Source organism: Sphingomonas sp. SDUR79 (assembly GCF_056821745.1).
Map to the genome: position 1 here is coordinate 2,519,427 of NZ_JBPDIN010000001.1, position 57,671 is coordinate 2,577,097.

45 protein-coding genes and 1 tRNA gene (2 of these 46 cut by a window edge) are annotated in these 57,671 nt (G+C 65.7%); 20 read left to right on the forward strand and 26 right to left on the reverse strand.

All coding sequences use genetic code 11. The features are described from left to right. The 3 genes in view from ACRYLO_RS12555 to ACRYLO_RS12565 are tightly spaced (at most 53 nt apart) and all read left to right on the forward strand, a layout consistent with a single transcriptional unit that may run on beyond the window. Positions 1 to 280, forward strand: partial view of a glycoside hydrolase family 3 N-terminal domain-containing protein gene (locus ACRYLO_RS12555; RefSeq protein ID WP_482660466.1) — the 3' end only. 2,123 nt of this gene lie to the left of the window's left edge; only the last 280 of its 2,403 coding nucleotides appear in the window; the start codon falls outside the window, past its left edge; it ends in the stop codon at positions 278 to 280. Then, positions 277 to 2,658 carry a glycoside hydrolase family 3 N-terminal domain-containing protein gene (locus tag ACRYLO_RS12560; RefSeq protein WP_482660467.1) on the forward strand — a complete coding sequence of 794 codons (2,382 nt, stop codon included), beginning with the start codon at positions 277 to 279 and terminating at the stop codon, positions 2,656 to 2,658. The genes ACRYLO_RS12555 and ACRYLO_RS12560 overlap by 4 nt, the downstream gene beginning before the upstream one ends. 53 nt (positions 2,659 to 2,711) lie before the next feature. Beyond that, the gene (locus ACRYLO_RS12565; RefSeq protein WP_482660468.1) at positions 2,712 to 3,857 is read left to right on the forward strand and encodes an endo-1,4-beta-xylanase; all 1,146 of its coding nucleotides are present in this window, start codon (positions 2,712 to 2,714) and stop codon (positions 3,855 to 3,857) included. Positions 3,858 to 4,019: 162 nt separating this feature from the next. Here ACRYLO_RS12565 and ACRYLO_RS12570 read toward each other — a convergent pair whose 3' ends face one another. After that, positions 4,020 to 7,367, reverse strand: a complete 3,348-nt coding sequence (locus ACRYLO_RS12570; RefSeq protein WP_482660469.1) for a TonB-dependent receptor — start codon at positions 7,365 to 7,367, stop codon at positions 4,020 to 4,022. A gap of 186 nt (positions 7,368 to 7,553) precedes the next feature. On the opposite strand from ACRYLO_RS12570, the gene ACRYLO_RS12575 reads away from it, so the two are divergent. Beyond that, the gene (locus tag ACRYLO_RS12575; protein WP_482660470.1) at positions 7,554 to 9,056 is read left to right on the forward strand and encodes a tryptophan halogenase family protein; all 1,503 of its coding nucleotides are present in this window, start codon (positions 7,554 to 7,556) and stop codon (positions 9,054 to 9,056) included. Between the two features lie 127 nt (positions 9,057 to 9,183). On the opposite strand, the gene ACRYLO_RS12580 is transcribed toward ACRYLO_RS12575, so the two are convergent. From ACRYLO_RS12580 to ACRYLO_RS12620, 9 genes are all read right to left on the reverse strand, one after another. Beyond that, entirely contained in the window at positions 9,184 to 10,599 is a 1,416-nt protein-coding gene (locus tag ACRYLO_RS12580) for a sugar porter family MFS transporter (protein ID WP_482660471.1), read from the reverse strand. 112 nt (positions 10,600 to 10,711) lie between these two features. Then, entirely contained in the window at positions 10,712 to 11,752 is a 1,041-nt protein-coding gene (locus tag ACRYLO_RS12585; protein WP_482660472.1) for a DUF2332 domain-containing protein, read from the reverse strand. Between the two features lie 67 nt (positions 11,753 to 11,819). Then, positions 11,820 to 13,613 carry a methyl-accepting chemotaxis protein gene (locus ACRYLO_RS12590; RefSeq protein WP_482660473.1) on the reverse strand — a complete coding sequence of 598 codons (1,794 nt, stop codon included), beginning with the start codon at positions 13,611 to 13,613 and terminating at the stop codon, positions 11,820 to 11,822. Positions 13,614 to 13,685: 72 nt separating this feature from the next. Continuing rightward, entirely contained in the window at positions 13,686 to 16,190 is a 2,505-nt protein-coding gene (locus ACRYLO_RS12595; RefSeq protein ID WP_482660474.1) for a TonB-dependent receptor domain-containing protein, read from the reverse strand. Positions 16,191 to 16,579: 389 nt separating this feature from the next. After that, entirely contained in the window at positions 16,580 to 18,499 is a 1,920-nt protein-coding gene (gene dxs / locus ACRYLO_RS12600; RefSeq protein WP_482660475.1) for a 1-deoxy-D-xylulose-5-phosphate synthase, read from the reverse strand. 110 nt (positions 18,500 to 18,609) lie between these two features. Further along, positions 18,610 to 19,593 carry an AAA family ATPase gene (locus ACRYLO_RS12605; RefSeq protein ID WP_482660476.1) on the reverse strand — a complete coding sequence of 328 codons (984 nt, stop codon included), beginning with the start codon at positions 19,591 to 19,593 and terminating at the stop codon, positions 18,610 to 18,612. Next, positions 19,590 to 20,153, reverse strand: coding sequence for a nicotinamide riboside transporter PnuC (pnuC, locus tag ACRYLO_RS12610; protein WP_482660477.1), 564 nt, complete (start codon positions 20,151 to 20,153; stop codon positions 19,590 to 19,592). The genes ACRYLO_RS12605 and pnuC overlap by 4 nt, the downstream gene beginning before the upstream one ends. A 10-nt stretch (positions 20,154 to 20,163) precedes the next feature. After that, a complete protein-coding gene (locus ACRYLO_RS12615; protein WP_300495715.1) occupies positions 20,164 to 20,637 on the reverse strand; it encodes a Fur family transcriptional regulator in 474 nt (157 codons plus the stop codon). Between the two features lie 43 nt (positions 20,638 to 20,680). After that, positions 20,681 to 21,064, reverse strand: coding sequence for a MerC domain-containing protein (locus tag ACRYLO_RS12620; protein WP_422055670.1), 384 nt, complete (start codon positions 21,062 to 21,064; stop codon positions 20,681 to 20,683). A gap of 91 nt (positions 21,065 to 21,155) precedes the next feature. On the opposite strand from ACRYLO_RS12620, the gene ACRYLO_RS12625 reads away from it, so the two are divergent. The 8 genes from ACRYLO_RS12625 (at position 21,156) to ACRYLO_RS12660 (ending at position 31,240) form a co-directional block, all read left to right on the forward strand. After that, positions 21,156 to 22,196: a COX15/CtaA family protein gene (locus ACRYLO_RS12625; RefSeq protein ID WP_482660478.1), complete on the forward strand. Its 1,041-nt coding sequence runs from the start codon at positions 21,156 to 21,158 to the stop codon at positions 22,194 to 22,196. After that, on the forward strand, positions 22,193 to 22,507 hold the full coding sequence (cutA, locus tag ACRYLO_RS12630; protein ID WP_482660479.1) for a divalent-cation tolerance protein CutA: 315 nt from the start codon (positions 22,193 to 22,195) through the stop codon (positions 22,505 to 22,507). The genes ACRYLO_RS12625 and cutA overlap by 4 nt, the downstream gene beginning before the upstream one ends. Continuing rightward, a complete protein-coding gene (locus ACRYLO_RS12635) occupies positions 22,504 to 23,340 on the forward strand; it encodes a hypothetical protein (RefSeq protein WP_482660480.1) in 837 nt (278 codons plus the stop codon). The genes cutA and ACRYLO_RS12635 overlap by 4 nt, the downstream gene beginning before the upstream one ends. 46 nt (positions 23,341 to 23,386) lie before the next feature. After that, positions 23,387 to 24,292: a hypothetical protein gene (locus ACRYLO_RS12640; RefSeq protein WP_482660481.1), complete on the forward strand. Its 906-nt coding sequence runs from the start codon at positions 23,387 to 23,389 to the stop codon at positions 24,290 to 24,292. Positions 24,293 to 24,433: 141 nt separating this feature from the next. After that, positions 24,434 to 24,913, forward strand: a complete 480-nt coding sequence (gene rplM / locus ACRYLO_RS12645; RefSeq protein WP_482660482.1) for a 50S ribosomal protein L13 — start codon at positions 24,434 to 24,436, stop codon at positions 24,911 to 24,913. Then, on the forward strand, positions 24,913 to 25,434 hold the full coding sequence (rpsI, locus tag ACRYLO_RS12650) for a 30S ribosomal protein S9 (protein ID WP_482660483.1): 522 nt from the start codon (positions 24,913 to 24,915) through the stop codon (positions 25,432 to 25,434). The genes rplM and rpsI overlap by 1 nt, the downstream gene beginning before the upstream one ends. A gap of 207 nt (positions 25,435 to 25,641) precedes the next feature. Continuing rightward, positions 25,642 to 29,157: an autotransporter domain-containing protein gene (locus tag ACRYLO_RS12655; protein WP_482660484.1), complete on the forward strand. Its 3,516-nt coding sequence runs from the start codon at positions 25,642 to 25,644 to the stop codon at positions 29,155 to 29,157. Between the two features lie 82 nt (positions 29,158 to 29,239). Further along, positions 29,240 to 31,240, forward strand: a complete 2,001-nt coding sequence (locus ACRYLO_RS12660; protein ID WP_482660485.1) for a hypothetical protein — start codon at positions 29,240 to 29,242, stop codon at positions 31,238 to 31,240. Between the two features lie 6 nt (positions 31,241 to 31,246). On the opposite strand, the gene ACRYLO_RS12665 is transcribed toward ACRYLO_RS12660, so the two are convergent. The 5 genes from ACRYLO_RS12665 to cpdR all read right to left on the reverse strand — a co-directional run bounded on the left by ACRYLO_RS12665 (position 31,247) and on the right by cpdR (position 33,737). After that, entirely contained in the window at positions 31,247 to 31,984 is a 738-nt protein-coding gene (locus ACRYLO_RS12665; RefSeq protein WP_482660486.1) for a metallophosphoesterase family protein, read from the reverse strand. After that, entirely contained in the window at positions 31,981 to 32,829 is an 849-nt protein-coding gene (locus ACRYLO_RS12670) for a diacylglycerol/lipid kinase family protein (RefSeq protein ID WP_482660487.1), read from the reverse strand. Before ACRYLO_RS12670 ends, ACRYLO_RS12665 begins: the two co-directional genes overlap by 4 nt. Positions 32,830 to 32,906: 77 nt before the next feature. Next, a complete protein-coding gene (locus ACRYLO_RS12675; RefSeq protein ID WP_482660488.1) occupies positions 32,907 to 33,080 on the reverse strand; it encodes a hypothetical protein in 174 nt (57 codons plus the stop codon). Positions 33,081 to 33,215: 135 nt separating this feature from the next. Continuing rightward, a tRNA-Val gene (locus ACRYLO_RS12680) sits at positions 33,216 to 33,290 on the reverse strand. Positions 33,291 to 33,359: 69 nt separating this feature from the next. Beyond that, on the reverse strand, positions 33,360 to 33,737 hold the full coding sequence (cpdR, locus tag ACRYLO_RS12685; RefSeq protein ID WP_482660489.1) for a cell cycle two-component system response regulator CpdR: 378 nt from the start codon (positions 33,735 to 33,737) through the stop codon (positions 33,360 to 33,362). Positions 33,738 to 33,882: 145 nt separating this feature from the next. On the opposite strand from cpdR, the gene ACRYLO_RS12690 reads away from it, so the two are divergent. Next, on the forward strand, positions 33,883 to 34,722 hold the full coding sequence (locus ACRYLO_RS12690; protein WP_482660490.1) for an N-formylglutamate amidohydrolase: 840 nt from the start codon (positions 33,883 to 33,885) through the stop codon (positions 34,720 to 34,722). Positions 34,723 to 34,977: 255 nt separating this feature from the next. On the opposite strand, the gene ACRYLO_RS12695 is transcribed toward ACRYLO_RS12690, so the two are convergent. Both ACRYLO_RS12695 and ACRYLO_RS12700 read right to left on the reverse strand, forming a co-directional pair. Continuing rightward, positions 34,978 to 35,760, reverse strand: coding sequence for a SapC family protein (locus ACRYLO_RS12695; RefSeq protein WP_294018655.1), 783 nt, complete (start codon positions 35,758 to 35,760; stop codon positions 34,978 to 34,980). A 30-nt stretch (positions 35,761 to 35,790) separates the two neighbouring features. Further along, positions 35,791 to 37,254 (reverse strand): FAD-binding oxidoreductase, encoded by a 1,464-nt coding sequence (locus tag ACRYLO_RS12700; RefSeq protein ID WP_482660491.1) that lies wholly within the window; start codon positions 37,252 to 37,254, stop codon positions 35,791 to 35,793. A 102-nt stretch (positions 37,255 to 37,356) separates the two neighbouring features. Between ACRYLO_RS12700 and ACRYLO_RS12705 the strand changes: the two genes are divergently transcribed. The 6 genes from ACRYLO_RS12705 (at position 37,357) to ACRYLO_RS12730 (ending at position 44,577) form a co-directional block, all read left to right on the forward strand. Continuing rightward, positions 37,357 to 37,818, forward strand: a complete 462-nt coding sequence (locus tag ACRYLO_RS12705) for a hypothetical protein (protein WP_482660492.1) — start codon at positions 37,357 to 37,359, stop codon at positions 37,816 to 37,818. 88 nt (positions 37,819 to 37,906) lie between these two features. Continuing rightward, positions 37,907 to 39,337, forward strand: coding sequence for a DEAD/DEAH box helicase (locus tag ACRYLO_RS12710; RefSeq protein ID WP_482660493.1), 1,431 nt, complete (start codon positions 37,907 to 37,909; stop codon positions 39,335 to 39,337). An 8-nt stretch (positions 39,338 to 39,345) separates the two neighbouring features. Further along, positions 39,346 to 39,534 (forward strand): DUF1289 domain-containing protein, encoded by a 189-nt coding sequence (locus ACRYLO_RS12715; protein WP_482660494.1) that lies wholly within the window; start codon positions 39,346 to 39,348, stop codon positions 39,532 to 39,534. A gap of 60 nt (positions 39,535 to 39,594) precedes the next feature. Then, positions 39,595 to 41,397: a diguanylate cyclase gene (locus ACRYLO_RS12720; RefSeq protein ID WP_482660495.1), complete on the forward strand. Its 1,803-nt coding sequence runs from the start codon at positions 39,595 to 39,597 to the stop codon at positions 41,395 to 41,397. Between the two features lie 74 nt (positions 41,398 to 41,471). Beyond that, a complete protein-coding gene (locus ACRYLO_RS12725; protein ID WP_482660496.1) occupies positions 41,472 to 42,029 on the forward strand; it encodes a biliverdin-producing heme oxygenase in 558 nt (185 codons plus the stop codon). Next, positions 42,004 to 44,577, forward strand: a complete 2,574-nt coding sequence (locus ACRYLO_RS12730) for an HWE histidine kinase domain-containing protein (RefSeq protein WP_482660497.1) — start codon at positions 42,004 to 42,006, stop codon at positions 44,575 to 44,577. The genes ACRYLO_RS12725 and ACRYLO_RS12730 overlap by 26 nt, the downstream gene beginning before the upstream one ends. Before the next feature lie 148 nt (positions 44,578 to 44,725). Here ACRYLO_RS12730 and ACRYLO_RS12735 read toward each other — a convergent pair whose 3' ends face one another. Beyond that, positions 44,726 to 45,592: an S-methyl-5'-thioadenosine phosphorylase gene (locus tag ACRYLO_RS12735; protein ID WP_482660498.1), complete on the reverse strand. Its 867-nt coding sequence runs from the start codon at positions 45,590 to 45,592 to the stop codon at positions 44,726 to 44,728. Then, on the reverse strand, positions 45,589 to 47,013 hold the full coding sequence (locus ACRYLO_RS12740; protein ID WP_482660499.1) for an amino acid permease: 1,425 nt from the start codon (positions 47,011 to 47,013) through the stop codon (positions 45,589 to 45,591). Before ACRYLO_RS12740 ends, ACRYLO_RS12735 begins: the two co-directional genes overlap by 4 nt. A gap of 114 nt (positions 47,014 to 47,127) precedes the next feature. On the opposite strand from ACRYLO_RS12740, the gene ACRYLO_RS12745 reads away from it, so the two are divergent. After that, the gene (locus tag ACRYLO_RS12745; RefSeq protein ID WP_482660500.1) at positions 47,128 to 47,637 is read left to right on the forward strand and encodes a rhodanese-like domain-containing protein; all 510 of its coding nucleotides are present in this window, start codon (positions 47,128 to 47,130) and stop codon (positions 47,635 to 47,637) included. A gap of 165 nt (positions 47,638 to 47,802) precedes the next feature. On the opposite strand, the gene ACRYLO_RS12750 is transcribed toward ACRYLO_RS12745, so the two are convergent. The 7 genes from ACRYLO_RS12750 to ACRYLO_RS12780 form a co-directional block, all read right to left on the reverse strand. Beyond that, positions 47,803 to 48,429, reverse strand: a complete 627-nt coding sequence (locus ACRYLO_RS12750) for an Isoquinoline 1-oxidoreductase subunit (RefSeq protein ID WP_482660501.1) — start codon at positions 48,427 to 48,429, stop codon at positions 47,803 to 47,805. Beyond that, positions 48,426 to 50,570, reverse strand: a complete 2,145-nt coding sequence (locus ACRYLO_RS12755) for a xanthine dehydrogenase family protein molybdopterin-binding subunit (RefSeq protein ID WP_482660502.1) — start codon at positions 50,568 to 50,570, stop codon at positions 48,426 to 48,428. The genes ACRYLO_RS12750 and ACRYLO_RS12755 overlap by 4 nt, the downstream gene beginning before the upstream one ends. Beyond that, positions 50,567 to 51,034 (reverse strand): (2Fe-2S)-binding protein, encoded by a 468-nt coding sequence (locus tag ACRYLO_RS12760; protein WP_482660503.1) that lies wholly within the window; start codon positions 51,032 to 51,034, stop codon positions 50,567 to 50,569. The genes ACRYLO_RS12755 and ACRYLO_RS12760 overlap by 4 nt, the downstream gene beginning before the upstream one ends. 78 nt (positions 51,035 to 51,112) lie before the next feature. Continuing rightward, positions 51,113 to 53,179 (reverse strand): glycoside hydrolase family 97 protein, encoded by a 2,067-nt coding sequence (locus tag ACRYLO_RS12765; RefSeq protein WP_482660504.1) that lies wholly within the window; start codon positions 53,177 to 53,179, stop codon positions 51,113 to 51,115. 30 nt (positions 53,180 to 53,209) lie between these two features. Then, a complete protein-coding gene (locus ACRYLO_RS12770) occupies positions 53,210 to 54,835 on the reverse strand; it encodes an alpha-amylase family glycosyl hydrolase (RefSeq protein ID WP_482660505.1) in 1,626 nt (541 codons plus the stop codon). After that, a complete protein-coding gene (locus tag ACRYLO_RS12775; protein WP_482660506.1) occupies positions 54,832 to 56,649 on the reverse strand; it encodes an alpha-amylase family glycosyl hydrolase in 1,818 nt (605 codons plus the stop codon). The genes ACRYLO_RS12770 and ACRYLO_RS12775 overlap by 4 nt, the downstream gene beginning before the upstream one ends. Next, positions 56,646 to 57,671, reverse strand: the 3' portion of a protein-coding gene (locus ACRYLO_RS12780) for a tryptophan halogenase family protein (RefSeq protein WP_482660507.1). 504 nt of this gene lie beyond the right edge of the window; 1,026 of the gene's 1,530 nt are visible here — the last part of the coding sequence; its start codon lies off the right edge, out of view; its stop codon occupies positions 56,646 to 56,648. The genes ACRYLO_RS12775 and ACRYLO_RS12780 overlap by 4 nt, the downstream gene beginning before the upstream one ends.

The following is a 57,671-nucleotide window of genomic DNA, read 5'->3' on the forward strand; positions in this document are numbered from 1 at the left end:
TGTCACCAATGCCGGCGCGCGCGAAGGCGATGAGGTGGTGCAGGTCTATGTTCGCGACAAGGTCGCGTCGGTGACCCGCCCGATCAAGGAGCTGAAGGCGTTTCGCCGCGTGACGCTCAAGCCCGGCGAGACGCGGACGGTGAAGCTCACCCTAGGCCCCGACGCCTTCCATATGTGGAACATCGACATGAAGCGGGTGATCGAACCGGGTGAGTTCGACATCATGACCGGGGCCGATTCCGCGACGCTGCAGACCGTAACGCTGGCGGTGACGCCGTGAAGCGCCGCGCCGCGCTTCGCCTGCTCGCCGGCGCATCGGTTGCGGCTGGGGCGGTTGCGCTGGCACCCGCCGCGCACGCGCTCGCCGCGCCGCTCTACAAGGATGCGCGCGCGCCGATCCCGGCCCGTGTCGCCGATCTGCTCGGTCGCATGACGCTGGAGGAAAAGGTCGGCCAGATGATCGCGATCTGGGCGCGCAAGGAAGAGGTCATGGACGGCCTCGACTTCAACGCGAAGAAGGCGTCTGCGGCCTATCCTAATGGCGTCGGCCATGTCACCCGCCCGTCGGACAAGCGCGGCGTACCGGGGATTACCGGCGCGGCCGGCGGCACCGCTGCGCGCTGGCGCACCCCGCGTGAGACCGTCGACTTCATCAACGCGATGCAGCGCTGGGCGCTCAATGACACGCGGCTCGGCATCCCGGTGCTGTTTCATGAGGAATCGCTGCACGGCTATATGGCGACTGAGGCGACGATGTTCCCGCAGGCGATTGGCCTGGCCGGCGCGTTCGATCGCGATCTGATGCAGCGCGTGCAATCGGTGATTGCGCGAGAGACGCGGGCGCGCGGCGTTCCGTATGTGCTTTCACCGGTGGTCGATATCGTGCGCGATCCCCGTTGGGGGCGGATCGAGGAGACGTTCGGGGAATGCCCGTATCTCGTCGCCGAACTGGGCGTGGCTGCGGTCGAGGGGCTGCAGGGGCCGGGCAAGTTCGACCGCCTCGCCGATGGCAAGGTGTTCGCCACGCTCAAGCACATGACCGGGCATGGCCAGCCCGAGAGCGGCGTCAATGTGGGGCCAGCGCAATTGTCCGAGCGCGAGCTGCGCGAATATTTCTTCCCGCCGTTCCGCGAGATTGTGAAGCGCACCTCGATCGGATCGGTGATGCCGAGCTATAACGAGATCGATGGCGTGCCGAGCCATGCCAACACCTGGTTGCTGGGCGACATATTGCGCGGCGAATGGGGCTTCGATGGGCTGATTTCCAGCGACTATGGTGCGGTCAACGAACTGGACAGCATCCACCATGTCGCCGCCGACCTCGCCGAAACCGCGCGTCTGGCGCTGGCGGCGGGCGTGGACAGCGAGCTGCCCGACGGGATGGCCTATCGCACGCTGGTCGATCAGGTCCGCGCGGGCAAGGTCGAGGTTGCCGCGATCGACCGCGCGGTGGCGCGAATGCTCAGCCTCAAATTCCGCGCCGGACTGTTCGAAAACCCCTATGGCGACGCCGCGCTGGCCGAGCGCATCACCGGCAATGCGGAAGCGCGCGCGCTGGCGCTGGAGGCGGCGCGCAAGTCGCTGTGCCTGCTCACCAATGACGGGACGCTGCCCTTCAGCGAGGGCAAGGTTCGCAAGCTGGCGGTGATCGGCCCCAACCACGCGATCGCGCGGCTGGGCGGCTATTCGAGCGTGCCAAAGCAGACCGTCAGCCTGATCGAGGGGCTGCGCGCGCTGGTCGGCGACAGGGTCGAACTGCTGACCGCGCAGGGCGTGTTCATCACCCAGAGCGAAGACCGCTCGGCGAACGAAGTGCTGCTGGCAGACCCGGGGAAGAACCGCGACCTGATCGCGCAGGCGGTTGAGGTCGCGAAGGGCGCGGATGCGATCGTGCTGGCGATCGGCGATACCGAGCAGACCAGCCGCGAGGGCTTTGCAAAGAATCATCTCGGCGACCGCACCAGCGTCGATATCGTCGGCGAGCAGAATGAACTGGTCGCGGCGATGGCGGCGCTGGGCAAGCCATTGGTGATCGCGGCGATCAATGGCCGCCCACCCAGCTGGCCGAACGTGGTGAGCAAGGCGAACGCGGTGCTCGAATGCTGGTATCCGGGGCAGGAAGGCGGCACCGCGATGGCCGAGGCGCTGTTCGGCCGGATCAATCCGGGCGCAAAGCTGCCGGTCACGGTCATTCGCCATGCGGGGCAGGTTCCGTTCTTCTACAACCACAAGCCATCGGCACGCCGCGGCTACCTGTTCGCCGACAAGTCGCCCTTGTTCCCGTTCGGCCATGGGCTGAGCTACACCAGTTTCGAACTTGGGGAGCCGAAGCTGTCCGCCGCGACGATGCGGCGCGACGGCAGCGTCAGCGTGACGGTCGCGGTGCGCAACACCGGCAAGCGCGCGGGCGATGAGGTGGTGCAGCTTTATATCAGCCGCCGCACTGCTTCGGTGACCCAGCCGGTGTTGCAGCTCAAGGGCTTTGAGCGGGTGACGCTCCAGCCCGGCGAGGCGCGCACCGTCCGCTTCGACCTGCCGTCGGAGACCTTTGCGATCTGGGACGCGAACATGCGCGAGATCGTCGAAGCGGGGGAGGTCGAACTTCGCGTCGGCAACAGCTCCGCGTCGCTCAAATCCGCGCTGCTGACCATTGTCTGAGCCATGCCGACCCGGATGGCACGATGCATGACTGGTAAAACCAAGGAGTCCCGATGAACCCGACCCGTCGCCAGACGCTCGCTGGCATTGCCGCGCTTCCGCTCGTTGCTGCCAGCGCGGCCCGTGCGAACATTTCACCGCCCGGCATCGACGCAGTGGCGCAACGCAAGGGGCGGCGGTTCGGCACTGCGGTTGCCTGGGCACCGCCGGGCGCCGATGCGGCGTCGTTCAACTATCCCGCCTATGCCGAAATCGTCGAGCGCGAATGCGGCGTGATCGTCGCCGAGAACGAGATGAAGTGGCAGGCGCTGCGCCCCTCCCCCACCGAATATCGCTTCGAGCGATTCGACGCGATGGTCGCCTGGGCGCGCAGCAAGAAGCTCGACGTGCGCGGCCACACATTGCTGTGGGCGCGGCCGAAATGGTTTCCCAACTGGCTCAACGATTACGACTTCGGATCGTCGCCCAAAGTGGCGGCAGAGAAGATCCTGACCGATCACGTCCAGACCGTGATGCGCCGCTACAAGGATACGATCCGCAGCTGGGATGTCGTCAACGAAGCGGTCGATCCCGAGACCTCGGGTCTCGTCGAAACGTCGCTGTCCAAGGCGATGGGGGGTGTCGAGCCGGTGCTCGATCTTGCCTTCCACACCGCGCGCGCGGAGATGCCGAACGCAGAGCTGGTCTATAACGACTATATGAGCTGGGAGCCGGGCAACGAAAAGCATCGCGCCGGCGTGCTCAAGCTGCTCGAGGGCTTCCGCAAGCGCAACGTGCCGGTCGATGCACTGGGCATCCAGAGCCATATCGAGATGCTCACGCTTGACCCCGCCACCGGACTTGGCCCGCGGCAGGAGACCGAATGGCGCAAGTTCGTCGATGAAGCGGTGGCGATGGGCTATCGGCTCGTGATCACCGAACTGGACGTCAAGGACAACGCCCTGCCCGGCGATCCCGCCGTGCGCGATGCAGGGGTCGTGGCTTATCTTCGCGCTTATATGGAGTTGATGCTGTCCTACCCGCAGCTGCGCGATGTGCTCGCCTGGGGCATGGTCGACAAATATAGCTGGCTGCAGGGCTTTGCCCCGCGCAAGGACGGGCTGCCGCAGCGTTGCTGCCCCTATGACAGCAGCTTCCGCGCCAAGCCGATGCGGCACGAACTGGAGCGGCTGTTCGCCGAGGCCAAGCCGATCGCCTAAGCGGCAGCGCGGACCCCCCGCGCCCATCAACGAACGACTAAATAGCTGCGCAGCCCGATGCTGCGCAGCTATTTTTTTAGTCCAACGCCCAGTCTTCAGCAGACAAAAAATTGCCGCCGCCCCGGGGAGGGGCGACGGCGGGGAGGTTGGGAAGATCTATCGTTAGAAGCTGAAGCGGATCATGCCGGTGATGCGGCGATCGTTCACATACCAGCCGCGCGGGACGAGCCGGACATCGCCATTCTGGTCGGTCACCGCCGCACTTGTCTTGGTCACCGAGTTGGTCAGGTTCACGCCCTGGATGCCGAGTTTCAGCTGATCGGTGATCGAGATCGTGATCGACGCGTCGAGCTGACCGTAATCCTCCTGGAAGATCGGATCGAACGGCGTGATCACGTCGCGCAGCGTGAGCAGATACTGCGAACGCCAGCTGTACGATGCACGCGCCGACACCGGCCCGATATCGATGAAGGGCGTGATGTTGAACTGGTGTTCGGACAGCCCCTGGAGCGGGAAATTCGCGCCGGTGATCGTCGGCTGGCGACCCGCGGCCACATCCGGATCGGTCTCCGACAACGTGCTCTGCGGCACGCCCTCGCTCGCCACATAGGTGTAGTTGGCTTGCAGGCCGAGACCCTTGAGCGGTCCGGGCAGGAAGTCGAACACCTGCTGATAGGCGATTTCGAAGCCCTTGATCTTGCCCACCGCCTGCGAGTTCACCGGCGTGGTCACGACCGCCTCGAACGTCTGGCCATTGTTGGAGAAGGTCCGGCGCACAGTGTCGTTCGTCAACACGTTGCGCAGTTCCTTGTAGAACAGCGACGCCGTGAGCTGGCCGACCCGCGAGAAGTACCATTCCGCAGTGATGTCGAAACTGTCCGCCTCAGTTGGCAGCAATTCCGGGTTGCCGGCGTTGAACGAGCCCTGGATCAACACCTGACCCGGCGCGATATTGCCGTCGGATCCGAAGGCGCCCGTTCCGGGTGCGGTCGGGGTGACGACCACCGGGATCTGGTTGCCGCTGGCATCGACACGCGGGACTGCAGTGACGCCAACCGGGAAGTAGTTACGCACCAGACCCAGCGAAGGCGGCGAAACGCCCTTCGAATAGGCGGCGCGGAACTGAAGCCCGCCACCGACTTCCAGCTTCAGGTTGAGGCTGGGGAGCCAATACTCATAATCAAGGTCGAAATTGTTCGGCACAATCGCGCCGTTCAGATAAGCCCCGATCTGCGTCAGCTGCGTGGGCGTCAGCGCGCACAGCGTGTTCACCGATCCGCCCGCACCGGTCAGTGCGTTGTTGATCGAGTCCCGACACGTGTCGGTCGTCGGCAGGTTGGTAGCGAAGGGGAATTCGATAAAGCCTTCCGACTTGCGATTGGTCGTCGTGTACCGCACGCCGGCATTACCGCTCAACTTCATGCCGTTGCCGAACTCGCTTCCGAAGCGCAGCATAACGTACGCGGCTTTGTTGATCTCCTGCTGCGGGTTAATTTCACCCGGCGTAAACGGCGTGCCCGCAATCGCGTTGGGGCGATCCGCAAGCGAACGCCACCCGCCATTGATCTGACGTCCGCCGGCACCGGCCACAGTGGGTTCCCACTCGCGATTGATGCGGTTCGCATAGTCGATATAGGCAAGATAACCCGAAGGGGTCGTCGTGTTCGCGGAATAGAAGGGACGGCACTGGCCACCCAGCGGGTTATTGACCGAGCCGCCGAAGAAATTGTCGAAGCAGAACGGCTGAAGGCCCTGCAGCGGCGCACCACCGGTCCCGCCGGTGACATTGTCAACCGGATCGTCTGCCCAGATCGGGCCACCATTGCCCCATTGCTCGCTCAAACGACCCCAGTTGTAAGTCGAGAAGCGCGCCGTCTGATCGCGATCGGCGTACCGCCCACCGACACGGACCGATTCAAAGAAGCTGCCGTCCGGGAAGGACAGTTCAGCGTCGAGGCGGAACGAGTCGGAATTGCCGTCGCTCGCCTCGATATGGTCCATCGCCGAACGGTAGAAGCTGTTATACGGATCCGCGAAGGTCTGATGCGTGCCAGTATAGTAGGACGGGTAATTGGCAGAGCTCCCTGGCGCGCCCGTGCAGGGCAGGCTAGGACAGTTTTGCGGCGCCCGGAATTCGACCGTCGGGAAGTTGCTTCCGTTCAGCCGGATCGCTGCGTCCTGATAAGAGGACAACCACAGACCGTTGTCGATGATGTCGACGAACGAGTCGACATGCTGATAGTCGAAGCTGACGCTGAGATTGTCGGCGACCTGATAGCGGAAGTTGAACGAATAGTCGTCGGTCACCGCCCGCTCGTCATGGTCGCGGCGGATATTGTTGGACTGCAAGCCCAGCGCCGGAGTGCGGATGTCGCCGGCGGTATTCTGGTCGGCGCGCCAGCCGGTCGGGCCGGTGATGACGCCGCTTTCGAACAGGCCCGAAGAGTCAAACACGATCGACGTGCCGTCGCGCGCACGCGAGTCCCCGTTCGACGCAACGTTGTCGGTCGCGATTTCGATCGTGTGTTCGGTCCACGCCTGACGCGCATCGGAGCGCAGAAACTGGAACGTCGCCTCGGCGCGGCGGTCATTGCTGCGCCACTGGGCAGCGGCGGCATAGCCGAAGCGCCGACGCTCAAACTCCTGCGTGCCCATCACCGCACCACGCGGGAACAGGCCGCTGCCGCGCTGCGTCGCGGTGCCGAACGGAATCACGTCGGTGCGGGTGCCGTCCGAATAGATCGGGCGAACGCGGAAGCTCGACACCTGGAACCGGTCGGCGCGCGAGAACAGCTGCGAGTAGGACACGCTGCCAAGCAGGCCGATCTCGCCGATCCCGGTATCCCAGGTGTTGCTGACCACCAGCGCGGCCGTCGGCGATGCCTTTTCGACGAAGTCGGAATAGTTGAGCTCGAGCGAGCCCGCCATCACGAAGCCCTTCTTGTCGAAGGGCAGGCGCGTGCGCAGGTTGACCACGCCGGCGATGCCGCCTTCGATGCGGTCGGCCGACGGGCTCTTGAACACGTCGACGCCGCCGAGCAGTTCGGACGGCACATCGGCGAAGCTCAGCGCACGACCGTTATTCGCGGTGAACGCTTCGCGTCCGTTGAATTCGGAGCGGACATAGGTGAGGCCGCGCACGACGACGCCCGAACCTTCGACCGAGAAGTGGTCGGGATCGACGCCAGCCGCGAAGCGGTTGATCGAGATGCCCGGGATGCGCTGGAGCGTTTCGGTGACCGAGCGGTCAGGCAGCGCGCCGATATCCTCGGCCGTGACCGAGTCGACGATCGTGTCCGACGTCCGCTTGCGCTGCTGTGCGCTTTGCAGCGATTCCCGGAACCCAGTGACCACCACCGTATCCGGATCGGTCGCCTCTTCAGCCGCCGGCGTTTCCTGCGCCGATGCTGCGGTTGGAACTGCTAGCGCTGTCATCAGCGCGGCGGTCGATACTCCGAGACCCCATGCGGCGCGACCTTCAGCGCGCACACGCTTCCGCCAATTCGACATCCATCCCCTCCTCGTTCGAGAGCCTTGGCGGCTCTTCTGCCAGTTACGCCCCGCAAGGTAGCGCTAACATTTATTCGTCTTATGCCAATGCGCAGCTTTCGGCAAGAGATGTTGTGCGCTACCACAAAGAAAATGACGCGAATGTTGCGGCAATGCTGCACGGCGATTTTGGGGAGGGAAAGCAGCGTGGCGGAACGAATCCGGTCGATCGTGATCGTGGGCGGTGGCACTGCGGGGTGGATGACCGCAGCGGCGATGGCGCGCATTCTCGGCCCCGATTATGCGATGATCACATTGGTCGAGTCGGATGCGATCGGCACCGTCGGCGTCGGTGAGGCGACCATTCCCCAGATCGGCACGTTCAACCGCCTGCTCGGTATCGACGAGAATGACTTTGTTCGTCGCACCAAGGGCAGCTTCAAACTGGGGATCGAGTTCGTCGATTGGGGCGGGCTGGGCCGGCGCTATTTCCACCCGTTCGGCAAATATGGCATCGACATGGAGGGCGTGTCGTTCCACGCCTATTGGCAGCGACTGGCGGGTGAGCCGCAATTTTCGAGCGTCGACGCCTTCTCGCTGATGGCGAGCGCCGCGCGCGCCAACCGCTTCATGCCGCCAATCGACGCCGGCAACTCGCCGCTGTCGGGCATCGCCTATGCCTATCATTTCGATGCCGGCCTCTATGCGCTGTACCTGCGCGAACTGGCCGAGAAGATGGGCGTGAAGCGGGTCGAGGGCCGCATCGTCGAGGTCGAACGAAACGGCGAGAGCGGCCATATCGCCGCAGTCGCGCTCGAATCGGGCGAGAAGGTCGCGGGCGAGCTGTTCATCGATTGCTCGGGCTTTGGCGGGTTGCTGATCGGCAAGACTTTGGGCGTTCCCTATATCGACTGGTCCGCGCAACTGCCGTGCAATCGCGCGGTCGCGGTGCCGTGCGCATCGGTGCCGGGCGGGCTGACCCCGTTCACGCGATCGACGGCGCGCAAGGCCGGGTGGCAATGGCGCATCCCGCTGCAGCACCGCACCGGCAACGGCATGGTCTATTGCAGCGACTATATGAGCAATGACGAGGCGGCGGCGACCTTGCTCGCCAATCTGGATGGCGAGGCGCTGGCCGATCCGCGCTTCATCCGTTTCACCACCGGCCATCGCGCACGTTTCTGGGAAGGGAATTGCGTGTCGATCGGTCTGTCGGCGGGTTTCATGGAGCCGCTCGAGTCGACCAGCATCTGGATGATCCAGACGGGCATCGCGCGATTGCTGTCCAACTTCCCGGATTCGACCTTCGCGGAAGCCGAGCGCGCGCGCTACAACCGGCTGATGATCGAGGAGAGCGAACTGATCCGCGACTTCCTGATCCTCCATTATTGCGCGACCGACCGCACCGATTCGCCCTTCTGGGACTATTGCCGGACAATGCCGATCCCCGAGCGGCTGGCGGAAAAGATCCGCGTGTTCGAAAGCTCCGGCCGCTGCTTCCGCGAGCATGAGGAGCTGTTCAACGACACCAGCTGGTTCGCGGTGATGGTGGGCCAGGGGATGCGCTGGGGCCGCCACGATCCGGTCGCCGAGCTGCTGTCGCTGGCCGAGACGCGCGACCGGCTGGCGCATATCGCCGGGGCCGTGGCCAAGTCGGTCGACTATATGCCGGATCATGCCGAGTATATCCGGCAGAATTGCGCGGCGTAGGGCTCTGCGACATTCAACTCTAATCCTCCCCCGCAAGGGGGAGGATTCTTGGACGCCACCGCCAGCACCAAAAAAGAAGGGGCGGGAGTTGCCTCCCGCCCCTGCCCCCTTTTGATGGTCGGCGCGATCAGCCTTCCATGTCCTCAAGCTCGCGGCCCTTGGTCTCTTTCACGAAGCGCTGGACCAGGAAGAAGCTGATCACCGCGCAGACCGCGTAGAAGGTATAGGCACCCGCCAGGCTCCATGTTGCCATCGCCGGGAAGGTCTGGGCGATCAGATAGTTGGCGAACCACTGGAAGAAGCCCGCCACCGCCAGCGCCGATCCACGGATCTGGTTCGGGAACATCTCGCCCAGCATGACCCACATCACCGGGCCCCAGCTGACGTTGAAGAAGATCACGTAGAGATTGGCCGCGACCACCGCGATCATCCCCAGCTCCGACGACAGCGTCAGCTTGCCGGTCGCATCGAGCGAACCCTGGCTGAACGCGAAGACCATCACGAACAGCGTCACTGCCATACCGGCCGAACCGATCAGCAGCAGCGGCTTGCGCCCGATCTTGTCGATCACCGCGATGGTGATGAAGCACGCCGCGATCGAGACCACACCCGACACGATGTTGATCATCAGCGAATCCTGCTCGGTAAAGCCGGCCAGCTGCCACAAGGTCGCACCGTAATAGAAGATCACGTTGATGCCGACGAGCTGCTGGAACACCGCCAGCATGATGCCGACCCATACGATGCTGCGAATGCCGAGGAACCCGCCCTTGCCCTTCGACAATATGTCGCTGAGCCGGGGGTTGTGATCGGTCGAGAAGCTCGCCTTGATCTCACCCAGCTTGGCGGTGCCGGCTTCCGTGCCGAACAGGCTGGTGAGCACGGTCAGCGCCTCGGCATCGCGGCCCTTGGCGACGAGGTAGCGCGGGCTTTCCGGGATGAAGAACAGCGCGATCAGGAACACGGCGGCAGGCAGCGCCTGCATCAGATACATCCAGCGCCACGCCTCGATATCTGCCCAGAACAAGGCGAGCGACGAGCCGGCCGCCTGGGCGAGATAATAGTTCACCACGAACGCCGCGGTCAGGCCGGTGATGATCATCACCTGCTGCACCGTGGTCATCCGCCCGCGAATATTCGCCGGGGCGACTTCGGAGATATAGGCGGGCGACAGCACCGATGCCGCGCCCACGGCCATGCCGCCGACGATACGGGCGATGACAAAGATCGTCTGGTCGTGCGCAAAACCCTGCACCAGCGCGCCGACGAGGAACAGAACTGCCGCCAGCCGCATCACATTGCGGCGGCCCATCTTGTCCGCCAGCGTGCCGGCGAAGAACGCCCCGATGAAGCAACCGATCAGCAGCGAGCCGACGGTGAACCCCAAGGTTGTGTCGTTGAGCGTGAAGGCGGATTTGAGCCCGTCCTGCGTGCCGTTAACGGCACCGCTGTCGTAGCCGAATAGCAAACCCCCGATTGTCGCGACCGCGACAATCGCAAAGACGAGGCCGGTATTGGCCTGCGTGGACGATGAACCACTCAACGCGCTTCTCCCTCTCCCTGACGCGGTACGTCCGCGCTTATGTTAGCGCTACCTAAGCGGGAAACCGCGTCGGGCGCAAGAGCGGAGATGTTGCGCGGAATCGGGCCCGGATTCAGCCGTGCCAGTCGAACCATTCGCCATAGGGGTGACAGGTCGCGAGCACCCGCCGTGTGCCATCGGGCCAGCAGGTCAGCGCCAGCTCGACCCGCTCGCGCCCCGGCGTCCATTCCAGGCTCAGCCACGCCAGCGGACGTGCAGCACGCGCCCGCGCTCCCGCAGCATGGATCGCATCGATCACCGAATTGCGCGCCGCCGGACCAAGATATTGCAGCACCATCGAGTGAAACACGACCCGGCACACGCCATCGGCCTGGGGCTGGGCAAGCTGATCGGGCAGCCACGCCGTCGCGTCGCCGCGCGTCAGCTTCGGCGGGTGCGCCCGCGCGATCCGCAGGGCCGCCTTGAGCCGTTCGATCCGTCGGGGCTGGTCGGCCCAGACGAACGACAACAGGCGCTCACGCGATGCGCGATTTTGTGCGTCGAGCGGATTGAGATCGACGCCGCGGGCAGCGACCACGTCGATCGGTGCCATTACGGGGTTCATCCCGCGCCATTCCGGCGCGATCCGCACCGGGGAATCGAGGTCTCCTGCAACGATATCGCCCAGCTCATAGCAGTAGCGTGCCAAGTTGAGATTGAGGCCGCAGCTCGACCCGATTTCCAGCAGTTCCACCGGCATATCGATACGCACGCGCAGCGCCATCAGCGCCGCAGCAAAGCCGGCGGCGCGCGCCACTTCGTTGGTCTGGGTCGGGGCGTGCATCCAGCCGACGATGAACCGGTCATGCGTGGTGAGCGCGGTGCCGATCGCACGGTCGAACTCAGCATGATCGTGCTGGTAAAGCGCGCTCAGGTCGGCAACGTCGCCGCGCCGCGCGAGCGCATGCAGCGCCGCGTTGAACCGCATCGCCAGCGCCGCCGCCGACGGATCATCGGGCCACCCATCGATCAGCGCTGCGGTCTGCGGCGCGCGGTGCAACTGGCGGTCCCCCGCTTCCAGCACCGAAGCAACGAACTCGGAGCCGAGGGCGCGGATGAACCGAGACTGGCGGCGCAGCTCGCCTTGCGAGCCGACGCGCGTCATCATGTTCATTCGACTTCCCCTGCCCGCGCGACTGGCGGCTTACGCTGCACTGGAGCCGGACGACCGCCCCGTTCGATCATGCCGCCCACATGTCCGCCGACATCGACCGGGCGACCCGGTCCTGCATCGCATGGACCGGACTGCGCCCACCCTCGACGGTGAACTGCGCCGCCTGATCCGCCAGATGCGTCACTTCGTTCACCAGCTCGCGCGCAGCGCTCGAGCTCTGCTCGACCATCGTGCTGGTCTGACGGGTGGACTGGTCCATCGTCCCGATCGCCGAGCTGACCTCGGTAATCGCGAAGGACTGGGCGTTATTGTCCTGCGCAATCTTGTCGAGCAGCGAATGGACCTCGTTCACATCGGTGGAGATATCGACGAGCGCGCTATCGACTTTCTGCACCATTTCGACCGCAGCGACGATGTCGGTCTGGGTCGCGGTCAGCTGATCGCGCGCGCGCCCGGCCTCTTCCTCGGCGCGCATCGCCAATGCAGAGACGAGGTCCGCAACGACCGCAAAGCCACGGCCCGCTTCGCCCGCACGCCCCGCTTCGACCGCCGCATTCATCGCGAGGACGCGGGTCTGGAACGCGATCTTGTCGAGCCCCTCGATCACGCTGTCGATGCCCTTGGCGCTGTCGGCGACGCGGCCCATCGCTGCGACCGCGCCCTCGGCGACCGATCGGCCATTGGCGACGGTGCCGATCGCGCCGTTCGCGCGCTCGACGGTCTGGCCGGCGGCGGCAGCGGTCGTCTTGAGCCGCTGGTCCATCTGAACGATCGCGGCGGACGTCTCCTCCAGGCTCGCGGCATTGGCCTCGGTCCGGCGGGCAAGATCTTCCGATGCTTCGGCGATGCGCCCCGATCCGGAATGGATTGAGGCGGTAGCCTCCATCACCGATGCGATCAGCCCGCGCAGGCTGGTCACCGCGGCGTTGAAATTGGATTTTACCGCGGCGTAATCGGCGGGGAAATCGGCGTCGATCTGCGCGGTCAGATTGCCGCTGGCCAGTTCGGAGAGCTGCGACGAGACGATCTCGACCACCATCTTTTGCTCTGCCTCGGCCTTTGCCGCGGCGGCATCGGTCGCCTGCTTGGCGATCGCGGCATCGCGAAACACCAGCACCGCGCGCGCCATGTCGCCCAATTCGTCGCGACGATCTGCCCCGTCGACATCGACATCGTTGCGGCCTGACGCCAGCGTGCTCATCGTGTCGGTCAATGATGCGATCGGGGTCGCGATGGCGCGGCTCAACAGCCAGGCAAGGCCGATCGCAAGCGCGATCAGTGCGACGCCGCCGACGATCAGAACCGTCGTTGCGGTTTCCATCGCCGCTTCCTGCGTCGCCGTGCCCTGTTCGATCGTCGCCAGCTCGGCGTCACGCACGTCGCGCAACGGCAGCACCGCAGCGCTGACCAGCACCGCCTTGCCGGCGGCCTGAACTTCCGCCTGCGCTCCGGCGAGATCGCCGCCATCGACGCGCTTGATCAGCCGGTCGCCCCATTTGGCGCGCCAGTCGAGCGTTTCCTTGCGCGAAGTCTTTACGGCTTCGATCAGCTTGGGATCGGTCAGTTCCGCCTCAAGCTCCGCCGACGCCTCGTCATAATCGACCCGCCCTTCCTCATAGGATTTGAGGTAGGATTTGTCGCCGGTGACCAGATAGCCGCGCATCTGGCTGTTCTGGCGCAGCAGCGCGGTTTCGAGCGCCAGCGCCTTGGCATAGCGGCCCTGCGCCGCCGTGTTGGCGTCGGTCACCGACCGGATCATCGAAATGTTCGAAAAGAACACTGCCATCATCACCGCCGCCGAGGCGCAGATGATCAGGAAGGAAAGGCCCAGTTTGCGCGGGATCTTCAGGGATTTGAGCATGTTCATAGCTGTGTCCGAACTCCGGGAGCCAATGCCGTTTGGCCGGGGCGGTTATGCCCCGGCCAATTTCGGTCAGAAGTCGAACCGCAGCGACGTCGAAACGGTGCGGCCGTTGACCGCCCGTCCCCAGCCGATGCCGTTCGCCGGCACCGCGTCCTGCGCGATGTCGTAGAACCCGACCGTGTTGAACAGATTGTTCGCATTCACCATCAGTTGGACCCGTTCGATGGGACGGAACTGAAGGAAGGTGTTGACCACCGCGAAGCCCGGCATCTTCAGCCCGTTGGTATCCTGAGCATAGCTGCTCGTGGTGCCGACCAGATTGAAGCCGACCGTGAACATCTCGGCATTGTACTGCGGCGTTACCTGATAGATGAAATCAGGCTGGTGGCGCGGCGTTTTGCCGACGACCGCCGGGTTCCGGTTGTCCGCACGGATTTCAGCGCTGGTATAGGTCAGGCCGCCGGTCACGCTGAACGGGCCGGTCCGGTAGCTTGCCTCGACCTCGGCGCCATAAGCCCGATAATCACGCAAAATCTCTAGACCGGTGCCGCCCTGGATGTTCCGGTCGGTCGTGTCGGCGAGGAAGCCGGTGATGTTGAGCGTGGCGTTCGACGCGCGATACTTGATGCCGCCTTCCAGCTGGGTCACCGAGTCATAGGCCGCGCCCGGCTCGACCAGGCTCCCGTCGGTGGTGCTGACCGACGGGGTGAACAAGATCTTGTCGGCCCCGGCGCGCCCGCCCTTGCTGTAGCGGGCAAAGACTGCCAGCGGCTCCGACACGCGCCAGTTGATGCCGGTCGAATAGCTCACATAGTCATAGTCGTAATTGACCGGTGCCGGACGCGACAGCGGAAGCGTGGCCGTGCGCGATTCCGCGTCCGAAATCACGCCGTTGCCGTTGAAGTCGAACCCGATGCGGCCGACGCGACCGCCGCCCAGATCGCTGCCGAACACGCGCCCGCGCACCTTGCCGATGTCATAGCGCACGCTGCCGCCGATCGCGACCGGGCCGACATGGAAGTTGACCGAACCATAGGGCGCGGTGACGTTGTAATCGACGTCGAACCGGCGACGATACTGGCCGGGAATGCCACCGACATTGAGGTCGAAGGCGACATAGCCGTCCTGGGTCAGCGGCGTGCCTGCGGCATTGCTGGCATTGAGCAGCGACGAGCGACCGCCACCCAGCGCGTCCTGCGTCGTGTTGGTGTAGAACCAGTTCGTGTCGATCGTCTGAAGCGACTTGTACACGCCGACCGTCGTGGTCAGCTTGCCACCGCCGACATTCCACACGCGCGTGGCGCGCAGGTCGTTATTGACGTTGTCGAGCGAATTGGCGTTGATTCGGATCAGCAGCATGTTGCCGACGACCCCGTTGCCGTTGAGCGTCGCCGGGTTGGCGATGACCTGCCCGGTATTCGGTCCATTGGCGTAGCTGAGCGTACCGGTCGCCCCGCCGAGCGATGCGGGAAGCGCAGCGCCAGAGAAGAGCGAAAAGATCTGATTGCGCAGCGTGCTGCCCGAGATGTCGGCGTAGCGGAAGCGCTCGGTGATCGTCCAGCCGGCGATGTCGAATTGCGATTCAAGCCCGATCGCCTTGACCTGGGCATGCATGCCTTCGGCGGTGCTGTAGGCGGCAGGGGTATTGGCCCCATCAAGCGTCACCAGGGTGGTGATGCTGCTCGACAGCATCGAATCGCGCCGCACGTCGAAATTGGGGAACGACGAAAACTCGGGATTGGCCGTCGTGCCCGTGATCTTGACCGGCACGGTGACATATTGCGGCGACCGGTCGTCCAGCAATTTGCCGTGCAGGCGCACATAGCCGCCGGCAAATTCCTTGGTGACGTTGAACTTGAGCTGGCCGCCCTTGAACGCGGTAAAGCCGACGTCGCGCGGACCTTCGCCGACGCGGTAGAAGCCGCCGATATGCATGCGCAGCGTGTCGCTGAGCTTCATGCCATAGTCGAAATCGAGCCGGTTGGAGTCATAGCCGAGGCCGGTAGTGAACGCGACCGAGCCGCCTTCGGTATCGCCGGTCTTCGAGATCAGGTTGATGAGGCCGCCCGGCGAATTCGACGCAAAGGTCGATGCCGATCCGCCGCGGATCGCTTCGATCTGCCCAACATTATAATCATAACGCAGGAAGATGTCCGATGCGACGTTGAAGATGTCACCAAATTCGAGGACCGGCAGGCCGTCTTCCTGAAGCTGCATGAACTTCGACCCGCCCGAAGCAAGCGGAAGACCGCGGATCGTGTAATTCGAATTGCCCTCGCCGGTCGAGCTTTCGGTGCGGATGCCGGGGATATTGCGCAGCACTTCAGCAAGGCTGCGCGCGCCCAACTTCTCGATTTCAGCGGCTCTCAGCGCGCTGGTCGACGTCGCGCTGTCGAGCGGATCGCGGCCCTTGGCCACACCGGTCGTGAAGACCTCGCGATCCGGCTCCTTGGATTCGGACGGCTCGGCCGCAGTCGGCGCAGTGTCCGATTCCACCGTGGCGTTCTTGGCTGATGCGGCAGGCGCAATCAGCGCCAAGGGCGCAACGGCGAAGAGAAGAAGATGCTTGTTCATGCGTAGCTTGCCCACCCTTAAAGACCTTGCCCGGACCCGCCCGGGCATTTTGCGATATGCGCGCACCACCGCAGCAGTGCGGAAGAGCGTCGCAACTATGATAGGATGCGGCAGGGGGGACGGGCGGCAGAGGCCAAGAATCTTTTCGGCAACGCGCGCGCCATCGAGTCCGAAAGCGACATTGAAAGTGCTACGAAATCTTTACACTCGGCGCGCGTTTTTCAGTTCAACGCAGCGCGGTCTGGAACATGGCGGTCAGTTACGCGGTATGACTTGACGCGATCCTGAGTAAGCGACGGGTGATCTTGCCACAGCAGGACGGCCGCCGATGCGCAGCGCCGACGGCACCGGACGGGCCGCTGATCATGATCGCCGATTCAGACGCCGATTCAGGCGGTCGCGCCGACCTCGGCCTCGTTCCAGCGCAGCGCCCGCAGCACCGTTTCGACGATGTGCGGCGCGTTGAGGCCCGCCTCGTCATATTGCAGCTCGGGCTTGTCCTGATCCTGGAACCGATCGGGCAGGCGCATCGTGCGCAGCTTCAGCCCCGCATCGATCAGCCCCTCGTCGCTCGCCATGGTCAGCACATGCGCGCCGAGCCCGCCGACGGCGTTCTCCTCAATCGTCACCGCGACTTCATGCGTGGTGAGCAGGCGGCGGATCAGCGCCTCGTCGAGCGGCTTGGCGAAGCGCAGGTCGGCGACGGTCGCCGAGAGCCCCTTGGCCTCCAGCATGTCGGCGGCCTTGAGCGCTTCGGCGAGGCGGGTGCCGAGCGACAGGATCGCGATCGTCTTGCCCTCCCGCACGATGCGGCCCTTGCCGATTTCCAGCACTTGCGGCTCGGCCGGCATCTCGACGCCGACGCCATTGCCACGCGGGTAGCGCACCGCGATCGGCCCGGCGTCATATTCCGCCGCAGTCTTGGTCATGTGCGCCAGCTCCGCCTCATCGGCGGCGGCCATCACCACGAAATTGGGCAGCGACGCGAGATAGGTGACGTCGAAACTGCCCGCATGGGTGCAGCCATCGGCGCCGACCAGCCCCGCACGGTCGATCGCGAACCGCACGGGCAGATTCTGGATCGCCACGTCGTGGACGACCTGATCATAGGCGCGCTGGAGGAAGGTTGAGTAGATCGCGCAGAACGGGCGCATACCCTGTGCCGCAAGGCCGGCGGCAAAGGTCACCGCATGCTGTTCGGCGATGCCGACATCGAAGCTGCGATCGGGGTGCGCCTTGGCGAATTTGTCGACGCCGGTGCCGCCGGGCATCGCCGCCGTGATCGCGCAGATGCGCGGATCGGTATCGGCCAGCTTGGCGAGCGTTTCGCCGAACACATTCTGATAGGCGGGCGGGCCCGGAGGGGCCTTCGCCTGCGCGCCCGTGATCACGTCGAACTTCTGGACGCCGTGATATTTGTCCGCCGCCGCCTCGGCCGGGGCATAGCCCTTGCCCTTTTGCGTCACGACGTGGAGCAGCACCGGGCCTTCCTTGGCGTCGCGAATATTCTCCAGCACCGGGATCAGGTGGTCGAGGTTATGACCGTCGATCGGGCCGACATAGTAAAAGCCCAATTCCTCAAACAAGGTGCCGCCGGTCGCCATCCCGCGCGCATATTCCTCTGCCTTCGAGGCAGCGCTGGTCAGGCGGCGCGAGATGCGGGCGGTGATCTTCTTGGCGAGGTTGCGCAGGCCGAGATATTCGGAACTGGATACAACGCGGGCGAGATAGGCCGACAGCCCGCCGACCGGCGGCGCGATCGACATGTCATTGTCGTTGAGAATGACGATCAGGCGATTGCCGGCCTGTTCGGCATTGTTCATCGCCTCATAGGCCATGCCGGCGCTCATCGCGCCGTCGCCGATCACCGCGATGCCCTTGCCGGGGGTACCGGCCAGTTTGTTCGCGATGGCAAAGCCCAAGGCGGCGGAGATCGAGGTCGAGCTGTGCGCCGCGCCGAACGGGTCATATTCGCTCTCAGCGCGCTTGGTGAAGCCGCTAAGGCCCCCGCCCATGCGCAGCGTGCGGATGCGATCCCGGCGGCCGGTCAGGATCTTGTGCGGATAGCATTGATGCCCGACATCCCACACCAGCCGGTCATCGGGTGTGTTGAATACGTAGTGAATCGCAACGGTCAGTTCGACTACGCCAAGCCCGGAGCCGAGATGGCCACCGGTGGTGCCGACCGCGCTGATCGTTTCCGCGCGCAGTTCGTCCGCGAGCTGGCGGAGCTGCGACGGCGCAAGCTTGCGCAGGTCGTGGGGCGTATCGACCGTATCGAGCAACGGCGTCGTGGGAAGTTCAGACATTCGACCGCGTTTACTCCACTGGATTGAACCTGTCCAACGGCTGACACCGCTGGCCAGCGCGCGTCATGAGCAATAACTGAGCAGTGCGTGAGCGCGGCGGTGACGCAGCGTCAATCGCGGCCAAGCTCTTCGACCGCCGCTACAGCGGCGTCGAAGCGCGCGTCCCAATCGCCGCGAATCGCGACCCACCGGACGCCAGCCTCGTCGAGGACGGCGCGGCAGAGATCGGCGAATTTCGCCCGGCTGGCATCCGCGCCATAGATTCGCGTGCCGTCATCGACCCAGGCGACATCGGGCTCCAGCAACAGATACAGGTCTGCGCGCGGATGATTCAGCAGCGCATCGGGCAAGGTGCCGAGCATCATCCGCGCCCAGGCCGCGGTCATCAGCGCATCGGTATCGACAAAGAGAAAGCGCGTCGCCCAGTGCTTCCACGCGGCGATCATCGCGGCCTGCGCTTCGCCGATCAGGGTCAGGTCGGCGGCGTCCATCTCGACGCCGTGCACTTCGGCTTGTGCGCGGCCATATTCGGGCACCCAGACGCTGCCAAACTGGCGCGCAAGCCGCTCGGCCAGCACCGACTTGCCGGTGCTCTCGACCCCGTGCAGCACGATCGTCCGCGTATAATGCGCGCGCACCGGGCCGGGCAGGAAGGCGGCGTGCGCCCAGGGATCGGCGCGCACCGCGCTGCCCGACAGGCCACCGATGCCGTCTGGATCGGCCACCATGATCCGCCCGCCGAGCGGGATGAACAGCCCGCCGACCTCTTCCGCGAGGCGCTTGCCATAATCCTCGCCCGCGAAGAGCAGATCGATCGGTTCGGGATGCGCCGCGCCCACGATCGCGCGCCAGATCGGCCAGAAATCGGGGCTGTCCTCGGGCGCTTGCGGTACCGGCGCGCCGTGGCCGACCACGTCGCAATCGGGCAGCAGCTCGCGCATCCACGCCAGTCGCGCTTCGCCGGGGATCGGGTCGTCGGGCAGCCAGCACACCAGCACGGTCAGCCGGTCGACCATCGCCCGCGCCGCGCGCGCCAGCGTCAGATGCCCGGCATGCGGCGGCATGAACTTGCCAAGCAGGAAGCCGCGTTTCACCGCGCCACGCTCAGTTTGGCGCGCCAGGCGAACAGCCCCCACACCGCCATGCCGAGGAAGATCGCGTAGAGGATCGCCGTCGGAACCAGCCCCCGGCTCCAGAACAGCCCGACCGCGAGAATGTCGACCGCGATCCACAACAGCCAGCTTTCGACGCGGCGCTGTGATTGCAGGATCTGTGCGGCGACGCTCATCCCCGCCACCGCCGCATCGGCGTAGGGCGCGGCGGCATCGGTGTAGCGCGCCATAGCTGTGCCCCATGCGATGCTCGCCGCGGCGGTACCCACAATCCACCCGACGCGGGCGGAATAGTCCAGGCGGCGCACGGCGACGCCATCATCGACCCGGTCACTGCGGCTCCAGCTCCACCAGCCATAGAGCTGGATCACGAGGAAGAAGATCTGGAGCAGCGCGTCGCTGTACAGCTTCGCGTCGGCGAACACGAAGAAGTAGAGCGCGACCATCGCGATGCCGAACGGGTAATTCCACAGGCTGCGCCGCGCCACCAGCGCGACATTGACCAGCCCCAGCGCCGCCGCGGCAAGCTCGACCGGGTTCAACTTGGTGGCTTCAGTCGCAGTCGGCGCACTTGCCGCGCACCTCGATCACCGGGCGCACGGGCGAAAAGCCGGCGCCCTTGGCCGCCGAACGGACGGTGCGCGTGATCGAATCATCGTCGAGATGCGTGGTGTTCCCGCATGAATCGCAGACAAGGAAGATGCAGTCGTGCAGGCAATCGGGATGGGCGTTGGCGACATAGGCGTTGGCGCTTTCGACCCGGCGCGCGAGATTCGACGACACGAACAGGTCGAGGATGCGATAGACGCTGTTCGCCGCGACCCGCCGCCCTTCGCGCTTCGACACCGCCTCGGCGATGTCATAGGCGGAGGCGGGCTTGTCGAAACCGGCGAGCACCTCGAAGATCGATGCGCGCATCGTCGTCCATTGCTCGCCCGCCTTCTCCAGCGTCGCCTGTGCGGCGGCCGTCAGGTCGGACCCGTGATGTTCGTGATGCCGATGGTTTTCTGGCGTGTGCGCGTGCATGGCTCGAATGTAGGCTCGCGCCGGGCGCTGGGCAAGCGCGCGGTCAGTAAGTGGCGCGGCGGTTGAGGTCATGCCCCAGCGCCAGGATCGCAACGCCGATCACGGTCCACACGATTTCCGGCCCGCCATGCTCGAGCGTCAGCGCGCCGGCCATGATGCCAAGGCCGAATGCACCGACCGCCGCCGGCATCATATAGCCATGCTTGAGGATCCCGCGGCCCAGCGCCACGATGCCAAACAGGATCGCAGCGACCAGACCGACTTCATGGATCAGCGGATGCATCAGCGATCCCGCTGCGGAGGCAAGCGCAAGCAGCACCGTCGTTGCCAGGCAATGCGCCAGACACAGGCTCGACAGCCCGATCGCCACGCGATCGAAGCGCATGTCGACCTGTTCCCAGAATCGGGGGGCGAGCAGCTGGGCCATGCGCGCGATATAGACCGGCATTGGCAAAGTTACAACATTACATGCACGACAGAGTCTGGCATTTATGGTTGCTGCCGCATAGATTGAGTTGGTGTCCGAGTTCAGCAATCCCATCCGCCCGCGCGCTATCGCCAACTGGTTGACGGTCGTCGCCACGCTCATTGTCCTGATCGTCGTCGTCGGCGGGATCACGCGTCTGACCGAATCGGGGCTGTCGATCACCGAGTGGAAGGTCGTGTCAGGCATCCTGCCCCCGCTCAGCGAGGCGGCGTGGCTGTCCGAATTCGAGAAATACAAGCAGATCCCCGAATATCAGCAGATCAATCAGGGGATGAGCCTGGCGGCGTTCAAGTTCATCTATTTCTGGGAATATATCCATCGCCTGCTGGCGCGGGTGATCGGCTTTGCCTTTGCCGCGCCGTTGCTGTGGTTCGCGTGGAAGCGGGCGATTCCGCCGGGCTATGGCCTGCGGCTGGTCAGCCTGCTGGTGCTGGGCGGTCTTCAGGGCGTGATCGGCTGGTGGATGGTCAGCTCCGGCCTCGCCGAACGCACCGATGTCAGCCATTTCCGTCTTGCCGCGCATCTGCTGCTCGCGCTGTTCATCCTGGCCGTGCTGACCTGGACGATCCTCGACCTGCGCCAGCTTGCGCGCGATCCGGGCTATCGTCCGGCAAAGCTCAACGGCTTCGGGTTTGGCGTTGCCGTGATCCTGTTCATTCAGCTGCTCTACGGCGCATTCACCGCCGGGTTGAACGCGGGGCTCGTCACCAATGAATGGCCGCTGATGAACGGCAAATTCTTCCCGTCCGAAGTCCTTGGCGTGCGCTCGGTCCTCGACGCTGCGATCAACGATCCCGCGATGATCCACTGGATCCACCGCTGGTGGGCATGGGTCACTGTGGTGGCGCTGATCCTGCTCGCCCGCCGCACCCGCGCTGCGGGAAGCCGCAGCGCGTCGGTCGCGATCCATAGCGCGTTCGGCGTGCAGATCCTGCTCGGCATCGCCACGGTGATGAGCGGCGTCGACATCACGCTGGGCGTGCTGCACCAGTTTGTCGGCGCGCTGCTGGTGATCGCCACCGCCTGGGGCATCCATGTCACTGGGCGGCGCGTACGGGCCTATCGCGGATGAGCGACATCGCGCTGATTCATGCAACCTTCGCCGATGCGGCGGAGGCCGAGCGGATCGGGGCGGATATGGTCGAAGCGCGGCTCGCCGCCTGCGTCAACTTGTTCGGCGCGTGCACGTCCATCTATCGCTGGCAGGGCGCGGTGGAACGCGGTGACGAGCACCGCGCACTGTTCAAGACGACGCCCGAACTTGCCCGCAAACTCGCCGATGCCATCGCCGCCCAGCACAGCTATGATCTGCCGGTGATCGAAATCTGGCCGGTCGCAGCGGGCGATGCTGTGGCCGACTGGGTACGGACCGAAACACGGTGATCGCCGTCGCGCTGGTGATGGCGGCGCAGGCGGCGTCGGCATTTGCACCGCCCCTCGACGAACGTCTGACGATGACGACCGAGACCGTGCGCAGTGATCGCGTGAACACGCGTCGCTTTGTCGCGCGCCGGACCCTCCGCTTTACGGCTGCACCCGATGGATATCGCGTGGCCGTCACGCTGGAGGATACCGGCGTGGGTGAGGTCGAAACCGATCCTGCTGGCCTGCTGCGCGCTGGATTTGCGGGGCTTAAAGGGCGAACGGTCGTACTGCATCTCGACCGGGCGGGGGCGGTGACCGGGATGGATGATGCGGGCGCGACCTGGCGTGCGGTGATCGATGGAATGGCCGCGCTCGCCCCGACCGGCCCCGATCCGGCGACACAGCAACGCGCCGCCCGCGTCCGCGCGATCGTGACGGCACTGGCCGCCCAGCCTGAGCCAGCCCGGCAGCGGATGATCGCGTCACTCGTCACGCCGTTGATCGCGCCCGAGCTGGTCACCGAGGCGGCTACGCCCGCCCCGCCGCGCGCGGTTCGCGTGCCCGCCACCTCCATCTATGGCAAGACAGAGCTGGACGGGTTGCGCGCCGTGCGGGCGCGTGCCGACGGCATCGAAGTGTCGGTCAGCGCGACCGGCCCGATCGCGGTCACGACTGCCGAAGGCGCAGCCAGCGCGGCGATCACGCTCGAAACGCTGCGCCGGATCGACCCGCGCACCGGGCTGGTGGTCGAAAGCCGCGAGCGGGTCGAGACGCTGGCACCGGACGGAGGCTTGCAATCCGAACGGCTTACCGTGACACGCCTGCAGCCGGCGGGTGACGCCGAACGATAAAGGGCTAACGATGCGTTGGGGGCTATGGATCCTGGCTGCGGCCAGTATGACCGATGTGGCAGCGGCACAGCCGATCGCGGCGGGCGGCGCGGAGGCCGCCCCCGTACAGCGCACAGAAACGCGCTTCGCCCCGCCGCTCGGCATCATCCACCGATTCCGATTGACCGTCACCAAGCGCGGCGAAACGCACAGTTGGGTCGAGGAAGTGCGGTTCGAACGGGGCGGCGACGCCTTTGTCGCCCATTGGCGGATGGACGCATCGTCGATCCCGGCAGCGATGCGCCACCCGCTGCTCCTCCCGATGATCCAGCCATTCACCGGAACGCCGCTCGCCTTCGATCTCGATGCCGACGGCACCGTCGTGCGCACCCGCGATTGGCCGACCCAGCAATCCCGCCTGCTCAAGTCGATCGACGCCAGTCGGCCGCTGATCGTCGCGGCGAGCGGCGCGGACAAGAAGCAGATCGACGCTGTGCTGGGATCGACGCGCGCGATGTTCGCCCGGCTCGACGCACAAAGCGGTGCCGACATCATCCTCAAGAACATCGCGCCGATCTTTGGTTGGGGGGATTACGGGCTGACGCTTGGCCAGCCGGTCAGCGGCAGCGAGATGGTTCCAGTCGCCATGCTCGGCACCAGTATCGAACGCTATTCGACGATCGAGCTGACCGCGCTGGAGCCGGGACGCGCCCGCATCACGCTACGCTCCGAATTCGATGGCGCCGCGATGCGGAGCACGCTGGAAAAGCTGGGCGCGATGGGCGCCAATGGCGACGCCGCCGCCAAGGCGCGCTTCGCGCAGTCGCTGGCACAGGCCGAACAGATGCGTGCGGTCCAGGCGACCGACGTCCTGCTCGACCTTGCAACCGGCTTGCCGCATCGGGTCGAAGTCGTCGTATCGGTCGACGGCAAGCCGCGCGACCGCACCATCGTCGAATGGCTACAACGCTGACGGTACTCAGATACCCGTCAGCAATCCCGCCATTTGCTTGACTTTTGCCTCCCATTTCGTCAATTGGCCGCCGTTCGCGCCGTCCTGCGCCAGTTTGGCAAGGGGCGGCGTCATTCATTTAAACCCAAGAGGTCTGGCCCCATGAAGGCGCTCATGAAGACCACCAAGTCGGTAAAGCCGGCCGAGGTGGAGAAGAAGTGGCATATCGTCGATGCCGAGAATCTGGTCGTCGGTCGCGCCGCGGTCGTCATCGCCAACGTCCTGCGCGGCAAGCACAAGACGAGCTTCACCCCGCACGTCGATTGCGGTGACAATGTCATCGTGATCAACGCCGACAAGGTGCGTTTCACCGGCAAGAAGCTGGCGGACAAGGTGTACTACAAGCACACCGGCTACGCTGGCGGCATCAAGGAAATCACCGCACAGAAGGTGCTCGAGGGTCGTTTCCCCGAGCGCGTTCTGGAAAAGGCGGTCGAGCGCATGATCCCGCGCGGTCCCCTGGGCCGTCAGCAGATGCGCAACCTGCGCATCTACAAGGGCGCCGAGCATCCGCATGAGGCGCAGAACCCCGAGGTCCTCGACATCGCCGGCATGAGCCGCAAGAACAAGGTGGGCGCATAATGTCCGACAATCGCCAGTCCCTTTCCGATCTGGGTGCGATCGCCGACGGCGCGCCCGTTGCCGAAGCCACTGAAGCCGGCGTTGCGACCCCCGCGGTTTCGACCATGCCGCTGCGTCAGCAAGAAATCGACAAGCTCGGTCGCGCCTATGCGACCGGCCGTCGCAAGGACGCCGTTGCCCGCGTGTGGCTGAAGCCCGGTTCGGGCAAGATCACGATCAACGGCCGCGATCAGGAAATCTATTTCGCGCGTCCGACGCTGCGTCTCGTCATCAACCAGCCGTTCGGCGTCGCCGAGCGTGACGGCCAGTATGACGTCATCTGCACCGTCAAGGGCGGTGGCCTGTCGGGTCAGGCCGGCGCGGTCAAGCACGGCATCGCCCAGGCGCTGACCAAATATGAGCCGGTGCTGCGCGCACCGGTCAAGGCGGCCGGGTTCCTGACCCGCGACCCGCGCGCCGTCGAGCGCAAGAAGTACGGCAAGGCGAAGGCCCGCCGCAGCTTCCAGTTCTCGAAGCGCTGATCGACCTTCGGGCTCGATCTTCGACATGCGAAAGGGCGGTCCGCACGGGCCGCCCTTTTTCGTTTCGCCAATGTGTTGCTTCGGCGCATCGTAGAACCCGCAACGCGCCGCTGCCGATCCGCGGCTCTTGACGCGCCACAAAACTGCAATAGCCTCATCCCCATGACCGTGCGCCAACTCGCAGCACGCAAATAATTGGGGGATATCATGAATTTTGCACGCATTACGCGCGCGTCGCTGCTGCTTTCCGCAGCGGGGCTGGGCCTTTCGGCGATCGCTACGCCGGCATTTGCGAATGACGCGCCAGCCCCGCGCGGGCCGCTGGACCTTACCGCAAGCACGCTGGTGCCGCACAGTGGCGCGCCGACCGGGTCGGTCGAAACCCCGCATACCGGCCCAGCGCTTGGCGTGGTGACTCCGACCGGCACCGGCTTTGTCTCGCCCGACGATGTCGTCGAGACGCCCGATATCACGATCAACAACGGCTTCACCCCGGTCCAGGCCTATGACCCGGTCAACATCACCGGCATCGGCCAGATCATCACCGATGCGGGCGGTGGTTTCATCGGCACCTGCACCGGCACGCTGATCAACCCGCGCACGATCATCTTCGCCGCCCACTGCGTCAACACCCGCGCGGCAACCGCTTATGGCGCCAATTCCGGCGGCGTCGGTGCCGGCGTCGGCTTCGAAACCAATACCCGCGCCAATGGCGTCGGCCAGACCGACGAACTCGTGCGCTGGCTGCTTGGCGGCACGGGCGGTGCGGGCCGGTTCCAGAGCAACACGACGCAGCATTTCTACAACATCAGCCAGGTGTTCTACGATCCGCGTTCGCTGAATGCCGCGTCCTGCACCTCGGCAACGTCCTGCTTCCTGGAAGCGGACGTTGCGACCGCCGTACTCGACACCCCTGCAGCAGGCGTCCCGACCTGGGCGCTCTTGTTCTCGCCCCTGCCTACGCCCGGTTCGATCGATCCGGTCAACGGTACCGGCTATCACGTGAACATCGGCGGCTATGGCAGCTTCGGCAACGGCACCACCGGCGCATCGAGCGGCGGCAATTTCCGCCGCCGGGCGGCGGAAAACATGCTGGGCGCGCTGGTGTCGATCAACACCCGCAACGAGTTCCTGTTCGGCACGTCCGGGTCGCCTTCGCGTCCGCAACAGCTCTATTTCCTCGATTTCGACGATCCCGCGCGTGGCACGGCGACGGCGAATCCGCGCGACTTCAATGGCTTCCGCGACGATGCGCTGCCCCGCGAAGGCTTGACCGGCCCGGGCGATTCGGGCGGCCCGCTGATCCTCGACCGTGCCTTCTCGACCCCGGTCGTGATCGGCGTGCTGTCGGGCGGTTCGACCTTCTTCGGCGGTCAGCCCGGCGGCAGCTACGGCACGCAGAGCTTCTATCAGCCGCTGTTCCTCTATTGGGACTGGATCGTCGCCAACAACCCCTATCGTTACGTGACCGCTGTCGCCGGCAACCGTAACTGGGAGGACGGCGCGGCGTGGGTGACCGAGCTCGACCCGGCGTATCGCGTCATCACCAATGGCCAGTTGGTCAACGGGCTGCCGACCAATCTGGGCGGCGCCAATTCGGGCAATGGCCCGGAATTCGGCGAGATGTGCTTCCAGTCGCCGAATACATCGCCCACCCCGATCTTCGAATGCTACAATCTCGCCACCGGTGCGTTCACGACCAATGCACCGACCAGTGCATCCGATTCGAGCGCGCCGGCGATCGCCAACGTGGCGGGCGATGCCGATGTCGCAGCGGATCCGAGTGTGCCGCAGGCGATCCCCGGCTATTCCGACACCGTGGCACCTGCGCCGACGCTCGCCAACGGACTGCCCGGCGCGACCGGGTTCGTGCCGAACAATGTCGATGGCGTCCGCACCACCGGCGCGATCGGCCGCTATTATGACGTGACGCTGCGCAACACCGGTGTGATCACGCTCAACTCGACTGTTACCGTCGATCGCTTCTCGATCATGGGCGCAACTTCGCAGCTGACCATCGCCAGCGGCGCATCGCTGACCAGCCTCACGGAGATCCGCCAGAATACCGGCACGATCCTGAACAACGGCACGCTGGCATCGTCGGGCGACTATCTGATCCTGTCGGGCATGCTGACCGGATCGGGTCAGGTCAATGCGCCCTTCACGACGAGCGTGCTGGGCAGCTTCGCGCCGGGGACGATCGGCACCACTGGCACGCTGACCTTCAACGGCGGGCTCGTGCTGTCGTCTGGATCGGGCTATCTGGTCGATCTTGGCGCCAACGGCACGTCGGACCGGATCGTTGTCGCGGGCGCGGGCAACCAGGCCAATCTCGGCGGCAATCTTCAGATCAGCTTTTCGGCGGCAACGCTGCGCGCCGGCAACAGCTACACCATCCTGACCGCAGCAGGCGGTGTCGTCGGCACGTTCAATACCCCGGCGGCGATCAGCGCGATCCTGACCCCGACGCTGACCTATTCGACCAATTCGGTCGTGCTGAACGTTGCGGCAGGAACCTATGCCAGCGTCGTTCCGGCGTCGAACGTCATCGGATCGACCTGGGCGCGCCTGCTCGATCAGAACCGCAGCCAGCAGGCAAAGTTCGACGGCCTCTATGGCCCGCTCGACCTGCAGAATGCCTCGACGATCATCAGCACGCTCGGCAGCTGGGCGCCAGCCTCGGAGACGACCGCGCAGACGCTTGGCATCGCCACCACCGACGCCAACTCCACCTTCATCCGCAACCGCCTCAATGGCCTCGATCCTGCCAATCTCGGCGGCTCGCTGGCGCATTATGGTCGCCCGGTGCAGGTCGCCGCGCTCAACCTGATGCCCGCCATGGGCGCAGCTCCGGTGCGCAGCGATGCCGCGACGCCGGTGGTGCAGGAAGGCGCGCTGCCCGAAACGATGAGCGGCTTCATCTCGGGCGGCTATCTCAACGGCGACGGCGCGGCGATGAGCGGCATGGGCGGGCGTGACAGCTATAATGGCTGGTATGTCGGCGCGGGCCTGGAAGCCTCGCTCGGCGACACCAGCCTGATCGGCTTTGCCTTCACCTACACCGATACCGACGGCACCACGTCGTTCGGTGGCCAGAGCGCGAAGGGCGAGGCGGTTCAGGGGACGCTCTATGCCAAGAAGAGCTTTGGCAGCGTCACGCTCGACGGTCAGGTCACCGCCGGTGCGATCGGCGTCCGCACCCAGCGGACAGCCGGCTTCCTCGGCACCAACTATACGCTGCGCACCCGCGACAATGCGATGATCGTCGGGACCGAAATCGGGCTTGGCTTCGACCTGGGCACCGATGCGATCGAGATCGCCCCGCGAATCGCCGGGCGCACCACCTGGATCGATTTCGGCAGCGCGCAGGAATCGGGCGGGCCGATGGCGCTCGACATCGATCGCAACGACTATGAAAGCTACCAGGGTCGCGCCGGCCTGACGGTGGCGGGCAAGTCGGACGGCCTGCGTCCGTTCATCACCGCGACCTATGTCCATGAGTTCGGCGATCGTCCGGCCACCGTGGGTGCGAACCTGGTCGGCGGGACCGGTGCGAACGTCGCATTCGCGCTCAACGGGCAGGACAAGGACTGGGGCGAAGTGTCGGGTGGTCTGACCTTCCGCACTGGCGCAGTCGATCTGTCGGTCTCGGCCGACTCGACGTTCCTGCGCTCCGACCTGTCGGCCCAGACTTATCGTGGATCGGTTACGTTCCGCTTCTGATGGGGGCACGGTAATTCACGAACATCGAGAGGGCCGCCCCGTTCGGAGCGGCCCTTTCACGTTGCAGGGCGGGGAGGCATGCATGCGGATCGGAATCTGTATCACACTCGGGGCGGCGCTGGCGGTTGCAATGCCCACCGCAGCGCAAGCGCAGGGTCCTGAAGCGACGCCCGAGCAGGCGTTCGAGCGGGAGCTGGCTGCACACGACCTGTCGGCCGCGGCCACGAGTCTCGATCGCCTCATTGCCGCGCGGATGCCCGCCGGGGACAAGCCCGTCCCCGATCCATTTCTCAATCATCGGATCGGGCGTTTTCTGCTCGCTGCCGGACAGTCACGCGCCGCGTTGCCGTGGCTGGAGGCGGCCGACGCCACCGGCGATACGGCGCAGGCGCGTGCCGGTCTGGCACTCGACCGGGCGCGGGCGCTGGTGCTGATCGGTGAGGCACAGGCCGCGCTGCCGCTGATCGATACTGCGTTACGCGACCTCTCCGATTCGACCGCACGCGGCGCGGCACAGCGCCTGCGAATCGACGCGCTGCTTGTTACCGATCCGGCGGCCGCGGCAGCTGCACTGTCCGGCATAGCCGCCGTCCGCGCCGACGATCCCCGTGCCGAATGGGACTGGGCGCTCCTCGACGCACGCGCGGCGCTGCTCACCGGGTCCCCCTCCGCCCCGATCAAGGTGCGTCACGCCTGGATGAGCGCGACCGCCGCTCCGGTTGCCGCATCGGCGCCTGCCCGCGCGGCCGCACTGATGGCCATGGTCGAGGAACAGGCAGGCAGTCGCGCCGGCGCGCTGGCGATGATGGCCGCGGCAACGCGAACCGAACCCGACATCAGCGCCATTTCGAAACAGCTGTCGGCCATCCTGCCCCCATGTGGCACTGCGGTGACCCCGGCCGATCACATCACTGTGGCATTGCATCGCGACAGCCTGAGTGGCGCGACGCGCATTTCGGCGATCGCTGCCAGCCGCCCCGGGATGGTTCCCCATTTTCTGTCCGGAGTGAATGGCGCAGAGGTGATGTCGAGCGGCGAACTGAACACCGCCGCGACCATTGCGCGGCTGCGCTGCCGCGTCAGTCCCGCGTATGAAGCAACCGCGCGCACGGCGAGCCGCGACCCGGCGGCGACCTTCATGGCACAGCGCGGTCTGTTCCCGCGCTTTGGGTACGGCGGAACCGACGAGGACCGGCTGAACGCTGCTTCGCGAGAAGTCGATGCGATGACTGCCCGGTACGGCGCCGACAGTCCATTGCTGCTCGGCTCGCTCCTGCGCCTGATCACCTTGAGCCAGGTGCGCCTCATGGAAGCGGGAGATATCGCGCCTACCCGTCTGGTCGATCTGAGCAACCGGCTCGACCGGGTGCTCGCGGCTGCGGGCGACACTGCGGCCTTCATGCCCCGCGACGCGAACTACTTCGCTGCATTCGCCCGGGCCGTGACCGCGTCCTCGCGCGGGGAATCGACACGGATCATGGCCGATTCCTTTCGCGCCTATATTGCTGCCGTCGATCCATCTACCGCCTACACGACCCTGGCCCGTGCTGCCGATAACGTAGAGCCGGCGCAGCTTGATGCCATGCGCGCGGATCTGATCGCACGCGTCGGCAAGACCCTGCCCGCCACCGACCCCCGTATCGCCGCGATGCGGCTGGCCCGCGTCAGCGCTGCACGCACCGCAGCAGACGGCACGCTTGCGGCGCGCATCCGCGAAACCGGGCTGCCGCGTGACCTGTGCGCGGTGCAGCCCGTCGCACCACGACTGCGCAGCACCGAAATGTCGAATGACGACTACCCCGCCGACGGGCTGATTGCAGAGATGACCGGCCGAATGACGCTGGAGTTCGATCTCGATGCGTCGGGCAAGCTGCGCACGCCGCGCGCGATCATCGCGGTGCCGCCGATCCTGTTCGACGGGGTCGTGACCCGCCACATCGGCGGGATCAGCTATGTTCCGGCCGAGACCGATGGCAAGGCCACCGCATGCCGCGCGATGACCATGGCGATCCGCTGGAAGATGCCTGAACGTAGCGAGGGGATCCCCGACATCGTCCCCGAAAGCTGGATTCCGGGAAATTGAGCGCGGTCAGCGATCAGCACCCATTTCCCTGACGCGCGTTTCCAGCGCGCCATCGGCCACATGCAGCTCGTTGAACGAGGGTCGCGTGTCGCGCACCCGTTCCGACAGCGTGCCTGCACCGATCAGCCGCACCGGGCCGGCGGCGGTGCCGTGGGTGATGTCGAACGGATCATGGACATGGCCGGTCAGCACGCCGTGCGCCCCGGCCTGCGCCAGCGCCTCCAGCGCCGCACGCCCGCCGCGCGTATGCGACGTGCTGCGCGTCCCAGCCTCGACCAACGGGTGGTGACAGGCGACCAGGACAAGATGATCGTCCGGGGTTTCGGCAAGCTGTGACAGCGTGCGCGTGATCGCGCGGCCGCTGACATAGCCCTTTGACCAGTTCAGCCGCAATTGTGCGCGCGCCGTGGTCTTGAGCGGGACGATCGATACGCCGCGCAGCTCCAGCGGGCGTTCGATCATCCGCTCCAGCGCCTGATAACGGCGATAGGGCGTCACGAACCGCGCCCAGGGGTTGAAATAGGGCAGGTCGTGATTGCCGACTTCGACCGTGATCGGCCGATCCAGCGCCTCCAGCCATGCCTGCGCCGCAGCAAATTCCTCTCGCCGCGCGCGCATGGTCAGGTCGCCGGTGACGATCACCGCGTCGGGCCGCTCCCGGGCGACGCGATCGGCGAACCAGTCGAGCGCCGCTCGGTCTTCGGCGCCGAAATGGATGTCGCTGACATGGAACAGCCGGGTCATGCCGCCTCCCACGCGGTGGCCAGAAAGCTGGGTCCGGTCTTACCCGCGCGGACCACCGTCCCCGGGGCCAGTGTCACCGGCTCGCCATCGAACAAGGCCAACACCGGGCGGCTGCTATAGGGTTTGATCTGCGCTGCGTCGCGCTGCATCACGGCGCGGGCGGCCACCCAGTCGCCGGTCAGCCAAGTCCAGCCCAGCTCCGCAATCGCGCCCCAGTCGCGCGCGTCGATGGCGTTGACCCGCAACGCGCCGTTTGTCGGCGCAACGAAGATCGCTTGATAGCGCCGATCCATATCGGCGATACCGCGAAGGCGGATGCCGCGGCCGAATGTCCGTCGCCATGCATTGCGCAACGCGCCGGCTAACCGCGCGATCCGACCCGCCCGCGCTGCTTCACGCGCCCGCCCCCAATGCGCGGCCGGACCGACGATCAGGCCGACAAAGGCGCGGTGCGGCCCGGCCTCGACATAGGGCAGCGCCACCCGCCGCGAAGCATGATGCGCCGCATGGACGATTGCCGCCGGGTCGGCGTCCCCATGCAGCATCTTCGCCAGCATGTTCATCGTGCCCCCGGGCAGGATCAAGAACGCGCCGTCCCAATCCGCCAACGCGCATAGCGCCGCATTGATCGTGCCATCGCCCGCGAACAACACCACCGTATCGACATTGGCGGCGGCGAGCGCTGCCGCATCCGGAATGGCATCGTCCGGAAAGCGGGTGCGTCCGGCAAGGATCAGGCCGCGCTCTTCGAACACGGCCTCAAGCGCGATGCACTTCTCCTGCGTTGCCGAGCCGGAGTGCGGATTGGTGATGAACCACAGACGTTGCATGCCGCGCCAACGCATGACGCCCCGATTGTTTCGCGCTGCACACAAAAAAAGGGGCCGCATGTGCGGCCCCTTTCGGTAACGGAACAGTTGGATCAGCGCTGCTGATCGGCACCGCCCTCGTCCTGGTCGTCGATCTCGTCCGGCGTATTGCCATTCTGCGGATCCTGCTGCTCGCGCGGCTGCTGGTTCTGCTGGCGATCGACATTCTGATTGCCCTGCTGATTCTGCTGACCGCCCGGGGTCTGGTCCTGCTGACGCTCGTTCATGGCTCTCTCCTGGTATTTCCCACTCGTACGGCAAGAACCGGCGAACAGGGCATAAGGCTGCTCGGTTCATCGCATTGTTCGTCGCAAAGGGAATCAAAAAGGCCCGCCAGCGCAATGCGCTAACGGGCCTTATGATGGTGGGCGTGGCAAGGATTGAACTTGCGACCCCTGCGATGTCAACACAGTGCTCTACCACTGAGCTACACGCCCACTCGCCTTGCGGCGAATCTCGGGAAGCGGCGCTTTAGCGGGGGTCGTCCCCCCATGCAAGCGCCGGTTTCAATTGCTGCTGGGGATTTGCCCGGCCTCAAACAATCGGTCGACCTCCAGCACCAGATCGCGCAGGTGGAACGGCTTGGACAGCACGCGCGCCTGGGGAACCTGCTTGCCCGCCTTCAGCGTCACGGCGGCAAAGCCGGTGATGAACATGATGCGCATGTCCGGCGCGATCTCGGCGGCGCGCTGCGCCAGTTCGATCCCGTCCATCTCCGGCATCACGATATCGCTGAGCAGCAGGTCGAACCGTTCGGTTTCGATGAGCGGCAGCGCGGCGGTGCCGCGATCGACGGCGGTGACGGCATAGCCGGACTTTTCCAGCGCGCGCGTGAGATATTCACGCATCACCTGATCGTCCTCGGCCAACAAGATTCTGATCATTCGCCCCTCATCCACGGCCGATGCCCGCGCCTGCCCGTCACATGTTATGCGCGAAGCCCTTAAGAAATTCCAGCCATGGCCCCTGAACGAGCGCATCGGCCAGGCGAGCGTTGCGATGCCGCGCATCGGCGCTTAGGCTGGGCAGGTGAGCGTGCCACCGCCCTTTGACTGCCACGGGCCCGGGCGTCCGGCGTCGCCGGTCGTGCTGTCGGTGCCGCACGCCGGGCGCAATTATCCGCTGGCACTCCGCGCGGCGCTCCGTGCGCCGCTGCACAGCCTGCTTCCACTCGAGGATCGTCATGCCGATACGCTCGCGCTGGCGGCGCGGGGGATCGAAACCCTGCTGGTTGCGACGCGGCCGCGCGCATGGATCGACCTCAACCGCGCCGAGCATGAACGTGACCACAGCATCGACGAGGGTGCCCTGCCAGTGCCTGAGGCCGCTCAGTCGCTCAAACTGCGCAGCGGGCTCGGCCTCATTCCGCGCCGCGTCGGCGGTGTCGAGCTATGGCGCCGACGCTTCGCCGCCGAGGAAGTGCGCGCGCGGATCGAGCAGGATCACCGGCCCTATCACGCCGCCCTGGCGCAGGCGCTGGAGGCCGCGCGGGCACGGTTCGGGGTCGCGGTCCTGATCGACATCCACTCCATGCCGCCGCTCGCCCATGGCGCAGCGCGGCTGGTGATCGGCGACCGGTTCGGCCGCGCGAGTGCCGCGCGCTTCGTTGCCCGGATCGAGGGTGTCGCGCACGCCGCGCGGGTGCGCAGCGCGGTCAACACGCCCTATGCTGGCGGCCATGTCCTGGAGCGCCATGCCGATCCGGCGCGCAACATCCACGCGATTCAGCTCGAGTTCGACCGCAGCCTGTATCTCGACCGTCGCCGCGACCAGCCGGGGCCGGGCCTCGACGCCACCGCGCAACTGCTGCGCGCGATCATCGATGCCGTCGCCGACGAAGCCTTACCCCTCGCCGACGCCGCACAATAAAAAAACCGCCCGGTGTTACCACCGGGCGGCCAAGGTTCAGGGAGGAGACACGCCCGAGGGCGTGCCGCGCGGGTCCGCGAAAGGGGGGACACGAAACCGCGCTAAACACAGTATAGTAATGCTTGACCGTGGCTTCAAGGCCACAGCTCAAAATGCGACGAACGGAGGATGTGGACGGGACCAAACCCGTCATGTCAGGCCGGAATCAGCCGAATTTACCTCCGGGGCTGCACACGCAGCCCCGGAGGGAACCGGTCAGACCGCCGGCGCGACCTGCGGCGCAACCGCGCCCAGCGCCATCTGGCGACCGAAAATCTCGCGGACCAGGCCGAGCGAGAAGAGATGTGCGTAGATCAGCGGGAGCATGCCGTTCTGCTGAATCTTGCGCAGCTGGTCGCCGCGCATCTCGTTGAGCTTCGCCTCATCGACCATGCGGAAACCGCGATAGATATAGGGCTGTGCCGCGCCGTCCGGCTGGATCGCGACTTCGCCATCCATCAACAGGCCCATGTCATTCAGTTCCTTGAGGAACGCGCCGGTCTTCTGGCCCGCAATCTCGAATTCCTCGTTGAACTTCAGGATCTGCTGAACCAGGTCGGTCGGCTTGCCGTCCGCGAACAGCGCGTCGCCTTCATCGAACGCACCGATCGTGTCGGTGGTCGGGTCGAAGCACAGCGACAATTCTTCGGCATCGGGGCGCAGCTTCGCGAGCAGGAACGGATAGCGGCGGACATAGGCCGGGATATACATCGGCTCGGTCCCGCGCGGCTTGCCGTCTTCGTCGAAGAAGACGTTGACGCCTTCATTCAGGCCCATCAGCGCCAGCGGCACCGGCTCGTCACCCGCCGAGAACACGATCGGCATGTAACGCTGCACCAGCGGAAATTCCTCGACGGTCAGCGGCACCGCGTGCTGCTTGCCCAGGAACGGCGCCGTGGTGGCCGGACGGATGCGAAAATTGCCATGCATCTCGCTCGAGAGCGGGAGAAGGTCGTTATAGAAAACGGGAAGACCCTGTGCTTGCGGCGCGCTCGCCATGAAATTCTCCTGGAGTTAGGTGTGCGCGGTCTATTGGTCGGCGCGCGCGGGCGCAAGCGTAACCAGTTTCCCCGGATTGAACAGATTGTCCGGATCGAATGCACGCTTGATCGCGGCGAGGGCGTGCATGCGCGCGGGCGACGACAGCCGCGCCAGTTCGTCGCGCTTCATCTGGCCAATGCCATGCTCCGCCGAGATCGAACCGCCCGCCGCGACCACCAGATCATGGACGAACGGACTGATTCGCCCCGCATTCTCGTCGATCCAGCTGCGATCGGCACCGGCGGGTGCGCGGACATGGAAATGGACATTGCCATCACCCAGATGGCCGAATGCGCCCGCGCTGGTGCCGGGAAACGCCGCCTCGACCGCCGCCGCACCGTCGATCATGAAGTTTGGCATCGCTGCAACCGGGACCGAAATGTCATGCTGAAGCGCCGGACCGCTCGCGCGCTCCGCCTCCGAAATCGAATCGCGCAGCTTCCACAGCGCCTCAGCCTGCGCCTCGCTCGCTGCGATCACCGCATCGCGAATCAGGTCGCGATCGAGCCCCAGTGCCAGCAGGAGCTCCAGCGTCTGGGCCGGCGGTTCGGCCGCCGCATCGCTCGCTACCGATTCGATCAGCACATGCCAGGGATGCGGCCCAGTGAGCGGATCGCGCGTGCCGGGAATATGCTCCAGCACCAGCGCCAATGAATGTGCGGGCACGATCTCGAAGCTTTCGATCGAATCGCTCGCCGCCTCGCACAGACGCAGCAAGTCCAGGGCTGCGTGCGGCGAGTCCACTCCGACCCAGCCGACCGCGCGCGCCACCACCGCTGGAACCAGCTTCAGCGTCACGGCGGTGATGACGCCCAGCGTCCCTTCCGCCCCGACCAGCAGCTGGTTGAGGTCGTAGCCGCGATTGTCCTTTTTGAGCGGGGCGAGGCCGTCATGGATGCTGCCGTCGGGCAGCACCGCTTCGACCCCCAGCACCAGCGCGCGCATCGTACCAAAGCGCAGCACCTGCGTGCCGCCCGCGTTGGTCGACGTAAGGCCACCGATCGTGGCGCTGCCCTTTGCCCCCAAGGTCAGCGGGAAGCGCCGCCCCTGCGCGAGCGCGGAGTCGTGCAGATCGGACAGGATCACGCCCGCTTCGGCAATGGCCAGCCCCGCTTCGGCATCGACCCGCCGGATCGCGTTCATCCTGCGCAGCGAGAGGATCGCCGCCGTGCCATCGGTGGGCGGGGTCGCCCCGCCGACCATCGATGTATTGCCCCCCTGCGGCACCAGCGGGACGCGATGCGCTGTGGCAAGCTGAACGATCGCCGCGACATCCGCCGTCGTGCGCGGTTGAAGGAGTACCGCCGATGCGCCGTGATAGCGCCCGCGCCAGTCGGTCAGCCAGGGCGCGATCGCGTCGGGATCGGTCACCACCGCATCCTGGCCGATTCGCGCTATGACGGCTGCGACGAAAGCATGTAGCGCGGCGGCGGCGGGATCAGGCGCAATCATGGCCGCGCGCTACCATGGCGGGACACCGGGGGGCAATTCATCCACTGTTCAACCCGGTCGCGTATAGGGCATGACAATATGGTGAAGCCGTTGATCGCGTCTGTGTGCGCTGCACTTTTGCTGCCCCCCGCTGCGTCGGGACAGGGCAAGCCGCAGCAGTCGCCGTCATCCGCGCAGCCGACACGGCTGGCCCAGGTCCGCATCCAGCAGCATATCGTGATCCGCGTACCCCGCCCCGATCCGGTGCGGCGCACCGCCGCCCCGGCACCCGCACCCCTGCCCCCGATCGCCTGGGTCGAGAAGCGCGCCGATGACTGTGTGCCGGTCGAATCGCTGTCCGGCGCGGCGATCATCCGGTCGGACAGCGTCGATCTGGTGCTGTCCGGCGGACGCCGCGTGCGAGCCAAGCTGGGCAGTGAATGCCCCGCGCTCGATTTTTATGCCGGCTTCTATGTAAAGCCGAACAAGGACGGAAAGGTGTGCGCCAAGCGCGACGCATTCCGCTCGCGCTCGGGCGGGGAATGCCGCATCCGGTCGTTCCGCACGCTGACGCCCGAACGCTGATCAGCGTTTACCTTGACTTTTCGAACCATTTCCCTGAGAGCGCCTGAGATTATTTAAAGGGGCGCGCCCCTGTTTTCCGGACATCTGAATGAGCTTTGCCGATCTCGGCCTCTCTGACGAATTGCTGAAGGCCGTCACAGAGGCCGGCTATTCCGAACCTACTCCGATCCAGCGCCAGGCGATCCCGTCGGTGCTGATGATGCGCGACCTGATCGGGATCGCGCAGACCGGTACGGGCAAAACCGCCAGCTTCGTGCTGCCCATGATCGACGTGCTGGCCGAAGGTCGCAGCCGCGCGCGTATGCCGCGCAGCCTGATCCTTGAGCCGACTCGCGAACTTGCCGCACAGGTGGCGGAGAATTTCGAGAAATACGGCACCTACCACAAGCTCAGCATGGCGCTGCTGATCGGCGGCGTGCAGATGGGCGATCAGGTCAAGGCGCTGGAAAAGGGCGTCGACGTCCTGATCGCCACGCCCGGCCGCCTGATGGACCTGTTCGGTCGCGGCAAGATCATGCTGAACGATTGCAACTTGCTGGTGATCGACGAAGCTGACCGGATGCTCGACATGGGGTTCATCCCCGATATCGAGGAAATCTGCACCAAGCTGCCCGCGAACCGCCAGACCCTGTTGTTCTCGGCGACGATGCCGCCGCCGATCAAGAAGCTGGCCGACAAGTTCCTGTCGAACCCCAAGACGATCGAAGTTGCGCGCCCGGCGTCGACTAACCTCAACATCACCCAGCGCATCGTGCCCGCTCCGTCGAGCGCATTCGCGAAGCGCGACCTGTTGCGCCGCCTGCTCGGCGCCGAGGATGTCCGCACCGCGATCATCTTCTGCAACCGCAAGACGACCGTGCGCGAGCTCAACAAGAGCCTGCGCAAGCACGGCTTCCGCTCCGCAGAAATCCACGGCGACATGGACCAGTCGTCGCGCATCGCCGAACTCGACCGGTTCAAGGCGGGCGACGTCAACATCCTCGTCGCGTCCGACGTCGCGGCACGCGGACTCGACATCAAGGGGGTGAGCCACGTCTTCAATTTCGATGCGCCCTGGCACCCGGACGACTATGTCCACCGCATCGGCCGCACCGGCCGCGCGGGCGCAACCGGCACTGCCTATACGCTGGTGACCAGCGCGGATGCCGAGGCGATCGAGAATATCGAGAAGCTGCAGGGTCAGAAGATCGAGCGGATCGGCGAGCTTCCGACGGGTGGTGAGCCTGAAGAGGCAACGAAGCCGCGTGGCCGCAAGGCCAAGCCGGCGAAGGACACAACGACTGAGGCTCCGCCCCGCGAAGCCAAGCCGCGCGACGAACAGCCCCGCGAGGATCGCCCGCGCGAGGCGCGGCCCCGCAGCGAGCGCCCGCGTGATGACCGTCCGCGCGACGCGCGCCGCGACGAGCGCCCCCGCAGCGACCGGCGCTATGAGGGCCGCGACGATGGCCCGGACGGCAAGGATGACGGCGGCTGGAACGGCCCGATCCCGGACTTCCTGAACTTCACGATCCCCGCCTGACAGTGCCGATGGACGAGGATGATTTCCTCGCCTTCACCCCGGTGCCGGGCGTCGCCAGCCCGTGCATCGGCGTCTGCCGCATGCGCAATGACGATGTTTGCGAAGGCTGTCTGCGCACGCTCGACGAGATTGCGGAATGGTCGATCGCCAGCGATGAACGTCGTAGCGCGATCCTTCGACGCGTCGCGGCGCGCTGAACGCCCTGTCCTTTTGGCGCCCTGCGGCCCGGATCTGACCCCCGCCCTCTATAGGGCGATATGCGCCTCGCGACGATTACCAACTGGGCCTATGGGGCCACGCTTGTTCTGACCCTTACCTCAGGCGTGACGATGTTACTGGCATCCGATGCGCATGAGCGGGAGCGCGCCGCCGTCGCGGACCGCCATTCGCTGCAACGGGCCACGACCGAGCTGGGCAAGAATATGTTCCTGTCGGCCGATCATGCGCGGCAGTTCGTCGTTACCGGCGACCCGGTCTATCGCATCCTGCATTACCGCGCCGGGAAGGCGCTGGGCGATGTCGAGGCAGGGATTGCGCCGCTTGCGAAAGCGGGTGCGCTGCCCGACGAACTGCGCACCCTGCGCGAGGCCATTCGCTGGTCGCAGACGATGGGCGACCAGCAGCGCGCTGCCATCCTCGCCTATCGCCGGGGCGATCGGGACACCGCGCGGCGCATCTTGTTCGGCGAGGCACATCAACGCGAGCTGGACCGGGCCAAGACCGTGCTTGAGCGCTTCCAGACCCAGATCGAGACGCGCACCGCTAATCAGATCGAAACCGCGACGCGGTTTGCGCGGCTATGGCGCACCGTGTCCGAAATCGTGCTCGCGACCACCGCATTGCTGTTTCTTGCCGTGCTTTATTTCATCTTCAAGCGGCGCGTGCTGCGCCCGGTGGTGCGGTTGAGCGATGTCGTCACCCGCCTCGCCGCGCAGGACTTCTCGGCCATCCCGCCACAGATCGACCAGATCGACGAGATCGGTGACATGGCGCAGGCGATCCACATTTTCCGCGCCAATGGCCTGGAGCGTCTGCGGCTCGAAGCCGAGCGTGATCGCGATCTGGCGATACGCGACACGCTGGCGCGCATGACCCAGCGGATGCAGGGGTGCGACGATCTCGACGGCCTGATCGGCGTTGCCCTTCGCTTCGCGCCGGAAATCGCACCGGATTTCGCCGGTCGGCTCTACTTGATGGACAAGGCTGCGGGCGAGCTTCGCGCGGCATGCGAATGGCTCGCCCCGGTCGGATCGCGCGACGGCTTTCCGGCGTCAGCCTGCTGGGCGCTGCGGCGCGGACAGCCGCATCGCCCTGCGGGTGGCGCGATCGACGTGCCGTGCCTGCATCTGGCCGGTAATCAGGACCCGACCCGCGACACCCTATGCCTACCGCTGACCGCGCATGGGGAGATACTGGGCCTAGTGTACCTTGAGCCGCGCCAAGGCGAACCCGCCGCCGTCGCGATGCCCGCGCCTTATCTGTACATGCTCGCTGAGAATATCGGCCTCGCTCTCGCCAATCTGCGGCTGCGTGAAGCGCTGCGTGCGATGGCGATGGTGGACGCCCTGACCGGGCTGTCCAACCGCCGCCAGCTCGAGGAGCGGCTGGCTGGCCTGCTCGCGACGTCAGGCCCGAACAGCGCTCCGCTGAGTTGCCTGATGATCGACGTCGATCACTTCAAGCGGTTCAACGACACGCACGGCCATGATGCGGGCGACGCCGTGCTTCGCGCGGTCGGCAAAGTGCTGGCTGACGGTACGCGCGGTGTAGGTGACGCGTTCCGCTATGGTGGGGAGGAGTTCACCATCCTGCTGCCGGTCGGTGCCGAGCTCGCCGCCGAACGCGCGGAACGGATCCGCGCACGCGTTGCCGAGCTGGAAGTTCGGCATGCTGGCAACATGGTCGGCCCGGTGACGATCTCGATCGGGCTGGCCGCAGTGCCCGACCATGTCGCCGCCGACCAGTTGATCGCGACCGCCGATGCGGCGCTGTTGCGCGCCAAACAGCATGGCCGCAACCGCGTGGAGATCGCAAAACCGCGACACCGTCACGCCGCCTGAGCGCTCCGGAAGGTCATTCCACGGGGGAAACAATGACTTGTTGCGGATCGGCGGTTTCGCCACAAGGTTCGCCAATGACCAGTCCCCAGCCTGCCCGGAGCCTGTTGCGCACCGCGACCGCGCCCGAGCATGAACGGGTCGATGCGGCATTTGGCGGGTTCGATCTGGCCGATCGGGATGGCTATCGTGCCTTTCTGCGCGCCCAGGCACTGCCGCTGATCACCGTCGAAGCGGCGATCGATGCGTTCGATCCGACTGCGATGCTGCCGGACTGGCCCGATAGGCGGCGGGCAGAACTGATCGCGCAGGATCTCGCCGATCTGGATACGGCGCCCCCCGCACCCGAGCCGTTTGCATTGACCGACACCGCCGCTGCGCTGGGCGCGGTTTACGTGCTGGAAGGATCGCGGCTCGGCGGGGCGTTGCTGGCGCGAAACGTTCCGATGGACCTTCCCGCCCGGTTCATTCGTTGCCCCCCTGCGCCGAAGCGCTGGCGCGGCTTGATCGAGGTTCTGGACCGGACCCTTGTGACGCAACCACAGCGTGACGCGGCGATCAGCGCTGCCCGTGCCGTCTTCGACCTGTTCTGGCGAAGCGCGCGTCAGCATGGAAGGATGCCCGTCGTTGAATGATCCGCACCCCGTCGATCTCACCAATTGTGATCGCGAGCCCATCCATATACTGGGCGCGATTCAGCCGATCGGCTTTCTGATCGCGCTGACTGCGGACTGGATCGTTGCGCGCGTTTCGGCCAACCTGCCCGAATATCTGCCGCTCTACGCCGAGCAGATCATTGGCCAACCGCTCGCCGACTTCCTGCCCGCTCCGGTACTTCACGACCTGCGCAACCGCACCGCCGTGCTGCGCGGCGCGGATTCGGTGGAGCGACTGTTCGGCGCCGAACTCACCCCGGGCACGGACCGGTTCGATCTGGCGATCCATATGTCCGGCGGACAGATCGTGATCGAAGGCCAGCGGTCGACCGGCGAAGTGGGCGATGTCACCGGCATGGTGCGGTCGATGATCGCACGGCTTGATCAGTGCAGCGACATGCTGTCCTTCTACCGCGAAGGCGCGCGCCAGGTGCGCGCACTCACCGGCTATGACCGCGTCATGGTCTATCGCTTCGCCGCCGACGGATCGGGCGAAGTGGTGGCCGAAGCGTGCAAGCCGGGCATTGGCCGCTTTCAGGGCCTGCACTATCCGGCCAGCGACATCCCGGCCCAGGCGCGCGTGCTCTACACCCGCAACTTGCTGCGTGTCATCGCCGACATCAACGCCACCCCGGTGCAGATCGTCCCCCCACTCGACGAAAAGGGCGAGCCGCTCGACCTGTCGTTGTCGCTGCTCCGTTCGGTGTCACCGATCCATATCGAATATCTGCGCAACATGGGCGTGGACGCATCGATGTCGATCTCGATCCTCGTCGACGGCAAATTATGGGGGCTGTTCGCCTGCCACCATTATGCGCCGCGCCACCCCAGCTTTGAGCGGCGTTCGACCGCCGAGCTATTCGCGCAGATGTTCTCGATGCGGCTGGAAAGCCGCGAACGGCAGCAGACGGTGGAGTTCGAGCGGCGCGCACGCGATATTTCCGACCAGCTGCTGGGCGCAGTCGCTTCGGACGAAACGCTGTTGCGCGATCCCGACTGGCTCGCCGACATCCTGACCAATGCCATTCCCGCCGATGGCGTGGGCGTATGGCTCAACGGCAGCTACGCTTTTTCGGGCGTTACCCCGCCGACCGACGATTTCCGCCGGATCGTCCGTGCGCTCAACGCCACTGCAGCGGGCAAGGTGTTCGCTACCGACCATATCGGATCGCTGATCGTCGACGCCGAATCCTTTTCGGACAGCGCTTCCGGTTTGCTGGCTATCCCGATTTCCCGCTCCCCGCGCGACTATGTCATCCTGTTTCGTAGCGAGATGATCCGATCGATCCGCTGGGCCGGCGACCCGCACAAGCCGATCGAATACGGCCCCAACGGCCCGCGCCTGTCGCCGCGCGCAAGCTTCGACGAGTGGAAGGAACTGGTCCGCGGTCGCTCGCGCCCGTTCACCGCGTCCGAGCTGCGCGTCGCCGAAACGCTGCGCGCCACGCTGATCGAGGTCGTGCTGCGCCTTGCCGATGAAGCATCGGCCGAGCGCCAGCGCGCGGGCGCGCGACAGGAAGTGATGATTGCCGAGCTCAACCATCGGGTCCGCAACATCCTCGGCCTCATCCGCGGCCTGATCCGCCAGGCTCAGCCGGAGCAGGAAGCGGTGCGCGAATTCGTGAAGGTGGTCGATGGGCGCATCCACGCGCTGGCCCGCGCGCACAACCAGATTACCGAGGATCATTGGGGTCCGGCCTGGCTTCAGGCGCTGATCGACGCCGAATCCGCCGCATTCGTTGAAGAAGGCGATCGCATTCTGAGCGAGGGCGAGCCCGTGATGCTCAACCCCCAGGCCTATTCGACCATGGCACTGGTGCTGCACGAGCTGGTCACCAATTCGAGCAAATATGGCAGCCTGTCGGTTCCCGGCGGTACCGTGAAGCTCAGCTGGACCTGCAGTCCGCGCGGCGACCTGTTGCTGCAGTGGCGTGACATTGGCGGTCCGCCGGTCAAGCCGCCGTCCCGCAAGGGGTTCGGCACGACGATCATCGAGCGGTCGGTGCCCTATGATCTGGGCGGCGAGGCCGTGGCCCGTTATGCCGAGACCGGGTTCGAGGCAGATTTCTGCATCCCCGCGCGCCATGTGTCCAAACCGCGCGACGGCGGCGCGCCGTTGATCCGCTTTCCCCGCGCGCCGCTTGCGCAGCGGGAGGAGCCGCCCGCCGACCTGCTTGACGGGCAACGCTTGTTGCTGGTCGAGGACAGCCTGATCATCGCGCTGGATGCCGAGGATATCGTGAACCGGCTCGGCGCCATGGACGTCATGACGGCAGCATCGGTCGATGCCGCGCTGGATCTGATTGCCGCGCAGCCGCCGACTGTGGCCATTCTCGACATCAACCTTGGCAGCACGACCAGCTTCGCCATCGCCGACGCGCTGCTCGAACGGCGGATCCCGTTCATGTTCGCCACCGGCTATGGCGAGCAGGCGCAATTCCCCGACCAGCATCGCGGTCGGCCGGTGGTGCAAAAACCCTATACGATCGAGAATATCGCCCGCGCGCTGGCGGATATGCTGGGATAGGATCGGCGAAGCGAAATAATCCTCCCCCGCCAGGGGGAGGTGGCGCCGAAGGCGACGGAGGGGGAGGACGGCTGCGCCCTCTCGACCGTCGTGCTTCCTCCCCCTCCGTCAGCTGCGCTGACACCTCCCCCTGGCGGGGGAGGATTGGTTAGCCCAGCACCCGCCCCGCTACCGCGTCCAGCCTGGCCAGCAGCTCCGGGTCGCGCACCTGCGGCGCGGTGATCAGGGCGGTGTCGAGGCAGGTGTCGATCGGCGACGCCGCCCGCTCTTCCGGCAACGCACGGAGCAGGTTCAGCACCATTGCGCGGGCCTTTTCGGCGTTGGTCGAGAGCTGCGCGATCACCTGTGCGACATCGACGGCTGCCTCCTCTTCGCGCCAGCAATCATAGTCGGTGACCATCGCCACCATCGCGAAGGGCAGTTCCGCCTCGCGCGCCAGCTTGGCCTCGGGCATCGCGGTCATGCCGATCACGTGGCAGCCCCAGCTGCGATAAAGATGGCTTTCGGCGCGCGTCGAGAATTGCGGGCCCTCCATCACCAGACAGGTGCCACCGCGATGCACGCTCGCCCCCGCCGCCTCCGCCGCGTCGCCCGCCAGCGCTGACAGGCGCGGACAGACCGGATCGGCCATGGAGACATGTGCGACCATCCCGGTGCCAAAGAAGCTCGACGGACGCCCCTTGGTCCGGTCGATGAACTGGTCGACGATGGTGAACGTGCCCGGCGCGCGTTCCTCCTGCAGCCCGCCGACCGACGACACCGACAGCACGTCAGTGACGCCCAGTCGCTTGAGGCAATCGATATTGGCGCGCGCGTTCAGCTGCGACGGACTGATCCGGTGGCCGCGCCCGTGGCGGGGTAGGAACGACACGCGGACATGCTCCAGCCGCCCGGTGAAGATCGCATCCGACGGCTCACCCCAGGGCGAGTCGACCTCAACCCATGCCCCGTCCTCGATCCCTGCGACATCGTACAGCCCCGACCCGCCGATAATCCCGATATGCCACTCGCTCATTCAAACACCTTTGGATCCAACGGTCTCGTCACGTTGGGCCGCGCATAGGCGAAGTAAATGACAACCCCGAGGACGTTCCAGTACAGGAAATAGAGCTGGGTCTTGGCCGGCAGGCTGAAGAACAGATAGGTGCAGCCGATCACTGCAATCGCCCCGACCAACCACCAGAGCGGCGTGCGGAACATGCGCGGCATGTCGGGTGCACGGCGGCGCAGCACCATCATGCAGATCGCGACCGCCGCGAACGCCACCAGCGTCCCGGCATTGGCGAGCGCCGCGATCTCCTCGATTGGTAGCAGCCCGGCAATCACGCTGACGATCACCGCAGTGAAGATGGTGATCCGGACCGGCGCGCCGCGCGACGAGACCTTGGCGAGCGCAATCGGCAGCATCCCGTCGCGCGCCATGGTGAAGAAAATGCGGCTCTGTCCGAACAGGAAGCCGAGCAGCACGGTCGGCAGCGCGATGATCGCCGATACCGCCAGGAAGGTGGCAAAGCCCGGCCGGCCCAGTTCGCGCAGGATCAGCGCCAGCGGCTCGGGGCTATCGGCGAACCGGGTGTAGGACAGCGCGCCAACCGCTGCGACCGCGACGAGCATGTAGATCGCGACGCACGCCACCATCGACCCGACGATGCCGATGGCCAGATCGCGGCCCGGATCCTTGGTCTCCTCGGCTGCGGTCGAGATCGCGTCGAAGCCGTAAAAGGCAAAGAAGATGATCGCCGCCGCCGCCATCACGCCGCGCTCGACCCCGTCCGCCGACACGCTCTTGGCGAAGCCGAATGGCGCGAAGGGTTCGAAATTGGCGCCGTTGAAATAGGGCAAGGCGACCGCGACGAACACCGCCAGCGCCACGATCTTGACGATCACCAGCCCGGCGTTGAGCGTCGCGCTCTCCCGCGTACCCAGGCACAGCAGCCCGGCGACGATCGCGATGATGACGATCGCGGGGATGTTGACGATCCCGCCGGCGTGCGGCCCCTGCATCAGGTCCATCGGCACCCCGGCCCAGGATTGCAGCAGCGGCGCGGCATAGCCCGACCAGCCGACCGCCACCGCGCTGACCACCAACGAATATTCCAGAATCAAGGACCAGCCGACGATCCAGGCGATGATCTCGCCCAGCACGGCATAGCTGTAGCTGTATGCGCTGCCCGACGCCGGCATCATCGTCGACATTTCGGCATAGGCGAGCGCGGCGGCGGCGCAGATCGCGCCGGCAATGACGAAGGACAGGATCACCGCCGGCCCCGCCTTGCCCGCGCCGACGCCGATCAGCGTCAGGATGCCGGTGCCGACGATCGCGCCGATGCCGAGCGCGATCAGATGCGGCCAGGACAGGGTCGCCGCCAGCCGGTGTTCGGGCGCGTGCTCGTCCGCGCCCTTCACGCTCTTTGTACGAAACAAACCGTCGGCCATGCGATCCCCCCTGTCTATGCAAAAGGGGTGCGACGGACGCGCGCGCAGGTCAACGGTTCATGCCCACGACATGCGATCACGTGCATCATTGCGGCAGCAAAACGGAGTTCGGTCATGCACCGCCGCCTGTTCCTCACCACTATCGGCACGACCGCAGCCGCCCCGGCGCTGGCGCAGCGGACACCGCCGCGCGAACCCAATCCGCAGATCGACTATCGCGGGTTCGAACGGCTGACGGGCGACGTCCGCGCGTTGCGCGCACAGCGGCTATTGCCCTTCCCCCGGTTCAAGCAACAGGCCGCATCAAAGGGCGCTCTGCTGCTCGACGCGCGGTCCGAAACCGCATTTCGGGAAGGGCATATCAAGGGCGCTACCAATCTGCCGCTGCCCGATTTCAACGCGGACTCGCTACACGCCACGATCGGCGCGCCGGGGCGGATGATCCTGATCTACTGCAACAATAATTTCTCAAACCATCGCCGCCCGGTTCCAGTGAAGGCCGCGCCGCTTGCGCTCAATATCCAGACGTTCATCAACCTGGTCGGCTATGGTTACACCAACGTCTGGGAGCTCGCCGACGTGGTGGATTTCAACGATCCGACGGTGGAGTGGGTGGCGGCATAGCACCCCCTCCCTCGCACAAAATCCCTCGTCACCCCGGCCTTGTGCCGGGGTCCACCGGGATACAAGGCGCGAAACAAGATGCTCTTGCGCCGGAAGCGAGGCAAAGTGGACCCCGGCACAAGGCCGGGGTGACGATCGGAGTTATGATGTGGTCAGGCTACGCCACTACCCCGGACACTTCGCTCCGCTGTCGATCCACGCCTTGGTCAGCGCGCCGAACTCGGCCTGCGTGCCCGGTGCGGGCGTCCGCCCCGGCCCCGGGTTCCAGCCCCAGCCGACCAAAGTGTCGCTGGCATTATGCTCGTGGATCTGCGCCAGCGTCTTGCCGCCGTTGCGCTTGCGGTCCTTCAGCTGCTCGCAAATCTCGCGCAGTGACTTGCCTTCCCACGCCATCGACTTGGGCGCGAGATGCCACAGCGGATGGCCCGGGATGCTGCCCTTGCCATCGGCGAAGGCGACATTGCGCGGGCCGTGACAAGTCGAACATTCCATCCCGGCAATCCCCATGCCGCCCGGCCCGCGTTCGACCGGGGGCATGTGGAAGCGCATGTCGTCGCCCTGCAACGGGCTGTCGGTGCGCGGGTGACAGTTGATGCAGCGCGGATGGGTCAGCACCTTGCCCATCTCGGTAAAGATCGCCGCAGACCGCATCGCCGGGTCAGAAATGGTCGCGAACGCCGCGACCGGCTTCAGCCCGACCGGGGCCGCCGACTGGCTCGATGCCACGACCGCGGCGGGCAGCGCGACGGCGGCGATGCCCAGCGCGATCAGGCCATAGCGTTGCACGCTCATGCATTGTCTCCATGCGCGAAGGGCAGACGGCGCACCGCCTTGCCGGTCAGCTTGCGCCAGGCATTGGCGACGGCGGGCGCAATCGGCGGCAGCCCCGGCTCGCCGACCCCGCTCGGCTTTTCGGTCGAGGGGATGATCGCCACTTCGACATCGGGCATTTCGCCGATCCGCAGCGAGCGGTAACTGTCGAAATTGGTCTGCTGCACCACGCCGCCCTCACCCAGGGTCAGTTCGGCATAGAGTGCGTGACCCAGGCCATAGCCGATCCCGCCCTCCATCTGCGCGCGGATGATGTCGGGGTTGATCGCAATGCCGCAATCGACCGCGCACCACACTTTGTGCACTTTGGGCAGGCCGTCCGGCCCCTTGGACACTTCGGCAACCTGCGCCACGAAGCTGTCGAAACTCTCATGCACCGCGATACCCTTGGCCCGGCCCTTCTTTGCCGGCTTGCCGAATGCCGCCATCTCGGCGACCCTGGCCAGCACCGCCTTGGCGCGCGCATGCTTGAGCAGCTCCATCCGCCCTGCGACCAGATCCTTGCCGCCCAGTTCGAGCAGCTCGTCAATCATCGTTTCCTTGACGAAGGCCGTGTGGGTGTGGCCGACCGATCGCCACCACAGCACCGGCACGCCGCCCTTCATCAGATGCTGACCCAGCCGGAAATCGCCGATCTTGTACTGGTTGCTGTCGTTCGCACCCTCGATCATGTTGCCGTCGATGCCGTTGCGGATGCCCATTGGCTCGAACGGGGTATCCTTCATGATCGACTTGGCGGCGCACACCTGATCCCAGCCGCTGATCGCGCCCGTCGCGTCGACACCGGCGCGCACGCGATGCACCGTCATCGGGCGATAGAAGCCGCCGGTCAGGTCATTCTCGCGGCTCGCCACCACCTTGACCGGCGCGGCAAAGCCATAGGCGCGCGCGCATGCTGCCGCTTCGGTGCCGTCGAACATCACCGGCGTCGCGCGGCGGCCGAAGCTGCCCCCGGCATAATGCTGGACCAGCGCGCTCTTGTCGAACGGCACCCCGGCAACGCCGCACATCGCGCCCATCTCGCCGACCTGAAACTGGCTGCCGGCATGGACCGAAATCCCCTCGCCCTTCTTCTCGATCACATAGTCCATCGTTTCCATCGGCGCGTGCGCGAGGAACGGGAAGTAATAGGTCGCATCGATCGTCTTTGCCGCGCGGGCAAGCGCCGCAGCGGCATCGCCAGCCGCCTCGACCTGTCGGCCCGGCGTGCGCGCGGCGGCGCTGTATTCGGCGAGCATCTGGTCCGACGATCGCGTCTCCGCTTTCGCCATATCCCAGTCGACCTCCAGCGCCGCCGCGCCACGCTGCGCGGTCCAGGTGTCGCGGGCATAGACCGCCACCCCGCTCGGGATCGGCTTGATGTCGAGCACGCCGGGGATCGCGCGCGCGGCACCATCCTCGACCTTCTTCACGGTCGCGCCGAATGCGGGCGGGCGGCGCACGGCAGCGTGGACCATGCCGGGCAGGCGCACATCCTGCGTGAACAGCGCCGACCCGTCGGTCTTGGCCTTGCTGTCGACCTTCGACACATGCTTGCCGATATATACATAGCGGTCCGGGGTCTTGGGCACGGGCTTTTGCGGGACGGGCAGCTTTGCCGCATCCTCCACCAGTTCGCCGAAACTCGCCTTGCGGTTGCCAGCGCTGACAACGCCCTGCGCGATGGAGATCGCGCTCGGTTCGACGCCCCAGCGCTGCGCCGCCGCCTCGACCAGCATCGCCCGCGCCGCCGCGCCCGCCATGCGCATCTGGTCCCAGCTTTCGCGCATCGCGGTCGATCCGCCGACGCCCATCGTGCCGAAGGCAAGGTTCTTGTAGAGCGGGTCATTGGCCGGGGCGAACACAACGCTCACCTGGTCCCATGCAGCATCCAGCTCGTCGGCAATAATCGTCGCCACGCCCGTTGCGGGGCCCTGCCCGAACTCGACATGCTTGGCGATAACCACCACCGAACCATCGTCGCCATGAATCCGGACAAAGGCGTTGGGTAGCAATACGGGACGACGCGACCGCGCCCGCGCTTCTTTGACGGGCAGCGTGACCCCGATGGTGAGCGCGGCGCCCCCCGTGAGGAACGCGCGGCGGTTGGCGACGGCGTTCATGCCCGTGCTCCCTTTACGCCAGCCGCATCCTTAATCGCCTGGCGAATGCGGACATAGGTGGCGCAGCGGCAGATGTTCCCCGCCATCGCCGCGTCGATATCGGCATCGGTTGGCTTGGGTTTGGCCGTGAGCAGGCCGATCGCCGACATCACCTGCCCCGATTGGCAGAAACCGCATTGCGGCACGTCGATCTGGACCCAGGCGGCCTTGACCGCATCGGCGACCTTGCCGCTCGCGCCCTCGATCGTCGTCACGCTCTTGCCCGCGACCATGCCGACCGGGGTCACGCACGACCGCCGGTTCTTGCCGTCGAGATGGACGGTGCATGCGCCGCACTGCGCAACGCCGCAGCCATATTTGGTGCCGGTGAGGCCAAGATGGTCGCGCAGGACCCAGAGCAGCGGCGTTTCCGGATCGCCGTCAAAGGTTTCGGGTTTGCCGTTCAATTGGAAGGTGGTGGCCATACGTGCGCCTCCTGTCTGACGCACACGCTAGGCCACCACCGGCCATTCGCGAAGTGAAATTATTTCACTTACGCGCCGTTACTTCGCGACGAAGCGGACCGCCGCACCGCCGCCCGGACCCATCCACAGCGACAGATCGTCGCCAGCCTTCACCCGCTTCTTCTCGATCACGATCGCATGGCGCGTGTCGGTGCGGTAATCCGCGCCCGCGCCGTCGCGATAGATCTGCGCCTCATAGGTTTTGCCCGGATCGAGGAAGTCCAGCTTCACGCTCGTCGTCCGCGCCGTGCCGTCGGTGACCGCGCCGAGGAACCACTCGCCGCTCCCCTTGGCCTTGCGTACCACCGTGACATATTCGCCGACTTCGCCATTCAGCACGCGCGTGTCGGTCCAGTCGACCGCGACGTCCTTGATGAACTGAAACGCGCCCGGATGCTTCGCGTAATTCTCGGGCAGGTCGGCGGCCATCTGGATCGGCGAATAGAGCACGATATATTGCGCCAGCTGCTTGGCCAGCGTCGACATGAAGGGCGTCCCGCCCTTGCCCGTGAGGCTCAGAACGCCCGGCGTGAAGTCGAACGGCCCAGCCAGCATCCGCGTGAAGAACAGGTTCGCCTCATGCTCGGGCGGATTCTTGGGCTCGCCCCAGGCATTATATTCCTGCCCGCGCGCGCCCTCACGGCTGACCCAATTGGGATAGGTGCGGCGCAGGCCGGTGTCCTTGATCGGCTCGTGCGGGTTGACCGCAACCTTGTACTTGGCCGCAGTCCGGACGATGTTGAGATGGTGGCGCGACATGTACTGGCCGTCATGCCATTCCTGCGTCATCCGGCCATCGGCCCAGACGCGATCGATCTGCCCGGCATCGGTGACATAGCCCGTCTTCACCACCTCGATCCCGTTCGCGGCGGCATAGCGATAGGCGTCATCCGACTGCGCCTCATATTGCCCCGCACCACCGCCGGTTTCGTGGTGGCCGACGATGTGCACGCCCTTCTTCTTCGCATAGGCCGACAGCGCGGCCATATCGAATTGCGCCACCGGCTTGTCGAAGTCCCAGCCATCGCCATTGTCGAACCAGTTGCCGTCCCAGCCGACATTCCACCCCTCGACCAGCACGCCGCGGAAGCCGTTCTTCGCGGCGAAATCGATGTACCGCTTCACATTGTCGGTCTTGGCCCCCAGTCGCGCGCCGGTGCCCCAGGTCGCGGCGTCGAGGTGCATTTCCCACCACACGCCGACATATTTGCTGGGCTTGAACCAGCTGACATCGCCCAGCTTGTTGGGTTCGTTGAGGTTCAGCTCAAGCTGCGACATGTACAGCTTCGCCGCACTGTCGGCGACGCGCAGCGTGCGCCACGGCGTCGTGAATGCGCCCTCGCGCACCACCGCTGCGCCCTGCGACGACGGCGACAGCGCGGCGCGGAAGCGCGTACCCTCGACCCGGCGCAGCCACATCGCGGCATAATCGACCAGTGCCGCCTCATGGAACGCGACATGCGTGCCGTCGGCCAGCTTCATCGTCACCGGCGTATGCGCCTGTGTCATGCTGCTGGCCGGCGTCTTGTTGTAGGGATATTCGTAGCGGTTCCACTCGCCCGCCGGGGTCCACCAGGCCGTGCCGTCGCTCGCCAGCGCAAACTCGGTCAGCTCCTCGATGATCCGGGTCGGCTTGCCATCGGCCGGAGCGGGGAGTTCATAGCGAAAGCCGAAACCGTCATCGAACACGCGGAACACGACATCCATCACCCGGCCAAGCGCGGTTGTTTCCTTCAGCCGCACGCGCAGCTGGGTGTGGCGGTCGCGCACGCTCTGCCACTCGCCCCAGGGCTGTTCCCAGGTCGAGTCCGCACTGGTCACGCTCTGGCTTTCGATCGCAAAGCCCCGCTCCAGCTTGGGCGCGTCGCCGAGCATGAAGCCCATGCGCGAGGGCTGGATCAGTGGCTTTCCGTTGCGCGTCACGCTGTAATAGGGGCGGCCGTCGCCATCGGTGGTGACGGTGACGCGGATGCTGCCATCGGGCGAGGCGGCGGTCGCGCCGCCCGCCTTGGCGGTCGTCGCCTGCGCGACATCCTGCGCCAGCGCCGGGCTGGCCAGCGCCAGCAACGGCAACGTCAACGCTGTCAGGGCCAAGGTTCCACGCATCTCACTCTCCTGTCGACGACGCCGATGACGTCATGCTGTTTGTTCGAGGACCAACCCTGAATAAGCGGGCAGTTCGCCCGGCGTCGCGCCATTCACAGTGGCGATCACCCGGAACCGGTCCGTTGCCCCGGGATGCCACGCCCGCACCGCATTGCCCAGATTGAAAGCACAGATCAGCTGCTGGCCTGCCGCGCTGCGGGTAAACACCAACAGCGCGTCATCCGTCTCGACGACTGCCATCGCCCCTTCGCGCAGCGCGGGATTGGCCGCGCGCGTCGCGATCAATCCGCGCGTGAGGTTCAGCAGCGACCCGTTCTCGCGCGCCTGACGATCGACCGCCATCGCAGCATGGTCGGCACCGACGGGCAGCCATGGCTTGCCGCACCCAAAGCCCAGATTTTCTGCCTCTGCCTGCCACGGCATCGGGGTGCGCACCCCGTCGCGGCTCAGCGTCAGCGGCCAGTTGGCGATCGCCTCCGGATCCTGCAATTTGTCGAAGGGGATATCGACCTGAGTCAGCCCCAGTTCCTCGCCCTGGAACAGGATCGCATTGCCGCGCAGGCACAGCAGCAGCAGCATCTTCATCGCCGCGAACGCACTGCGATATTCCGGTTCCACCCAGCGCGACACCGCGCGCGGGGCATCGTGATTTTCGAACGCCCAGCTCGGCCAGCCCGTGCCGGGTTCGTCGGGCCAGGTTTCCACGGCCTTCTTCACCAGCGCCGGGGTCAGTTGCGGCGCATAGAGAAAGTCGAAGCCATAGGCGCTGTTGAGCCGCGTGCTGCCGCGCGTGAAGGCGTGCATCTCCGCCTCGGGCGTCGGTCCGCCGACCTCGGCCACGGTGAACGCGCCGCCATGCGCATCGGTCAGCGCGCGATGCCGCTCGAGGAAGCGGACGATATCCGGGTGGCTCTGGTTATAGAGATGCTGCTGGAAATCAAACGGGCGGGTGCGCGGGCGCCCGTCGTCCGGCGCGGGCGGATTGTCGCGCAGCTGCGGGTCATGCATCGCGAAGTTGATCGCATCGACGCGAAAACCATCGACCCCGCGATCAAGCCAGAATTGCGCCGCCGCCAGCGCCGCGTCCTGCACCGCCGGATTGTGCAAATTGAGGTCGGGCTGTTCGCTCAGGAAATTGTGCAGATAATATTGCCCGCGTCGCGCATCCCAGGTCCAGGCCGGGCCGCCGAACACCGATTGCCAGTTGGTCGGCGGCGATCCGTCCGCCTTCGCATCGGCCCAGACATACCAGTCGGCACGCGGGTTATCGCGGCTAGCGCGGCTTTCCTTGAACCAGGCGTGCTGGTCGGAGGTGTGCGAATAGACCTGATCGATAATGACCTTCAGCCCCAGCGCATGCGCGCGGGCAATCAGGGCGTCGAAATCGGCGAGCGTCCCGAAAATCGGGTCGACATCGCAATAGTCGGCAATGTCATAACCGAAGTCGCGCATCGGCGAGGTGAAGAAGGGCGAGAGCCAGATCGCATCCACGCCAAGGCCCGCGACATGGTCGAGCCGCGCGGTGATGCCGGGCAGATCGCCGATGCCGTCGCCGTTCGAATCGGCGAAACTGCGCGGATAGATCTGGTAGATGACCGCGCCGCGCCACCAGTCCTGCTGCGGCTCGACGGCAATGGCAGGAGCAGCCTGGCTCACTTGGTGCCTCCCGTTGCGGCACAAGCGGCGTAGCCGAACGCGGGCAGCGTCACGGTGAGGCTGCCGGGCGCGGCGGCGCTGGGCGAGCAGCTGCCGACGATCGACGTGAAATGCGTCGCGCCGACGCCGATCTCGACCTGCCGCGTGATCGGCTTGTCGCTGGTGTTGAATGCGACGACCACCTCGCCACCCGTGGTCGGATCGAACCGCGACACCGCGAACAACCCGGGCGTCTCGTCATAGTTGCGCGTCACCTGTCGCCCACGGCTCAACGCCGGGGTCGCCTTCCGCGCGGCCGACAGCTTGGCGAGCTCGACATAGAGCGGATGGGTCATGTCGAAATTCGACTCCGCAGTGGTCTTGGTCGTGCCGATCAGCTTGTTGTCGTTATAGACCGCGACCTTGCTCGGAAACATGTTCTCGCGCGCGTCCTGATCGTTGCCGTCGCCGATGAACCCCTGCTCATCGCCCGAATAGACCGTCGGCACCCCGCGCAGCAGCATCAGCATCGCATGACCCAGCTTCACCCGCGCCAGCAGTTCGGCATCACCCGCGTTCGGAAACGCCTTGCGCACATCGGTCGAAAAACGGCCATGGTCGTGGTTGGAGATGAAGGTCGGCAGCTGCAGCGCGGTCTTCGCGCCGCCCTCGTACAGCGCGTCGCGGTCGAACAAAGCGGCGAGCGTGTCGGTGCCCTTGGCTCCAGCCACCGTCGCCTGCACCGCCGCGCGAAAGCCGAAGTCGAGCACGCTCGGCAGCTGGTGGACACGGGTGTGCAGCGCCAGATCGCCGGCATCGCCCTCGTTCGCCACTTCGCCAAAGATATGGAAGTTTGGGATGCCCTTGGCTGCGGCGCGGGCCTGCATCGCCGGAACGAACGCCTGCCAGAATTCCGGGTTCACGTGGCGCGCGGTATCGATGCGGAACCCGTCGATCCCGAACTGGTCGATCCACCCGCCATAGATATCGATGAACCCCTGAACCACGCGTGGATTTTCGGTCATCAGATCGTCCAGCCCGACGAAATCGCCCATGGTCGAGCTTTCGTTGCGGAAGGTCGTGTTGCCGCGATTATGGTAGTAGATCGGGTCGTTGAGCCAAGCCGGCACCTTCACCGTCTTCTCGGCTTCGGGCACGAATGGCGTGTAGGCGAAGTTCGGATCGGTCAGCTTCGCGAAATTCTCCGCCGTGCCGATGCCGTCACCGGCAAAGCCCGGATTGATGGGCTTGCCGGCGACGCCCCCTTTGCGCTGGTACGGATAGTCGGCGCGGCTGCGATATTCGCAGGCGCTGACCGGACACTCGCGATACTGGATCACGTCCGCCGTGTGATTGGTGATGATGTCGAGATAGACCTTGATCCCGCGCGCATGCGCCGCGTCGACGAACGCCTTCATCTCCGCATTGGTCCCGAAATGCGGGTCGACCTGGGTGAAGTCGGTAATCCAGTATCCGTGATAGCCGGCGCTTTCCTGCCCCGGCCCGCCCTGCACGGGCTTGTTCTTGTAGATCGGCCCCAGCCAGATCGCGGTCGCGCCCAGCCCCTGAATATAATCGAGCCGCGCGATCAGGCCTTTGAGGTCGCCGCCATGGAAAAAGCCCTTGTGCGCCGGATCGAAGCCATGCGTCAGCCGGTCGCCCTTCAGGCCACCGCGATCATTGTTCGGATCTCCATTCTCGAACCGGTCCGGCAGCATGAAATACAGCACTTCCTGCTCCGCCGTCCGCTCGCGCAGCGATGGCTGCGGTGCGGGCGTCTGGGCGAGCGCGGGGCTGGCGAGCGCGGTGGCGAGGATCAGCGGCAACAGCTTCATACGCGGGTCACTTCCTGGGGCTGGGTTTGCGGGGTCGCGACGAAGCGCGCGACGAAGTCATCATGGTCGGGCATCCGCGCTGCATCGCGGGCAAAGGCGGTGGCGACGGTAAACAGGAATTGGTCGAGCTGGGCATCGTCGAGCTGATCGGCGAGCGGGTGCCAGCGGTCAGGGACGATTCCCTGCCCCACCATCACCTGCAGCCAGCCCGGGACGTCGAACAATTCCTCATGCTCACGCACGATCCGGCCGTCGCTGCGGAACATCGCGATGCGATTGGCCAGCGGCTCGGGCAGCTCCATCGTGCGCAGCGTGTCCCAGAAGGGTTCGCCGGTGCGGCCATTGGCGGTATAGTGAAGGATCACGAAATCGCGGATCCGCTCGATCTCGAAGTCGGCGAGGCGGTTGAACGCGTCGCGATCGGCGCTCGCCACCGGACCGCTCGGCAGAAAGTCGAGCAGCCGGTTGATCCCGGTCTGAATGAGGTGGATCGACGTCGATTCCAGCGGCTCGATAAAGCCGGACGACAGCCCGATCGCCACGACATTGCGGTTCCAGAATTTCTTCCGCTTGCCGGTAGTGAAGCGCAGCATGCGCGGTTCGGCCAGCGCCTCGCCGTCAAGGTTCGCCATCAGCGTCGCGGTCGCTTCATCCTCGCTGATGTGGCGCGAGGCGAAAACATGGCCGTTGCCGGTGCGATGCTGCAGCGGGATGCGCCACTGCCACCCGGCCGTGCGCGCGGTGGAGCGCGTATAGGGGGTCAGCGGGCGGATGCTCGCGCACGGCACCGCGACCGCACGGTCGCACGGCAGCCAGTGGCTCCAGTCCTCGTACCCCGTCGCCAGCGCGCCCTCGATCAGCAGCCCGCGAAATCCGGTACAGTCCACGAACAGTTCGCCGTCGATCCGCTCGCCACCGTTCAAGGTCAGCGCAGCAACGTCGCCAGTCTCGCCATCGCGCTCGATGCTGCCGATCTTCCCCTCGACCCGCACCGCGCCGCGCGCCTCGGCATAGCGGCGCAA

Excerpts from the sequence above, each read along its gene's own strand:
- ACRYLO_RS12565 (WP_482660468.1), top strand. The coding sequence starts at position 2,712 with ATGAACCCGACCCGTCGCCAGACGCTCGCTGGCATTGCCGCGCTTCCG.
- ACRYLO_RS12570 (WP_482660469.1), bottom strand. The coding sequence starts at position 7,367 with ATGTCGAATTGGCGGAAGCGTGTGCGCGCTGAAGGTCGCGCCGCATGG.
- ACRYLO_RS12585 (WP_482660472.1), bottom strand. The coding sequence starts at position 11,752 with ATGAACATGATGACGCGCGTCGGCTCGCAAGGCGAGCTGCGCCGCCAG.
- ACRYLO_RS12590 (WP_482660473.1), bottom strand. The coding sequence starts at position 13,613 with ATGCTCAAATCCCTGAAGATCCCGCGCAAACTGGGCCTTTCCTTCCTG.
- ACRYLO_RS12595 (WP_482660474.1), bottom strand. The coding sequence starts at position 16,190 with ATGAACAAGCATCTTCTTCTCTTCGCCGTTGCGCCCTTGGCGCTGATT.
- dxs (WP_482660475.1), bottom strand. The coding sequence starts at position 18,499 with ATGTCTGAACTTCCCACGACGCCGTTGCTCGATACGGTCGATACGCCC.
- ACRYLO_RS12615 (WP_300495715.1), bottom strand. The coding sequence starts at position 20,637 with ATGCACGCGCACACGCCAGAAAACCATCGGCATCACGAACATCACGGG.
- ACRYLO_RS12620 (WP_422055670.1), bottom strand. The coding sequence starts at position 21,064 with ATGGCCCAGCTGCTCGCCCCCCGATTCTGGGAACAGGTCGACATGCGC.
- cutA (WP_482660479.1), top strand. The coding sequence starts at position 22,193 with ATGAGCGACATCGCGCTGATTCATGCAACCTTCGCCGATGCGGCGGAG.
- ACRYLO_RS12640 (WP_482660481.1), top strand. The coding sequence starts at position 23,387 with ATGACCGATGTGGCAGCGGCACAGCCGATCGCGGCGGGCGGCGCGGAG.
- rplM (WP_482660482.1), top strand. The coding sequence starts at position 24,434 with ATGAAGGCGCTCATGAAGACCACCAAGTCGGTAAAGCCGGCCGAGGTG.
- rpsI (WP_482660483.1), top strand. The coding sequence starts at position 24,913 with ATGTCCGACAATCGCCAGTCCCTTTCCGATCTGGGTGCGATCGCCGAC.
- ACRYLO_RS12655 (WP_482660484.1), top strand. The coding sequence starts at position 25,642 with ATGAATTTTGCACGCATTACGCGCGCGTCGCTGCTGCTTTCCGCAGCG.
- ACRYLO_RS12660 (WP_482660485.1), top strand. The coding sequence starts at position 29,240 with ATGCGGATCGGAATCTGTATCACACTCGGGGCGGCGCTGGCGGTTGCA.
- ACRYLO_RS12665 (WP_482660486.1), bottom strand. The coding sequence starts at position 31,984 with ATGACCCGGCTGTTCCATGTCAGCGACATCCATTTCGGCGCCGAAGAC.
- ACRYLO_RS12670 (WP_482660487.1), bottom strand. The coding sequence starts at position 32,829 with ATGCGTTGGCGCGGCATGCAACGTCTGTGGTTCATCACCAATCCGCAC.
- ACRYLO_RS12675 (WP_482660488.1), bottom strand. The coding sequence starts at position 33,080 with ATGAACGAGCGTCAGCAGGACCAGACCCCGGGCGGTCAGCAGAATCAG.
- cpdR (WP_482660489.1), bottom strand. The coding sequence starts at position 33,737 with ATGATCAGAATCTTGTTGGCCGAGGACGATCAGGTGATGCGTGAATAT.
- ACRYLO_RS12695 (WP_294018655.1), bottom strand. The coding sequence starts at position 35,760 with ATGGCGAGCGCGCCGCAAGCACAGGGTCTTCCCGTTTTCTATAACGAC.
- ACRYLO_RS12700 (WP_482660491.1), bottom strand. The coding sequence starts at position 37,254 with ATGATTGCGCCTGATCCCGCCGCCGCCGCGCTACATGCTTTCGTCGCA.
- ACRYLO_RS12710 (WP_482660493.1), top strand. The coding sequence starts at position 37,907 with ATGAGCTTTGCCGATCTCGGCCTCTCTGACGAATTGCTGAAGGCCGTC.
- ACRYLO_RS12715 (WP_482660494.1), top strand. The coding sequence starts at position 39,346 with ATGGACGAGGATGATTTCCTCGCCTTCACCCCGGTGCCGGGCGTCGCC.
- ACRYLO_RS12720 (WP_482660495.1), top strand. The coding sequence starts at position 39,595 with ATGCGCCTCGCGACGATTACCAACTGGGCCTATGGGGCCACGCTTGTT.
- ACRYLO_RS12725 (WP_482660496.1), top strand. The coding sequence starts at position 41,472 with ATGACCAGTCCCCAGCCTGCCCGGAGCCTGTTGCGCACCGCGACCGCG.
- ACRYLO_RS12730 (WP_482660497.1), top strand. The coding sequence starts at position 42,004 with ATGGAAGGATGCCCGTCGTTGAATGATCCGCACCCCGTCGATCTCACC.
- ACRYLO_RS12735 (WP_482660498.1), bottom strand. The coding sequence starts at position 45,592 with ATGAGCGAGTGGCATATCGGGATTATCGGCGGGTCGGGGCTGTACGAT.
- ACRYLO_RS12740 (WP_482660499.1), bottom strand. The coding sequence starts at position 47,013 with ATGGCCGACGGTTTGTTTCGTACAAAGAGCGTGAAGGGCGCGGACGAG.
- ACRYLO_RS12745 (WP_482660500.1), top strand. The coding sequence starts at position 47,128 with ATGCACCGCCGCCTGTTCCTCACCACTATCGGCACGACCGCAGCCGCC.
- ACRYLO_RS12750 (WP_482660501.1), bottom strand. The coding sequence starts at position 48,429 with ATGAGCGTGCAACGCTATGGCCTGATCGCGCTGGGCATCGCCGCCGTC.
- ACRYLO_RS12755 (WP_482660502.1), bottom strand. The coding sequence starts at position 50,570 with ATGAACGCCGTCGCCAACCGCCGCGCGTTCCTCACGGGGGGCGCCGCG.
- ACRYLO_RS12760 (WP_482660503.1), bottom strand. The coding sequence starts at position 51,034 with ATGGCCACCACCTTCCAATTGAACGGCAAACCCGAAACCTTTGACGGC.
- ACRYLO_RS12765 (WP_482660504.1), bottom strand. The coding sequence starts at position 53,179 with ATGCGTGGAACCTTGGCCCTGACAGCGTTGACGTTGCCGTTGCTGGCG.
- ACRYLO_RS12775 (WP_482660506.1), bottom strand. The coding sequence starts at position 56,649 with ATGAAGCTGTTGCCGCTGATCCTCGCCACCGCGCTCGCCAGCCCCGCG.